This window comes from Streptococcus sp. HMSC078D09, assembly GCF_001813675.1.
Classification (GTDB): Bacteria; Bacillota; Bacilli; order Lactobacillales; family Streptococcaceae; genus Streptococcus.
In genome coordinates this window covers 253722-310804 of record NZ_KV813675.1, presented here as the reverse complement: position 1 = coordinate 310804, position 57083 = coordinate 253722, and the positions used below count along the sequence as shown (strand labels likewise).

The 57083-nt window shown below is 42.3% G+C and carries 57 protein-coding genes, 2 pseudogenes and 1 riboswitch (1 of these 60 only partly in view); of the genes and pseudogenes, 11 read left to right on the top strand and 48 right to left on the bottom strand.

All coding sequences use genetic code 11. The features are described from left to right. A pseudogene (locus tag HMPREF2926_RS06790) lies at nt 1–448 on the bottom strand (alpha-amylase family glycosyl hydrolase) (its annotated part extends 318 nt beyond the left edge of the window); the annotation flags it as partial. Here HMPREF2926_RS06790 and treR point away from each other — a divergent pair. Then, nucleotides 422–1000: pseudogene (treR, locus tag HMPREF2926_RS06785) on the top strand (trehalose operon repressor); the annotation flags it as partial. The pseudogenes HMPREF2926_RS06790 and treR sit on opposite strands and share 27 nt — an antisense overlap. 180 nt (nt 1001–1180) lie before the next feature. On the opposite strand, the gene HMPREF2926_RS06780 reads toward treR, so the two are convergent. From HMPREF2926_RS06780 to HMPREF2926_RS06755, 6 genes are all read right to left on the bottom strand, one after another. Then, entirely contained in the window at nt 1181–1984 is an 804-nt protein-coding gene (locus HMPREF2926_RS06780) for an ABC transporter ATP-binding protein (RefSeq protein WP_070587027.1), read from the bottom strand. Nucleotides 1985–1993: 9 nt separating this feature from the next. Then, on the bottom strand, nt 1994–2887 hold the full coding sequence (locus HMPREF2926_RS06775) for an ABC transporter permease (protein ID WP_049492505.1): 894 nt from the start codon (nt 2885–2887) through the stop codon (nt 1994–1996). Nucleotides 2888–2897: 10 nt separating this feature from the next. Next, nucleotides 2898–3875, bottom strand: a complete 978-nt coding sequence (locus tag HMPREF2926_RS06770; protein ID WP_070587026.1) for an ABC transporter substrate-binding protein — start codon at nt 3873–3875, stop codon at nt 2898–2900. Nucleotides 3876–4283: 408 nt separating this feature from the next. Next, nucleotides 4284–5633 carry a hemolysin family protein gene (locus HMPREF2926_RS06765; RefSeq protein WP_070587024.1) on the bottom strand — a complete coding sequence of 450 codons (1350 nt, stop codon included), beginning with the start codon at nt 5631–5633 and terminating at the stop codon, nt 4284–4286. 114 nt (nt 5634–5747) lie between these two features. Next, nucleotides 5748–7229 (bottom strand): AcpB/EbpR/MafR family transcriptional regulator, encoded by a 1482-nt coding sequence (locus HMPREF2926_RS06760; protein ID WP_070587022.1) that lies wholly within the window; start codon nt 7227–7229, stop codon nt 5748–5750. Nucleotides 7230–7366: 137 nt separating this feature from the next. Then, on the bottom strand, nt 7367–8494 hold the full coding sequence (locus HMPREF2926_RS06755) for an AI-2E family transporter (protein WP_070587020.1): 1128 nt from the start codon (nt 8492–8494) through the stop codon (nt 7367–7369). A 74-nt stretch (nt 8495–8568) separates the two neighbouring features. Between HMPREF2926_RS06755 and HMPREF2926_RS06750 the strand changes: the two genes are divergently transcribed. Then, nucleotides 8569–9360, top strand: coding sequence for an ABC transporter ATP-binding protein (locus HMPREF2926_RS06750; protein WP_070587018.1), 792 nt, complete (start codon nt 8569–8571; stop codon nt 9358–9360). A gap of 212 nt (nt 9361–9572) precedes the next feature. Here the strand turns inward: HMPREF2926_RS06750 and HMPREF2926_RS06745 are convergent, their stop codons facing one another. The 7 genes from HMPREF2926_RS06745 to trmL form a co-directional block, all read right to left on the bottom strand. Further along, the gene (locus HMPREF2926_RS06745) at nt 9573–11627 is read right to left on the bottom strand and encodes a cation:proton antiporter (RefSeq protein WP_070587016.1); all 2055 of its coding nucleotides are present in this window, start codon (nt 11625–11627) and stop codon (nt 9573–9575) included. A gap of 12 nt (nt 11628–11639) precedes the next feature. Beyond that, nucleotides 11640–11894: a hypothetical protein gene (locus HMPREF2926_RS06740; protein WP_023918874.1), complete on the bottom strand. Its 255-nt coding sequence runs from the start codon at nt 11892–11894 to the stop codon at nt 11640–11642. After that, nucleotides 11887–12444 (bottom strand): tRNA 5-(aminomethyl)-2-thiouridylate-methyltransferase MnmM, encoded by a 558-nt coding sequence (locus HMPREF2926_RS06735; protein WP_003013293.1) that lies wholly within the window; start codon nt 12442–12444, stop codon nt 11887–11889. The genes HMPREF2926_RS06740 and HMPREF2926_RS06735 overlap by 8 nt, the downstream gene beginning before the upstream one ends. Further along, nucleotides 12428–13387, bottom strand: coding sequence for a tRNA modification radical SAM protein MnmL/YtqA (locus HMPREF2926_RS06730; protein ID WP_141751782.1), 960 nt, complete (start codon nt 13385–13387; stop codon nt 12428–12430). Before HMPREF2926_RS06730 ends, HMPREF2926_RS06735 begins: the two co-directional genes overlap by 17 nt. A gap of 58 nt (nt 13388–13445) precedes the next feature. Next, on the bottom strand, nt 13446–14096 hold the full coding sequence (locus HMPREF2926_RS06725; RefSeq protein ID WP_023918877.1) for a phosphatase PAP2 family protein: 651 nt from the start codon (nt 14094–14096) through the stop codon (nt 13446–13448). Next, a complete protein-coding gene (locus HMPREF2926_RS06720) occupies nt 14086–14643 on the bottom strand; it encodes an ECF transporter S component (RefSeq protein ID WP_070587012.1) in 558 nt (185 codons plus the stop codon). The genes HMPREF2926_RS06725 and HMPREF2926_RS06720 overlap by 11 nt, the downstream gene beginning before the upstream one ends. Before the next feature lie 217 nt (nt 14644–14860). Continuing rightward, nucleotides 14861–15010, bottom strand: a riboswitch (FMN riboswitch). 81 nt (nt 15011–15091) lie between these two features. Then, nucleotides 15092–15634 carry a tRNA (uridine(34)/cytosine(34)/5-carboxymethylaminomethyluridine(34)-2'-O)-methyltransferase TrmL gene (trmL, locus tag HMPREF2926_RS06715; protein WP_003008338.1) on the bottom strand — a complete coding sequence of 181 codons (543 nt, stop codon included), beginning with the start codon at nt 15632–15634 and terminating at the stop codon, nt 15092–15094. A 333-nt stretch (nt 15635–15967) separates the two neighbouring features. On the opposite strand from trmL, the gene trkA reads away from it, so the two are divergent. Both trkA and HMPREF2926_RS06705 read left to right on the top strand, forming a co-directional pair. Continuing rightward, nucleotides 15968–17323: a Trk system potassium transporter TrkA gene (gene trkA, locus HMPREF2926_RS06710; protein ID WP_070587010.1), complete on the top strand. Its 1356-nt coding sequence runs from the start codon at nt 15968–15970 to the stop codon at nt 17321–17323. A 5-nt stretch (nt 17324–17328) separates the two neighbouring features. After that, nucleotides 17329–18768 carry a TrkH family potassium uptake protein gene (locus HMPREF2926_RS06705; protein ID WP_070587008.1) on the top strand — a complete coding sequence of 480 codons (1440 nt, stop codon included), beginning with the start codon at nt 17329–17331 and terminating at the stop codon, nt 18766–18768. Nucleotides 18769–18843: 75 nt separating this feature from the next. Here HMPREF2926_RS06705 and yidD read toward each other — a convergent pair whose 3' ends face one another. From yidD to HMPREF2926_RS06635, 14 genes are all read right to left on the bottom strand, one after another. Beyond that, nucleotides 18844–19086: a membrane protein insertion efficiency factor YidD gene (gene yidD, locus HMPREF2926_RS06700; RefSeq protein ID WP_070587006.1), complete on the bottom strand. Its 243-nt coding sequence runs from the start codon at nt 19084–19086 to the stop codon at nt 18844–18846. Further along, nucleotides 19083–19814: a pseudouridine synthase gene (locus tag HMPREF2926_RS06695; RefSeq protein ID WP_003005375.1), complete on the bottom strand. Its 732-nt coding sequence runs from the start codon at nt 19812–19814 to the stop codon at nt 19083–19085. Before HMPREF2926_RS06695 ends, yidD begins: the two co-directional genes overlap by 4 nt. Beyond that, nucleotides 19804–20373 carry an SMC-Scp complex subunit ScpB gene (gene scpB / locus HMPREF2926_RS06690; protein ID WP_070587004.1) on the bottom strand — a complete coding sequence of 190 codons (570 nt, stop codon included), beginning with the start codon at nt 20371–20373 and terminating at the stop codon, nt 19804–19806. Before scpB ends, HMPREF2926_RS06695 begins: the two co-directional genes overlap by 11 nt. Next, nucleotides 20357–21076 carry a segregation/condensation protein A gene (locus HMPREF2926_RS06685; protein ID WP_024055478.1) on the bottom strand — a complete coding sequence of 240 codons (720 nt, stop codon included), beginning with the start codon at nt 21074–21076 and terminating at the stop codon, nt 20357–20359. The genes scpB and HMPREF2926_RS06685 overlap by 17 nt, the downstream gene beginning before the upstream one ends. Further along, entirely contained in the window at nt 21076–21807 is a 732-nt protein-coding gene (xerD, locus tag HMPREF2926_RS06680) for a site-specific tyrosine recombinase XerD (RefSeq protein WP_049507053.1), read from the bottom strand. The genes HMPREF2926_RS06685 and xerD overlap by 1 nt, the downstream gene beginning before the upstream one ends. Then, nucleotides 21804–22265, bottom strand: a complete 462-nt coding sequence (cbpB, locus tag HMPREF2926_RS06675) for a cyclic-di-AMP-binding protein CbpB (protein ID WP_003008353.1) — start codon at nt 22263–22265, stop codon at nt 21804–21806. Before cbpB ends, xerD begins: the two co-directional genes overlap by 4 nt. Continuing rightward, on the bottom strand, nt 22262–22783 hold the full coding sequence (locus tag HMPREF2926_RS06670) for a metallophosphoesterase (RefSeq protein WP_003008356.1): 522 nt from the start codon (nt 22781–22783) through the stop codon (nt 22262–22264). Before HMPREF2926_RS06670 ends, cbpB begins: the two co-directional genes overlap by 4 nt. Further along, nucleotides 22756–23736: a nucleoside-triphosphate diphosphatase gene (locus HMPREF2926_RS06665; RefSeq protein ID WP_070587003.1), complete on the bottom strand. Its 981-nt coding sequence runs from the start codon at nt 23734–23736 to the stop codon at nt 22756–22758. The genes HMPREF2926_RS06670 and HMPREF2926_RS06665 overlap by 28 nt, the downstream gene beginning before the upstream one ends. Beyond that, on the bottom strand, nt 23733–24527 hold the full coding sequence (gene racE / locus HMPREF2926_RS06660; protein ID WP_003008361.1) for a glutamate racemase: 795 nt from the start codon (nt 24525–24527) through the stop codon (nt 23733–23735). The genes HMPREF2926_RS06665 and racE overlap by 4 nt, the downstream gene beginning before the upstream one ends. 77 nt (nt 24528–24604) lie before the next feature. After that, nucleotides 24605–24850 (bottom strand): YneF family protein, encoded by a 246-nt coding sequence (locus HMPREF2926_RS06655; RefSeq protein WP_003005109.1) that lies wholly within the window; start codon nt 24848–24850, stop codon nt 24605–24607. Nucleotides 24851–24905: 55 nt separating this feature from the next. Further along, nucleotides 24906–26156, bottom strand: coding sequence for a diaminopimelate decarboxylase (locus HMPREF2926_RS06650; protein ID WP_070587001.1), 1251 nt, complete (start codon nt 26154–26156; stop codon nt 24906–24908). 95 nt (nt 26157–26251) lie between these two features. Beyond that, nucleotides 26252–26938 (bottom strand): Bax inhibitor-1/YccA family protein, encoded by a 687-nt coding sequence (locus HMPREF2926_RS06645; protein ID WP_070586999.1) that lies wholly within the window; start codon nt 26936–26938, stop codon nt 26252–26254. A gap of 28 nt (nt 26939–26966) precedes the next feature. Then, entirely contained in the window at nt 26967–27458 is a 492-nt protein-coding gene (locus HMPREF2926_RS06640; protein WP_003005617.1) for an HDIG domain-containing metalloprotein, read from the bottom strand. Nucleotides 27459–27540: 82 nt separating this feature from the next. Beyond that, nucleotides 27541–28287, bottom strand: coding sequence for a TrmH family RNA methyltransferase (locus tag HMPREF2926_RS06635; protein WP_070587406.1), 747 nt, complete (start codon nt 28285–28287; stop codon nt 27541–27543). Between the two features lie 73 nt (nt 28288–28360). Here HMPREF2926_RS06635 and HMPREF2926_RS06630 point away from each other — a divergent pair, with 73 nt between their 5' ends. Continuing rightward, complete coding sequence (locus HMPREF2926_RS06630) at nt 28361–28639, top strand: acylphosphatase (protein WP_023918900.1); 279 nt, start codon at nt 28361–28363, stop codon at nt 28637–28639. A gap of 76 nt (nt 28640–28715) precedes the next feature. After that, nucleotides 28716–29633 carry a membrane protein insertase YidC gene (gene yidC, locus HMPREF2926_RS06625; protein WP_003008377.1) on the top strand — a complete coding sequence of 306 codons (918 nt, stop codon included), beginning with the start codon at nt 28716–28718 and terminating at the stop codon, nt 29631–29633. Nucleotides 29634–29787: 154 nt separating this feature from the next. On the opposite strand, the gene greA is transcribed toward yidC, so the two are convergent. From greA to HMPREF2926_RS06535, 18 genes are all read right to left on the bottom strand, one after another. Continuing rightward, nucleotides 29788–30270, bottom strand: coding sequence for a transcription elongation factor GreA (gene greA / locus HMPREF2926_RS06620; protein WP_003005389.1), 483 nt, complete (start codon nt 30268–30270; stop codon nt 29788–29790). Nucleotides 30271–30327: 57 nt separating this feature from the next. Further along, complete coding sequence (gene mltG, locus HMPREF2926_RS06615; RefSeq protein ID WP_371106514.1) at nt 30328–31845, bottom strand: endolytic transglycosylase MltG; 1518 nt, start codon at nt 31843–31845, stop codon at nt 30328–30330. 71 nt (nt 31846–31916) lie between these two features. Continuing rightward, the gene (locus tag HMPREF2926_RS06610) at nt 31917–32426 is read right to left on the bottom strand and encodes a GNAT family N-acetyltransferase (RefSeq protein WP_176745539.1); all 510 of its coding nucleotides are present in this window, start codon (nt 32424–32426) and stop codon (nt 31917–31919) included. A gap of 12 nt (nt 32427–32438) precedes the next feature. Further along, nucleotides 32439–32855, bottom strand: coding sequence for a GNAT family N-acetyltransferase (locus tag HMPREF2926_RS06605; protein WP_024054776.1), 417 nt, complete (start codon nt 32853–32855; stop codon nt 32439–32441). Between the two features lie 81 nt (nt 32856–32936). Beyond that, entirely contained in the window at nt 32937–34271 is a 1335-nt protein-coding gene (gene murC, locus HMPREF2926_RS06600) for a UDP-N-acetylmuramate--L-alanine ligase (protein WP_024054775.1), read from the bottom strand. A 9-nt stretch (nt 34272–34280) separates the two neighbouring features. Then, a complete protein-coding gene (locus tag HMPREF2926_RS06595; RefSeq protein WP_070586997.1) occupies nt 34281–34931 on the bottom strand; it encodes a divisome accessory protein ZapJ in 651 nt (216 codons plus the stop codon). Between the two features lie 55 nt (nt 34932–34986). Then, nucleotides 34987–38085 (bottom strand): pilus expression-regulating Snf2 family helicase, encoded by a 3099-nt coding sequence (locus tag HMPREF2926_RS06590; protein WP_070586996.1) that lies wholly within the window; start codon nt 38083–38085, stop codon nt 34987–34989. 600 nt (nt 38086–38685) lie between these two features. Further along, nucleotides 38686–39996, bottom strand: coding sequence for a ribosome biogenesis GTPase Der (der, locus tag HMPREF2926_RS06585; RefSeq protein ID WP_070586994.1), 1311 nt, complete (start codon nt 39994–39996; stop codon nt 38686–38688). 57 nt (nt 39997–40053) lie between these two features. Next, entirely contained in the window at nt 40054–40767 is a 714-nt protein-coding gene (locus HMPREF2926_RS06580) for a nitroreductase family protein (RefSeq protein WP_070586993.1), read from the bottom strand. Continuing rightward, on the bottom strand, nt 40764–41663 hold the full coding sequence (dnaI, locus tag HMPREF2926_RS06575) for a primosomal protein DnaI (protein ID WP_070586991.1): 900 nt from the start codon (nt 41661–41663) through the stop codon (nt 40764–40766). The genes HMPREF2926_RS06580 and dnaI overlap by 4 nt, the downstream gene beginning before the upstream one ends. Beyond that, entirely contained in the window at nt 41664–42842 is a 1179-nt protein-coding gene (locus tag HMPREF2926_RS06570; protein ID WP_070586990.1) for a replication initiation and membrane attachment family protein, read from the bottom strand. Continuing rightward, nucleotides 42843–43316, bottom strand: a complete 474-nt coding sequence (gene nrdR / locus HMPREF2926_RS06565) for a transcriptional regulator NrdR (RefSeq protein ID WP_003005476.1) — start codon at nt 43314–43316, stop codon at nt 42843–42845. Between the two features lie 164 nt (nt 43317–43480). Then, a complete protein-coding gene (locus HMPREF2926_RS06560) occupies nt 43481–44293 on the bottom strand; it encodes an endonuclease/exonuclease/phosphatase family protein (RefSeq protein WP_070586988.1) in 813 nt (270 codons plus the stop codon). Nucleotides 44294–44378: 85 nt separating this feature from the next. Next, the gene (locus tag HMPREF2926_RS06555) at nt 44379–46571 is read right to left on the bottom strand and encodes a PTS transporter subunit IIBC (RefSeq protein WP_070587404.1); all 2193 of its coding nucleotides are present in this window, start codon (nt 46569–46571) and stop codon (nt 44379–44381) included. Between the two features lie 234 nt (nt 46572–46805). Beyond that, nucleotides 46806–47504, bottom strand: coding sequence for a response regulator transcription factor (locus HMPREF2926_RS06550; protein ID WP_049507082.1), 699 nt, complete (start codon nt 47502–47504; stop codon nt 46806–46808). Between the two features lie 9 nt (nt 47505–47513). Then, the gene (gene gndA, locus HMPREF2926_RS06545) at nt 47514–48938 is read right to left on the bottom strand and encodes an NADP-dependent phosphogluconate dehydrogenase (protein ID WP_003008422.1); all 1425 of its coding nucleotides are present in this window, start codon (nt 48936–48938) and stop codon (nt 47514–47516) included. A gap of 169 nt (nt 48939–49107) precedes the next feature. Further along, nucleotides 49108–50586 carry a flotillin family protein gene (locus HMPREF2926_RS06540; protein WP_003017392.1) on the bottom strand — a complete coding sequence of 493 codons (1479 nt, stop codon included), beginning with the start codon at nt 50584–50586 and terminating at the stop codon, nt 49108–49110. Nucleotides 50587–50710: 124 nt separating this feature from the next. After that, nucleotides 50711–51250, bottom strand: a complete 540-nt coding sequence (locus HMPREF2926_RS06535) for a YceD family protein (RefSeq protein WP_070586986.1) — start codon at nt 51248–51250, stop codon at nt 50711–50713. 204 nt (nt 51251–51454) lie between these two features. Between HMPREF2926_RS06535 and HMPREF2926_RS06530 the strand changes: the two genes are divergently transcribed. The 4 genes from HMPREF2926_RS06530 (at nt 51455) to HMPREF2926_RS06520 (ending at nt 54607) form a co-directional block, all read left to right on the top strand. Continuing rightward, a complete protein-coding gene (locus tag HMPREF2926_RS06530) occupies nt 51455–52315 on the top strand; it encodes a helix-turn-helix domain-containing protein (protein ID WP_049472051.1) in 861 nt (286 codons plus the stop codon). 110 nt (nt 52316–52425) lie between these two features. Continuing rightward, nucleotides 52426–52602, top strand: a complete 177-nt coding sequence (locus HMPREF2926_RS11200) for a hypothetical protein (RefSeq protein WP_162837396.1) — start codon at nt 52426–52428, stop codon at nt 52600–52602. Further along, nucleotides 52599–53816 carry an MFS transporter gene (locus HMPREF2926_RS06525; protein ID WP_070586984.1) on the top strand — a complete coding sequence of 406 codons (1218 nt, stop codon included), beginning with the start codon at nt 52599–52601 and terminating at the stop codon, nt 53814–53816. The genes HMPREF2926_RS11200 and HMPREF2926_RS06525 overlap by 4 nt, the downstream gene beginning before the upstream one ends. 233 nt (nt 53817–54049) lie before the next feature. Continuing rightward, on the top strand, nt 54050–54607 hold the full coding sequence (locus HMPREF2926_RS06520) for a CYTH domain-containing protein (protein ID WP_061591239.1): 558 nt from the start codon (nt 54050–54052) through the stop codon (nt 54605–54607). A 174-nt stretch (nt 54608–54781) separates the two neighbouring features. Here HMPREF2926_RS06520 and htpX read toward each other — a convergent pair whose 3' ends face one another. After that, nucleotides 54782–55678, bottom strand: coding sequence for a zinc metalloprotease HtpX (htpX, locus tag HMPREF2926_RS06515; RefSeq protein WP_003017370.1), 897 nt, complete (start codon nt 55676–55678; stop codon nt 54782–54784). A gap of 1 nt (nt 55679) precedes the next feature. Next, complete coding sequence (locus tag HMPREF2926_RS06510; protein WP_023918932.1) at nt 55680–56240, bottom strand: LemA family protein; 561 nt, start codon at nt 56238–56240, stop codon at nt 55680–55682. Between the two features lie 70 nt (nt 56241–56310). On the opposite strand from HMPREF2926_RS06510, the gene rsmG reads away from it, so the two are divergent. Beyond that, nucleotides 56311–57024 carry a 16S rRNA (guanine(527)-N(7))-methyltransferase RsmG gene (gene rsmG, locus HMPREF2926_RS06505; RefSeq protein WP_070586983.1) on the top strand — a complete coding sequence of 238 codons (714 nt, stop codon included), beginning with the start codon at nt 56311–56313 and terminating at the stop codon, nt 57022–57024. The last annotated feature ends 59 nt before the right edge of the window (nt 57025–57083 follow it).

The window sequence follows — 57083 nt, the reverse complement described above, 5'->3', positions numbered from 1 at the left end:
GTCTTTATAGGACTTCCCAACTTTCAACCATGGCGTGCCTGTTGAAAAACCGGCATTTAGAGAAGCATCCCATTGCATGGGCGTACGTGAATTATCACGTGACTTAGCTTGGATAATCTTGAAGGCTTGCTCAGGTGACTTGCCTTGGTCCAAGAGCATTTGGTAAGCATTCATGGACTCCACATCCACGTAATCTGCCATCGAATCATAGTCTGGATCAATCATGCCGATTTCTTCCCCCATATAGATTATAAGGGGTCCCACGTGACAAGTGAATGCTAGCTGCGAGCATGGTCGCTCCTTCATTGCGGAAGTTCTTGATATCTACAAAGCGATTCAAAGCACGAGGTTGGTCATGGTTATTCCAGAAAAGGGCACTCCAACCACCACGTTCACTCATTTCCTTGCCCCAAGTATGATAGAGACGTTTGAGCTCTTGCAGGAAGAAGGCTTTATCGAGACTGTTCAAGGGATGGGGTCGCAAATTTGTAGGCAAGCACACTTTGACTTCCCCGTTTCCCAATTAACCAGCTATCAAGAAATCGTCAAAGCTTCTGGTCTTCGCTCAGAAACCAATGTCATTCGTTTGGAACAAATCAGTATCGATGAAAAAGGAGCTAAAAAGACAGGTTTCCCTCTTCACCGTTTGGTTTGGAAAGTAACCCGGCAACGGGTGGTGGATGGTGTCGCTTCTGTCTTAGATATTGATTACCTAGACAGAGAGCTGATCCCTGGCCTGACCAAGGAAATTGCCCAGCACTCTATCTACCAATATATAGAAGAAGACTTGAAATTGCAGATTGGCTATGCCAAAAAAGAAATCTTGATTTCACCAATCGATAATCGTGACAAAATCTTACTGGATCTTGGAAAAGACAAACACGTGGTAACGGTTCGTTCCCAAGTTCACCTAGCAGACGGACGCCAATTCCAATTCACCGAAAGCCGACACAAATTAGACAAGTTTCATTTTGTCGACTATGCAGAACGGAGGAAATAAAGGAGGCTGGGGACAAAAGTCCTAGCCTCTCAATTATTTTTGGATTGTCGAGCAAGACGCAGTGGTTGAGTGGGCTCTCTACGCTGATTTCATCAGCTTTTACAGCCCTACTCAACTGTGCGGAGGTGGGACGACGAAATCGAATTCTAACGAATAATCGATTTCTGTCCCACTCTCATTTTATCCTAATACCAATTCATCACTTACCAGGGTTTCACCACTGTTTTGTTGGAAGAGGCGCATCAAATCTTCAACCGTTAGGTTTTTCTTTTCTTCTCCTTTGACGTCGACAACGATCTTGCCTTGGTAGAGCATGATCAAGCGGTTGCCGTATTCAATGGCATGGTTCATATCATGCGTAATCATCAAAGTTGTCAAATCATGGCTTTCCACAATCTTTTGTGTCAATTCCATGACCATTTCACTGGTCTTGGGATCGAGCGCTGCGGTGTGTTCATCCAGAAGCAAGAGTTTGGGTTTGACCAAGGCTGCCATGACCAAGGTCAAAGCTTGACGTTGCCCACCAGACAAATATTGGGTATCGACTTTGAGGCGGTTCTCTAAACCGATATTCAGTTCCTTCAAGGCTTCACGGAATAATTCGCGATCTTTCTCCCGAACTCCCCAGCCCAAACCACGAGATTTCCCCCGACGTTGGGCAATGGCCATATTTTCTTCAATGGTCAAACGAGAAGCTGTCCCCATCTTGGGATCTTGGAAGACACGCGCAATATCTTTCGCACGCCTACGAACACTCGTATTTTTGATGGAGTTACCTTCTAGCAAGATATCCCCTTCATCCACGACTAGATTTCCTGCCAAGATGTTCATCAAGGTTGATTTCCCAGCTCCATTTCCACCGATAACCGAAATGAAGTCTCCTTCTTCTACTTGGAGATCCAAGCCTTTTAAGACATGGTTTTCATTGACTGTTCCTGCTTCAAATGTCTTATGAATACCTTCAATTGATAATAATGTTGCCATACTTTTCTCCTATTTATTTCCTAACTTCAGTCCACGAACACGAAGACGTTTTTGCGCCTCAGGAGCAAACAAGACAATCGCGAGCAAGATTGCATTGAAGAGACGAACCATATTTTGATCGAGATTTGGGATCTCGTAAATATTTAAGATAATCAAACGGTACACAATGGCTCCAACCCCGATGGAAAGCAAACGCCAACCAATGGTCAATTCGTGGATCAAAACTTCAGCGATAATCACCGCACTCAAGCCAACCACGATCGTCCCTGTACCAGAAGTCACATCTGAGAAACCATCATTTTGTGCAAACATGGCTCCACAAAGGGCAATCAAGCCATTGGAAATCATGTAACCCAACATCTTCATGTTATCTACATTGACCCCATTAGCCTCACTCATTGGAATGTTATCACCAGTCGAGCGCAAAACCAAGCCAAGTTGCGTCTTCATTAAGAGGGTTAACAAGATACAGACGATGATCAAGCACGAAATACTAATCAAAAAGACAGCTTCTTCATTGGACAAGCCCAATTTCATGACACTTTTGAAAATGGTACTGGCATCACCAATAGAGAGGTTGGGTACTCCCCCCATGATTTTAATATTGATAGAGTAGAGACCGGTCAAAGTGACAATCCCTGTCAAGAGGGCTGGAATTTTCATTTTTGTATGGAGAACCCCAGAAACCAATCCTGCGATCATTCCTGCTAGGAAGCCCATCAAAGTTGCAAGCCAAGGGTTTCTTCCTGCTTGAATTTGGGAGGATACAACTGCTGCCCCAAGTGGAAAGGCTCCTTCTGCCGTCATATCGGCAATATCTAAAATTCGAAATGTTAAGTAAACACCGATCGCCATGATCGACCACAATAAACCTTCTGATAAACTTGATAAAACGAAATTCATCTCAAACCTCCTATTTTTCTACCTTCAACGAGCTAATATCAATTCCAAGCTCTTTGGCCATCTCTTTATTGGTATGCAATTCTAATTTTTCAGGTGTTTCAACTGCGACTTTCCCAGGTTTCTCACCCTTCATGATGCGAATAGCCATCCGAGCAGCTTGTTTTCCCAATTCCTCATAATCAGTACCAAAGTTGTACAAGCCACCAGTAGCTACCATTTCAGCAGATCCACCAAAAACGGGCACCTTATGGCTGAGGGAAACCTGTTTTACAGTGTCCATTGTAGAAGAGATAATATTGTCCGTCGGAACAAAGACGATATCTGCCTCTGACATGATACTGTCTGCTGCAGCTTTCACATTGTTACTATCGAGAATTGTTTTTTCAACCACTTGATAGCCTTTAGCTTCTAAGATCTTCTTCGCATTGTCTTTTTGGACGACGGAGTTAGGCTCACTTTGCGTATAGAGAATCCCAACTGTTTTCGCTGTTGGAAGCACTTGCTTAATCATGTCTACCTGTGTAGCGATCGCATCTTCTGACTGGTCACTTGTCCCTGTGATATTGCCACCTGGTTCTTTCAAGTTTTTCACCAATTTCGCTGCCAATGGGTCGGTCACAGCTGAGAAAACAATAGGTGTTGATTTAGTGGTATTAGCCAAACTTTGTGCGGAAGGGGTTGCAATCGCAAAGACTAGATCACTTTCTTCTGCCAATTGTTTAGAAATATTTTTCAGATTTCGTTGCTCCCCTTGAGCATTTTGGAAATCAATTTGGATATTTTTCCCATCCACATAGCCCTCTTTCTTCAACTCTTCGATAAAGCCTTTACGTGTTGCATCGAGCGACTTATGGGTGATGTACTGGGAAATCCCAATTCGAAAGACATTGTCTTTTTTAGCATCTTTCAGATGGTGTAAGGTCACCAATGAGGTTAACAGAAGTCCTACAACCAGGACAGGTGCTAGCAATTTTTTCACTACTTTCATTTATTGACTCCTTTTCTGCAAAATAAACAAAAAATCCGCTTAGATGATACTCTAAACGGATGCTTGAAATTCTCCAACAAGTTACAAAACCTCGGTCCATTTAGATACTAGCTCTATGGACCATCATCAAAAATCTTAGCCACATAGATACAAACAAATTGCTTGGGTTGTTTGCATCCATGAGATCATGTCTACAAACACTATCTAAAGTAGCTAAAGTAAAATTTTTGAGTTGAAATGGCTTGTTGCTTCATGTTTATTTTCTGCTTTCTTTTTTTATGGGTATTATCTTACCTTAATTTTTTTTGGCTGTCAAGACTATTTCAGAAATTTTTGAAATTTTTTGAAAATTCAACTGGTCCTGACAAGAAAAAAACAGAGGCTGGAACACGTCCAGGCCTCTATTTTTTAATCTTCTTTTGATTTAGTTTCTTCATCTTCCTCGACGATTTCAGAAATTTCAACTTTCACCTTGGTCACACGACCATTTTTCACCTTGTCATTTGTCAGAATCAAGTGTTTCTTTTGACTATCGACTTCACAGCTGAGTCGCTCTTTCAAGGTCGGAATTCGCCCAACCTCTGTCAGGTAATAGCCTGCAATGGTATCCACATCATCGCTTTCCAACTCAACATCAAAATATTCGTTAAAGTCATTTAGAGACATGGCTCCTTGTACGACATAGGTATTGTCCGCAATTTCAAAGACATCAATTTCCGCTTTGTCAGTCTCATCGTCAATTTCACCAACGATTTCTTCCAAGAGGTCTTCAAGAGTAACCAAACCAGACATCCCACCATATTCATCGAGTAGAATGGCCATTTGATTTTGCGTATTGCGCAATTCCTTCAAAAGATCATCCACAAAAATGGTTTCTGGAACAAACAAAGGTTCTTGCAAAATCTTTCTTAAGACAATATTATCAAAGCCATTGATAAATCCTTCGTTCAAGAGACGTTTGGTATGGATGAGGCCGATGACATTATCCTTGTCATCATCATAGACAGGAATCCGTGAAAAGTTTTGCTTAAGGATACTTTCAATAATTTCTTTGGTATCATCATTGATATCAACCATGAAGGCATCTGTCCGTGGCACCATGACTTCACGCGCTACCATTTCATCTAATGAAAAGATCCCTTGAAGCATCTCAATCTCGTCCGCATCTAGTGTTGCTTCACTATTGGTCAGCATATACTCGATTTCATCCCGCGTCATCTTTTCATCCGGATCATCGAATTCCATTGGCGTGATACGGCTCAAAAGGTTGGTCGATGCTGAAAGCAACCAAACAAAGGGGCTGACAATTTTTCCTAATAGAATCACAATCGGAGCTGTTCGAACAGCCAACTCATCTTTCAAGTTCATAGCGATTCGTTTCGGATAGAGTTCACCAAATACGATCGAAATATAAGTCAAAAATGCTAGAGATAAAAAGCTTCCAGTTGCAAGAGCCGTTTTAGTATTGCCCATCCATCCAGCAATGACATGTCCAAGGCTATCCGCAAGACTCGCCCCAGATAAGATGGTAATCAAGGTGATCCCCACCTGAATAGTGGATAAGAAATGGTTCGGTTGCTCCAATACGCTAAGAAGACGAATGTATTTTTTATCTCCTTCTTCAGCCTTTTGCTCTACACGAGAGCGATTCAACGATACCATTGACATTTCAGTCGCCGAGAAAAAGGCGTTCAATAATGTCAAAACAATCAATAAAATAACTTCCAGTAAAATTTCCTGACTGCCAGGGTCTTCCATGGATAATTTCCTCCAGTATATAATATCGTATATTATACCACAAAATAGGAGAGCCTGCATTCTTCTATGTCATTTTCTTTTTTACCATCAAAAAATCAGGACCAGGTCCTGATTTTAGTGTTCTGCACTGGTAAAATCATAAAAGAAGGCATTGAGTTTTTCAACCAGCTCAAGCGATGAGAGACTACTTGTACAGATAAAAGGTTTTTTCTTTAATTCAGGCATCATAAAGTTGCCCACCACCACATCTGCATCCGAAGCTTCGATATCATCCACTGTCAGATTGTACTTGATCATCTGCGTAAATTCAAAGTTATCCGTACAGTAGAAATCAAGGAAATCGATCATGGATTTGGCATGGTGATCGTCAAAACGACTGATAATCAAGACCTTAATAGACTTCCGACGACGCAATAACTGTGGTAAGAGACGTTCCCAGTGAGTGTAGACCGTGTAGATCATGTGCTTGATGATCTCATCATTCAGATCATGCTTCATGGTCTTCATATAAGTGATGATATGCTCCTTCAAATCATCATAGAAGGCTGGGAAGATACTCATGAAATCTTCGTTGGTATTGGTCTTGGTATCAAATAAGAGAAACTCAGAGAATAATTCCTTCCGATCGAGATGAGACGTGTTATGAACATGCATCAACATCTCATCAAGATTTTCAATGTCTAAATCATAGGTATAGCATAGATCCTTGAACATATCTCTGATGAGCGTCGTTGATTCTTTGGCATAAGGATCTGTTTCTGCAGCTTCGATCAAGCTTTCTGGGCTGAAATAGAAATTCTCTTGAATGAAGATGATGAAGAATTGCTCCAGCACTTTTTCATTCAACTCGACACCCAACTGCAAGCTAAAGTAGCGCAACATCTCCTCAACATTGGTCACCCCTTGATACTGGTCCTTATACACATCATAGTTCGTTGGCATGTCAATAAAATAGCCTTGCTTAATCCGTGACAAGTAGGCTGTCAAGAGAACTTTATAAGACCTGAGTACAGAGAAGGTCAATGGATAGCCATAGAGTTTGAAGAAGAAGGTGATCAAATCGGTCACAGCCTCTTCCTTAAATTCTGGGAAAGGCCACTCCATATAGTAATAACGTTCCGCAAAATATTGGGCATAAAAGAAACGAACGTCAATCTCATCTCCGACAAGATTCAAGGGTTTCAAATCAATCTTTACATTGTATTTGGTTTGAAGCTTCTGATTGATCGTCCGAATCAAGCGGTAGAAAGATTGGTAACTCAGATCAAACTTTCTGCAAATATATTCATTGGAAACATCCTTGTTGAAGAAAAGATACTCAATCAAGGCAAAGGCTTGTGATTCTTTAAAAAAGTGATGATAGATCACTTCTAGCCCAACCGAATCCTCATAACTGATCTTGATCCCATTGGTAGAGGATTCAATTAAAAAGTCATCAAATGTACTACGAAGATTAGACAAATCTTCTTTTAACGAACGTTCTGTACAATCCAAACGCTTGGCCAACTCTTTCAAGTGGAACCATCTTTTTTCCTTAATCAAGATTTCCAATAATTGCAATTGGCGTCTCTGTTTTTTCGATAAGAGGAGTCTCATCTTTCCCTACCTTTTCATATTTTCTTTCAAAATCACTTATATTTTAACACATTTCATAGTACTTGTTGACTATTTTCCAGCATTTTTCTCAAAAAACTGTACAAAAAAGACTCAAAGGCCCATATAGGCGCTAGAGTCTAGGATTTATTAATGATACCAAATTCTTCTTTTTTCTTCTGCTCCTTAGCAGCACGGTGGTTATCATAAAGATTCACCAAGAATTTTACAATTTCTTTCCCAATCGAATAGACTGGAATCGCGACGACCATCCCGATAATGCCGTAGATATTACTTGAGAGCAATAATAGAACCATAATGGTAATCGGGTGAACCTTCATCACGCCTCCAACAATACGCGGATAAAGAATATTGCCATCGATCTGCTGGATAATCAACATGTAAATGACTGCTTTGATCATCATATCCATATCGGTAAAAGCATAAGTGATGACCATCGGAATCAACCCGATGGTTGGTCCTACATATGGAATGAGGTTGGCCAATCCAGAAAAAATGGCAAAGACCAAAGCATACTTCAATCCAATAAAACTATAGCCAATGTAGGCTAGGGTTCCAATGATCAAAGCATCGATCGAAATCCCACTAATGTAGCGGGAGACCGTTTCATTCAAACTAATCAAGAGGCTTGAAATGTGGAGTTTGTCATTGCGTAAAATGGTCCGCTCCAACATCGGTAATAACTTCTTCCCATCGACCAAGAAATAAACTAAGAAGACAGGGGTCATGATCAAGATAAAGACCGTATTAACAATGGTGTTAACCACACTTCCTAAACTGTTGGTCACACTATTCAAGAGATTTTGTAGGATATCCATATAAGAGAGATTCAACTGCTGAATCGTCGACTGGATATTCACATTCTGGAACAAAGGATTGGTCGAGAGTTTTCGAACCAAACTTTGAACTTCCCAGTAAAGTCCTTGAGTTGAATTGATCAAGCTGGTTAACTGATTAATTAAGATAGGGAGCAGATAAAAGATCCCTAAGCCAATGATCCCAAACAAGAGTACTAAGGTGATCAAAATCCCAAACACACGCTTGATTTTTAAATGTTTTTCCAACAATTCAACAATCGGATTGGTAATGTAATATAAAAAACCTGCAATTAAAAATGGTAAGAGGATGGTATTCAGAACAGATACAAATGGAGAAATTAAAGTTCCCATTGATTTCCAAATATAGAAAATCACCGTCAATAATAAGATCTCACATGTCCAGAATAACAATTTACTATTTCGAAACATTCCTTACCTCCTGTTTTCTATTCTACCATATTTTATGATAGAATAAAGGAGATTTTAATCAAAAGGATGAAGTTATGAATAATTTGATTGAACTACAAGACGTCAATTTGATCCGCAATGGAAAAGCTCTTTTAAAAGAGATTAACTGGCAAGTGAAAGAAAATGAATGCTGGGCCATTTTAGGTCTCAATGGGGCAGGAAAATCGACCCTCCTCAAACTTCTCATGTCTGAATACTGGGCTAGTTCTGGCCAGGTAACTGTCCTTGGAACCCGCTTTGGAGAAGGAGGTATTCCAGAGTTGCGGAAGCGTATTGGGATCGTTAGCTCCTTTATTTCAGAAAGACTGCCAGAGCATCTTTTGACAGAACAAATTGTCCTAACTGGTCAATACAAGAGTAGTATTTTATATGCTGCATACGGGGAGGAAGAACTAAACTGGGCACGAGATATGCTAACTTCAATTGGAGCTAGCGCTTTGATCGGTCGCAAATACCGGGAGCTCTCTCAGGGAGAAAAGCAGACAGTCCTCATTGCACGAAGCCTCATGGACCAGCCAGATCTGATCATTTTTGACGAGGCCTCTAGTGGATTGGATCTCTTTGCCAGAGAAAAACTCCTCCGTCAGATCCATCATATCAAACAATTAGATCACGCGCCTACCATGATCTACGTCACCCACCATGCCGAAGAAATTACAACAGACATAACCCATGTCCTCTTACTCAAACATGGCCAAGTGGTCGAGCAGGGACCAAAGGAAAAGATCCTAACTCCCCATGTCCTAAGCCAATTTTATGAAGCACCAGTATCCCTTATTGATCTTGGTGACGAGCGACTCTTTGTCAAACCAGAAATCGCACACTGAAAAGAAAATGAATAAAGCAAAAAGAGAGTGAGACAGAAATCGGTCATTCGTTAGAATTCGATTTCGTCGTCCCACCTCCGCACAGTTGAGTAGGGCTGTAAAAGCTGATGAAATCAGCGGAGTAGAGCCTACTCAACCACTGCGTCCTACTCAACAATCCAAAAATCAATTGAGAGGCTAGGACTTTTGTCCCAGCCTCTTTTACTCTTATCTCAACGATTCCGTGCATACTCGATCATATCATATGGGAGAGTATTGGCACTTTCTCTTAGGGAATAGCTTTCTAATTCATTGACATTTTGTCGCATACGGCGCGCTTGCTTGGCGGTAATCAGGTGTTGCGCTTCATATTCAAAAATAATCTTACGCTCCAAATAATAGCCTCTCAACATTTCATCGATATTATTTGGTTTCACGCGATTAATAACCCGCTCCACAAAGGCCCCACTGGTAATAATAGCTGTCTCTCTCAGACGAGATTCTTGTAAGAAAGAGATCAAACTGCTCCGATAAATCCCCTTGAGGTCTTCCAAACTTTCGATGATGATTTCCGTATTGGCCAGATAAAGGGCCGCAATCTGGTCATAATCAATGGCCTCTAACTTACTGTCTTCTCGGGTCCACCAGTTTCGCAAGCCAGACCCAAAGGTTAAGATCTCATGAACTAATAAACGCAAGAGACGGAAAGACACCAAGAGGTAATAGGTTAAACGAGACGAAAGATTGCGATTGACACGTTGCTCCATATTGCGAAGATAGCGTTGGTAGACACGGTAGCCTCGCTCTCGAATCTTCCCTTCTTCATAGGCCTGTTCCAAGCCGTCACTTTCAATACTCAAAATCAGGAGCTTCAACTGTTCCCAGTCCTTTTGAATAAGCCTGTTTTCTTGGCCTAGAATCAAGTTTTCTATGCGGCCATGGTAGTTATCAATCGCCGCATACAAGGGACCCTTGTGCTTGCTATTCTTTAGGTCTGCTTCTAATTCCATGACGACATCATTTAAAATCGCGATCTGCATTAGGTAGTCATTGGTTTCTTCCTTTTCTTCTGATAATTTTGGAAGTACCACTAAGCCAGCAATAAAGCTGACAAGGGTAACTCCTGCCACTAAAAAGAGCAGGATGGGGTATTCTTTTTCGATTTTGGTTGGAATCAAAAGAATCGTCGCAATCGAAACCGTCCCCTTCACACCCGAAAATGTCAGCAATAAGGCATCTTTTAGATAATTGCTCAACGATTTTTTTAGTCGAACCGTTCGGAACCAATAAAAGAGGTAAACCATGACAAAACGAATCAAAAAGAGCAAGGCTGTCAACAGAAAGACAGAAAGAACTAAAAGAAGATTATTGTAAATGGGACTACTTAAGATGGGCTTGGAAATCATTTCCAATTCCATTCCTAAGATGACAAAGACCGACCCATTTAAGATAAAGTTGACCGTATTCCAGACAGTATGACTCACAGTATCTACCCGCGCTTCAAGGAGGGTAATGTGCTTAAAGCGACTGGCTTTTAGGATCCCTGACACAACTACTGCAATGATACCAGAGACATGGAGTTCTTCTGCTAGGAAGAAGGTCAACAGTGGGAGACTCAGTTCTAATAACAATTCACTGGCAATATCACTGGCGCGAACACTCAAGAGCAAGGTTTGCAGCCAACGGTTCACAAAGGCCGTCAAGATCCCCACCGCAAATCCTCCAATGATGGAGATTTCCAAGGAAACCCCTGCCTCTCCAAGAGAGAAACTTCCGGTCGCAAGTGCTGCTAAGGCCACTCGAAAGGCGACTAGACCAGAGGCATCATTTAGTAACCCTTCGCCTTTTAAGATATTCGAAACCCGCTTTGGAAAGCTAAAGCGCTCAGACAGGGAAGCAAAGGCTACTAAGTCTGTAGGCCCAAGGGCCGCCCCCACTGCCATACAGGCTGCTAAAGGAAGGCTCAGCCACAAGGAATGGGCTGCCCAGCCCAAACTAATGGTGGAGATAAAAATCACTGGGAAAATCAAATATAGGATGACCCGCCAGTGCTTTAAGACGGAAGTAATATCTGCTTCTTCTGCTTCTCGAAATAAGAGAGGACCAATGACCAAGGCCAGAAAAAGCTCGGTATCCAGATGAAAATTTTCTTCCGGCACAAAGAGAGCCCAACCAATCCCTAGTAAAATTTGAATCAAGGGCAGAGGAAGGCTCGGCACAAGTTTATTGGTGGCATTTGAGACGATCAAAATCATCGAAAAGATCACTGCATAAAGGAGTAGTTCCATATCACTCCCTCCTTAGCGTTCTTGGCAACAGGTCTCAAATTGCTGTTTTAACTCCGCAATCTTTTGGTCTGTCTTGGTTACATCCTTGTGCTCAATCTTCTTTTGGCACCGTTCCATCTCAAGCGAAACCAATTTCTTTTTTATTTTGAGCATCTTTTTGGTCATATGGGCTTCATCATAAAAACCTATAGCACGCTCGTGGATGGTTGATTCGACAAAATGATGTCTCAATCCTTCGATTTTATTCTTTAAATATTCTTTATCCATGACGGTAGCTTTCTAATTTTTCGATCATGACCAAAAAGGGTGGCTGATTCACTTGATTCAGTGTCCGGTAGATGGTCGCTGTATAGTCTTTTTGAGGGAGCTGACTGACAAAGTCCAGCACTGCATCACGCTCGATGTCTCCTCCTTCATGACCATAATAAATCATAATAGCCATTCGCCCACCTTTTTCTAGGCGAGCACAGATTTTTTCCATCGCTTCAATCGTGGTAGCTGGAAGAGTAATGACCGATTTATCTGCAGATGGCAGATAACCCAGATTAAAAATAGCTGCTTTGAGGGTCTCCACATATTGGTCCACATGCTGGTGGCCATCCAAAATCAACCGGACATGTTGAAGTCCCAACTTTTCCAATCGTTCTTGGGTATTTACAAGGGCCTGCTCTTGAATATCAAAGGCATAGACCTGGCCTGCTAGTTGGGCTAAAAAGGCCGTATCATGTCCATTTCCCATGGTCGCATCCACCACCACATCTTCTTTGGTGATGACTTCTGCTAAAAATTGATGGGCCATTTCAAGTGGTCGAAGCATTGGCAGTCTCCTTTTCTTCTAGCTTACATCCTTGGGTACTTCCACGCCGACGCATTTCAGTTTCAATAGCATTTAGGACTTCCCATTTGTTGAGACTCCACATAGGGCCAATCAACATATCCCTTGGTGCGTCCCCTGTAATCCGGTGGATGACGATGTGTTTGGGGATGATTTCCAACTGGTCACAGATGACCTTGACATACTCCTCCTGGCTCATGAGTTGAAGTCGTCCTTCATGATAGTCCCGTTGCATCCGTGTATTGGTCATCAAATGCAAGAGGTGCAACTTGATGCCATCAATTTCATTATCGGTCACACAACGGCGAACATTTTCCACCATCATCTCATGGGTCTCCCCAGGAAGGCCATTGATCAAATGGGAGACGATCTCTGCCTTGGGCACCTGTTGGCGAATACGCTTGACTGTTTCAACATAGAGATCATAACTATGGGCTCGATTGATCAATTCAGAAGTCGCTTCATAAGTCGTCTGAAGCCCCAACTCAATCGTCACATGCATGCGCTCTGTCAGCTCTGCTAGGTAGGCCAAGGTCTCATCTGGTAAACAATCCGGACGCGTACCAATGTTGATTCCTACCACTCCTGGTTCATTGATGGCCTGTTCATACCGCTCTCGAATGACTTCCACTTTATCGTGGGTATTGGTAAAATTTTGAAAATAGACCAGGTACTTCTTCACATCTGGCCATTTCCGATGCATAAAATCAATCTCTTTGTAAAACTGTTCTCGAATCGGAGCTTCTGGGGCCACAATGGCATCTCCTGAACCCGAGACCGTACAAAAAGTACAGCCACCGTGGGCGACTGTTCCGTCTCGATTGGGACAATCAAAGCCTGCATCAATAGGGACTTTAAAGGTCTTTTCTCCAAATAAGGTTCGATAATAATCATTCATGGTATTGTAGGATTTCATACCCTTCATTATAGCAAAAAAAAGAGTCGAACTCAAAACGCGAGTTCAACTCCTAGTTGTTAGATGCTTATTTTTGCTTGCCTGTAAAGCGCCATTGAAATCGCAAGCGATCATACAAGGGATACTCAAACTGTAAGACAGCAAGACCCAAAATCATACTGCCAAGAACGTCTGATGGATAGTGGACCCCGACATAAACGCGGGAAACCACAATGGTCACAATTCCCAGAACCAGCAAGCCTTGAAGGCAATAGCGGGCTGTTTTATGTTTTACATGTTGGCTGATGATGATGATCAAACTTCCCAAAACAAGGGTAGACGCCAGTGAATGACCACTCGGGAAAGAAAAGCCTTTTTCCTCTACTAGATGAAGAATACTTGGTCTCGGTCTCTGGTAGATATTCTTTAGAAGAAGCACCAAAAGACCAGTCAATACCAAATTGCTCCCTAGAAAAAGAGCTTCACTGTACCATTTTTTATAGGCAAAGACCGCTAGCAGAAGACCCACCCAGATAACAATGATCTTGGTATCCATGACATGGGTCACCTTGGTAAAGAAGGCCGTCAGTGTTGCAGGCAGATCGCCTCGAATAGCAGATTGAATCGTGCTATCAAAGCCTGTTAATTGTTGCGGGTAAAAGCGAATCACATACCCAAGAATGACAAAAATGAGAAGGGCGAAGCTTGCCTTCGCCCAATGTTGTTGTTTATTTTTCATATTTTTTCAAAATCGGTTGCAATAAGGTATAGATCAACCCAAATGCGATGGCCCAAATCACCCCTTCGATCAGGTTAAACGGTGCAACCATTGCGGCTAAATAGTGGACAAGACCTAGTGTTTTCGAAATATCATAGTTCATAAAACGAGCATACAAAGGGATTGCATAGACATAGTTCACCAATACCATCGTAATACTCAAGCTGATCGTTCCAACAATCGTTGCCAGAACAAATCGACCATGGGTCCGTTCCTTGTTCCAAATCCATGCAAAAGCAAGGACAAAAACAAGAACTGCAATGATATTGATTGGTAATCCGATCAAGGTTTCAAGCCCCTTATTATTGAGGGCTAATTTAAGGACAGATCGGATCAAGGTCACCCAAACGGCACTTTTAAAATCCAACAGGACCAAGGCCAACAAAATGGCGATGATACTCAAATCAATTTTGAAGAAATCTATTAAGAAAGAAAATTGATAGAACATCAAAATAAAAGATAAAGCGGATAAAACAGCCACTAGGGTCAGTTTACGTGTATTTGTCATAACAGGTTCCTCCAATTTTTTAAAAATTAGAGAAGCTGGAAAGACGTCTACTCCATCATTCTACTCTAAACTATTTAAACAAAGCTTAAACTAGAAACTATTCTAGTTACTTTAGCTGGTCTCCATCAAAACATGCCGTTAGTCAGTCTTAGACCCTAACGTTCCATTTTCATGCATCAGCTCTAAACAGATCAGAATAGCTGTCAGTCTATTCGTCTCTCGTCTTCTCCCATCCAGACTATACTGTCGGTTGTGGAGTCACACCACATCAGCTTGCGCTCGCGGACTTCTTTTAGAGTATGGAAAAGAACATTTCCTAGTAAAAATCACCGCCGGTCGGGAATTACACCCTGCCCTGAAGACCCTTTTATGATAACAAAAAAAACTTGCCTAGGCAAGTTTTTGTAACTTGATAGATTACATCGTTCGGTTTTTTAGTTTTCATCGGCTATTTGAGCTTATCATGCTCATAACGATGGCTCAACTCCAGCCCCTTAAAACCTTGCTGGCGGAGTGCCTCATAGACAATCATGCAGACGGTATTGGAGACATTTAAACTACGGACATGCTCATCATTCATCGGAATGCGAATGGCCTTCTCTTCGTGCTGGCGCATAAAATCTTCCGGCAATCCTTTATCCTCGCGTCCAAACAAGAAATAATGGGACTTCCCATCCTGATAAGAAACGTCCGAATAGGTCTGATTTGCAAACTTGGACACTAGGTGCACCTGACCGTCGCGCGCTGCTTCCATAAACTCTTCTAGACTATCATAAAAGCGGACATCCAGCTTGTCCCAATAATCGAGTCCTGCTCGCTTCATCTTGCGATCATCGATCGGAAAAGCCATGGGTCGTATGATATGCAAGGGGGAATTGGTCGCCGCACAAGTCCGTGCAATATTGCCCGTATTTTGTGGAATCTGAGGTTGGAACAAGACGATGTGGTTTTGAGCAGCTGACTCTTGGTAGTCCAGTTCTTCAATATTCATACTCGATCTCTTTCTGATAAAAAAATAGCCACACTGCCCGGAGTCAAGCTCAGCAAACAGCGTGGTTACAGCTTCATTAACTTAACTCACAACAGGTTTGAGGTAAATCAACGAAGGTACTTTCTAAGTATAACACTTTTGAAGCTCCTGTCAATAGTTTTTTTAGATTTTTTTAAGAAACTTTATCAAAGTTTTCAATCCCTCCTCATTTTACTCTTTTGACGATTTTTCCTACTTGTTCTTAGCTTCTCAAAATTCCTCCAGAAAGTCCTTAAAAAAGATGAATTTTTCTTGAAAATAGAGTATGATAGAAGCATACTCTGGAGGTAATTTATGAAAATTATTGTTGTTGGTGGAGGAAAGGTCGGAACGGCCCTTTGTCGTTCTCTCGTTGCTGAAAACCACGATGTTATTTTGATCGAAAAAGACGAATCCGTTCTTAACCATATTACCAAACGATTTGATATCATTGGAATTTTAGGAAATGGGGCAAATTTCAAGATCTTGGAGCAAGCGGATGTTGAAGACTGCGACATCTTCATTTCCATGACCGAGTACGATGAAGTGAATATGGTCTCTGCTGTTTTGGCTAAAAAAATGGGAGCCAAAGAGACCATCGTTCGGGTACGGAATCCGGAATATTCCAATTCCTACTTCAAGGAAAAAAATATCTTGGGCTTCTCCCTAGTTGTCAATCCGGAATTGCTGACAGCTCGTTATATTGCCAATATCATTGACTTCCCAAATGCGCTTTCTGTGGAACATTTTGCCAATGGTCGAGTAGCCTTGATGGAATTTAAGATCAAGCCAGATAGCAATCTCTGCAATATGAGTCTATCCCAATTCCGGAAGAAATACGGAAATGTCATTGTTTGCGCAATCGAGCGTGGCAACGAACTCACCATTCCAAACGGAGATTTTGTCTTGCAACCTCAAGACAAGATTTTCGTAACAGGTAACCGGATCGAGGTCGTTCTCTTCCACAACAATGTTCGCCCTCAGGTCATTAAAAGCATGATGATCATTGGTGCTGGGAAAATTGCCTACTACCTACTCAATATTCTTCAAGATGTACGTCGCAAGATCGATCTCAAGGTCTTAGAGGTCAATCGTGAACGGGCAGAATTCTTTAGTCAGGAATTTCCTGATCTCTATGTCGTCCATGGAGACGGAACTGCTAAAGACATTCTTTTAGAAGAGAGTGCCAATAACTTCGATGCTGTGGCTACTTTGACAGGGGTCGATGAAGAAAATATCATCACCTCCATGTTCTTGGATTCTGTCGGTGTCAAAAAGAACATTACCAAGGTCAACCGAACCAGTCTGTTGGAGATCATTGGCGATCAGGATATGACCAGTATCGTCACTCCAAAACGCATCGCTGTAGATACCATTATGCACTTTATTCGTGGACGCTACAATGCACAGTTCTCAAACCTAGAAGCTTTGCACCATGTCGCAAATGGCCGGATTGAAACCTTGCAGTTCCAAATTAAGGAAGACAATAAACTAACCCAATATCCCCTCTCTGAATTGAAATTGAAAAAAGGCGTCTTGATCGCTGCCATTATTCGAGACGGTAAGGCTATTTTCCCTAATGGAGATGACCGTTTGATGGTAGGAGATCGGATTATCGTAACCACCTTGATTCAAAATGTCACTAAAATCTACGATTTAGTTGAGAGGTAAGCCTGATGAATAGAAGCATGATTCGTTACCTCTTGTCCAAGCTCCTCTTAATCGAGGCAGCGCTCCTGATCGTTCCCTTAGTGGTCGCTGCCATCTATCAGGAACCTTCCAAGGTCTTTATCTCTATTGGGGTAACCATGGCCATCTTACTTGGGCTGGGGCTCCTTGGTAGTTTTCACAAACCAAAGGACTTTCACATCTATGCTAAAGAAGGAGTCCTGATTGTAGCACTCTGTTGGATCCTCTGGTCCTTCTTTGGTGCCCTTCCCTTTGTCTTTTCGGGGCAAATTCCAAACATTATCGATGCCTTCTTTGAAGTCAGCTCCGGCTTTACAACAACAGGGGCAACGATTTTAGACGATGTGGGTGTCCTCAGCCACTCTCTCCTCTTTTGGCGTAGTTTTACCCACTTGATAGGTGGGATGGGGGTATTGGTCTTCGCCCTTGCCATTATGGACAATAACAAGAACAGCCACCTGGAAGTCATGAAGGCAGAAGTTCCTGGTCCAGTGTTTGGCAAGGTCGTTTCCAAATTAAAAAACACAGCTCAAATCCTCTACTTCTTGTACTTGGGCTTGTTCTTCCTCTTTGTAGTTCTTTATTTCCTTGCTGGCATGCCCCTTTATGATAGTTTTGTCATCGCTATGGGGACGGCTGGAACCGGGGGCTTTACCGTTTTTAACGACGGAATTGCCCACTACAATAGCAGTTTGATCACCTATTTGGTCAGCATCGGGGTTTTAGTCTTCGGGGTTAACTTTAACCTCTACTACTTCCTCATGATCCGAAAATTCAAGGCCTTCTTTAAAGATGAGGAATTGCGGACCTACATTACCATCGTCCTCGTGTCCAGTGTCTTGATCGCCTACAATGTCCTTCATCTCTATGCCAATGTCGCTAAGAGTTTTGAGATTTCCTTCTTCCAAGTTTCCAATATCATCACCACTACCGGTTTTGGTTATGGAACGACGGAAAAATGGCCTCTCTTTTCTCAGTTCATCCTCTTGATGCTGATGGTCATCGGTGGTTCTGCTGGATCGACCGCTGGGGGGCTTAAAGTCATTCGGTGTTTAACCTTATGGCGAATCGCAAAAAATCAGGTTCTTTCGACCTTGTCTCCGAATCGCGTTCTGACCTTGCATGTCAATGATACGGTATTGGATAAAGATACCCAGCATCAGATCCTCAAGTACTTTACAATATACAGTTTTATCACGATCGGCCTGCTCTTTGTAGTCAGTCTAGACAATAATAACTTCATGACGGTTGTCAGCGCTGTCTTTAGTTGTTTCAACAACATTGGACCTATGATTGGAACAGGTCAAACCTTCTCCATCTTTAGTCCGATTTCAAAACTATTACTTTCCTTAGCCATGATTGCCGGACGGCTTGAAATCTATCCAATGATTCTACTCTTCCTCCCTAAAACGTGGTCTAAACGCTGATAGACAACTTTTGTACAAAATCAACACCCTTAGAAAAATAATTTCTAAGGGTGTTTCTGTTTATTTGCGATCGTCCTATTTTGATTCTTCATTTCGCTTCAGGCTAAAATGCTCTGGCAAGGGGTCTGGTCCTGCTTTGGTTCCCGGATGGCAACGTAGAATCCTCGCGATTCCCATCAAGACACCTTTCACTCCAAAACGTTCAATCGCTTGGATCATATAATTGGAACAGGTCGGTTGAAAGCGACAAGAAGGCGGAAATAGGGGAGAGATCCATTTTTGATAGCCTCTGACCAGCGCAATCAGGATTGTTTTCATGCTTTTTTAGATTTAGTCACTGCTAGATTGTGCAGCTGGCTGATTTCTTTTTTGTTCAAGCGACGGTATTCACCCGGACGTAGCCCTGAGACGTCCAAATTTCCAAATTGGGTTCGGGAGAGTTTATCTACTAAAAGTCCCACAGCTTCAAACATCTTTTTAACCTGGTGGTTACGCCCTTCATGAATGGTCAACTGAACCACTGAACGGTTCTTTTCGACATCCACTTTTAAGATCTCGTAAGTCGCTGGCTTAGTTTTCTTTCCATCAATGGTCACCCCTCGCGTCAAGGGACGCAAGTTTTCCTTATTGGCAATCCCTTTGACACGCGCCACATAGACCTTATCAATTTCATTTCGCGGGTGAATCATCTCATCTGTAAAATCACCATCATTGGTCAAAATCAAGACACCAGATGTATCCCAGTCCAAACGTCCTACTGGGTAGATGCGCTCTGGTACTTGAGATAAAAGGTCAACGACTGTTGTCCGCCCTTTATCATCCGATACACTAGAGATGACACCACGTGGCTTATTTAAAAGATAGTAGACCTTTTCTTCGTTATAGATTGGAGTCCCCTCTACTTCAACCTGATCACCGGTTTTAATGATGGTCGCTAATTCACGCACGACTTGGCCATTGACCGTCACCAGGCCTTGCTTGATCAGTTCTTCGGCCTTGCGACGACTAGCCACGCCTGCATGGGCAATATATTTGTTAATTCTCATCTAGTTCCTCTGTTCTCTCTGAAAATAATTGACCTTCCTCTGGATCGATGTCCACTTCCTCAACCTTTGGCAATTCCTCCAAATGATTGATCCCCATATAATCCAAAAAATACTCCGTCGTGACATACAAATTAGGACGCCCGAGGACTTCTTTTTTTCCATCTTCGCGGATCAGATCAAATGACAGTAGTTTGGTAATAGCACCACTGGAATTGACGCCTCGAATATCATCTACCTCCACGCGGGTGATCGGTTGCTTATAAGCAATGATTGACAAGGTTTCAAGGGCAGCCCGAGACAAACTTTGGTTCATGGGCGTTCTAGAATAGTCTCGTAAAACCGAAGCGTAGTCTGCCTTTGTCACCAATTTATAACGGGAAGCTGTCTCCATCAAACACAGACTGGTACCTGTATCCTCCTGGTATTTTTGGGCCAATTTTTCTAAACTTTGCACCACACCTGTTGGGGGTAAAGAGAGAAGATCTGCGATTTGTCTGGCAGTAATTCCTTCTTCACCCGCTACAAATAAGAGTGCTTCAATTTCAGCTAATTTGCTCATGTTCAATCCTATTTAAGTAAATTTCTCCAAAAGCCCTATCCTGTACCACTGTGACCTCTTGAATCTTGATTAATTCAAGGGTTGCAAGAAATAGGGTAATAACCTCTTGGAGATCCGCTGCTTCTAGAAACAAGTCCTGCAAGAGAACTTGTGAGCGATCGTGGAATCGGTGACGCAGCTGGTCCATCAGATCCTCAATCTTGTATTCATCCTTGACAATGGTTGTATGGTTCTGGCGGAATTCTTCTTTTTTCTTAGTCAATAGTTTTGAAAAAGCCAAGAAGAGATCCACCGTGGTGCGATCATGAAGTAATTCGGTATCGTCATAGACCAATTCCATCTTGGGTTTCGAATAATAGAGGGCGCGCTCCTCATGCTGCGAGGCCATCAACTCTCCTAATTGCTTGTAAGTACGGTACTCTTCCAATTGAGAAAGGAGGTCCTGCTCGAGATCCTCTGCTTCATCCATCTCCTCTGCGACCTTAGGAAGAAGTCTACGACTCTTGATCAGGGTTAGTTGACTAGCCATCAGCATGTATTCCCCTGCTACCTCTAGTTTCATCGCCTGGAGAGTCGCCAAATAAGCCAGATACTGTTCGATCACCTCAATCAAGGGGACCTCATAGATATCCATCTGGTATTTAGAGACCAAGTGGAGCAAGAGGTCCAAAGGCCCTTCAAAATCTTTAATTTTAATATCCATTATTTATATTTTTCTAATGTCACCATGGTTTTTAGGCCCAATTCACGCGCAATACTAAAGAGATCCACACCGAGTTCACGTTGTTTCAAAATATACTGCTCACGAATTGATTGTGCCGAAAGGTCTTGGTTGCCTTTTTCGATCAAGAAGGCTTCTAATTGTCGGAATCCCCACTGACGAGAGTATGATTTTCCTTTATTATCAAAGAGATAGACACCATCCAGGAAGAGTTGCAACTCATCCAGTAAAGGATCTGGAACTTTTAAAACCCGTTTTTGGCCATCTTTGCCCACTCGAATGACATGAAAGTCCAGCTGAATATCTTCGACCTTGACTTGGAGGATCTCACTTGGCAATAAGCCCATCTCCAGAATCAATAAGGCCATCAAGCGTCCCTGTGGGTTAGTTGATTCTTCCCAAAAATGGGTCAGATCTAACAATTCACGATCATGGGTTTTGGCCGGTTGAATTTTAGGCAAGACCAAACGATGGTATTCAGAAATAAAGCGTTCTTGATACAAATAATATAAAAATTGGTTAACAGCGGATAATTTTCGTTTTTGAACCGCCGGTTTAAAATCTTTAATCGAAGCTTGGTAAATTCTCAAATTCGTCGGCGTCACTTTTCCATGAATTGATTCAATAAATTGGTCCAAATCATAGAAATAGGCTGACTGAGAATTTTCACTTAGTTCTTTTTGATCAATAAAACTTGCAATAAATTCTTTCATTTTGGAATCATCTCGTATTCATTTGAAAAATTATGCATTAGCGAATTGATGGCTTTGAGGATCGATTTCCGCGTAATAATCCCTTGGAAATAACCTTCTTCATCCACCACTGATAAGAAGGAGTCATCCACCAACTTGTGAAGGACTTCTGTCAAATTGAAGTCTAAGCCGATGACCCCGACCTCCTTCTTTGCAACGTCTACGATATCCATCGAAGCAAAAGTCTCCTCAGGAATCTCGTGTTTCAATTGATAAGATAGAATATCCGTTAGGGAGATCGTCCCCACAAACTTGCGTTCATCCGTCACTACCGGGATGCGACTATAGCTAATCTGGCTCAACAGCAAGACCGCATGGTCTACATTGTGGGTATCAATCAAGACCGCTAAATTTTTGGCAGGAGTTAAGAACGTCTCTTCCTGCGCCAGCAAGAAACGTTCAAATTCCTTTGCTATCATCTGCTAAACTCCTTTGTCAATTCAGGGTACAATTCATGATCTCGCGTATAATACTCTACCTTGAAGTTCGAATCGGTAATCTCTATCTTGGCATACAAACACTCGCGAATCAGACCACGAGGTTGGCTAACGGATCCAGGATTCACAAAGAGGGTTCTTCCTTCCTTCCAAGCATCTGGGATATGAAGGTGACCGTAAAGACAGATATCTGCTTCTTCCTCTTGGGCCCATAGATCCAATTTTTGAAAACTAAAATTGATCTGGAAGAGATGTCCGTGGGTCTGGATGATCCGAGTTGGCCCTAGTTGGGTCACCAAGCGTTCCGGATAGCCATCATAAAAATCCATATTTCCTTGGACAACGTGGATCCCTTCCCAGACAGGATCATCACTTTTTAGTTCAGAATCCCCATTGTGAAAGATCCCATCGACCTGGCCTAGGTATTTTTCTTTAATAGCTTCAACAATGGAGCGGTCTCCATGCGAGTCACTCATAACGATGATTGTTTGCTTTGCCATGATGGAAATACCTCCAATAACTTTTTAACAGCTAAAGCACGATGTGATTGTGTATTTTTTTCTTCAAGCGTTAATTCAGCAGCAGCACGGCCCGTTTCCCCAACTAAGAAGAGAGGATCATAGCCAAAGCCGTGTTCCCCTTTGGGCTCAAAATTAATATACCCTGGCCAATCTGCTTCCACCACTAGACTTTCCTTGCCTGGTCTTGCAACCACCAAGGTCGTATGGAACTGGGCTGAGCGATCTTTCAAGTCAAAAACCATGGCCAATTCGTGCAACAATTTCGCATTGTTTTCCGCATCTGTCGCACCAACTCCCGCAAAGCGAGCTGACCAAACTCCTGGTAAGCCTCCCAAGATATCCACCTTCAAACCTGAATCATCCGCTAAGACTGTTTTCCCAGTTAGCTCTGCAATCGTTTCAGCTTTTAGGCGGGCATTCTCTTCAAAGGTCAGACCTGTCTCTTCGACTTCTGGAAGCTCTGGGTATTGATTGAGATTTTCCACTTCAAAGCCCAGCTTTTCAAACATATTACGGAATTCTTTGGTTTTTCCCTCATTTCGAGTCGCAATGAGAATCGTATCTTTGACCTTACCTTGACCCAAGAAGGCTTCTAAATCCACCCCATCACTTGGCAAATGCAAATAGAGCAATTTCCCTTTTTCAACCAAGAGCAAGGCTCCTTGACGCTGTACGATTTCAAAAGCTCTTCCCTTGACTTCATTCAAGATTTCGGTCAAAAAGGTCAGAAAACGGAAGGCTGAACCATAGCGCATCACCGATAGATTGAGAGGGAATCCTTCAGGATCCTTGGCAAAGAGAAGTTCCAGCTGATCTAACAGAGTGGAAGCTTCCGCAGTCACTTGACTAAATTGGTTGTAGTCTGCATCTTCTCCCCATTGGGCTATATACCAATCTTGGGGATCTTTGTATTCAAATAGTTTGTCACTCATAAATTTACATGCTCCACATTCACTGAACGTTCTAGCCATTTTTCGGCAATCGCTGCAAAGCTATTGGCATTTGCAGTGGTATAAAAGCGGTGGGTCTGCTCTAAGAGTTCGCGACTCTTATTGAGCTCAAAATAGTTTAATAAAACGGAAATATCCCGAACACACTCTGCCCCACTATCAATCAATTTAACATCCGGTCCCATCACATTTTGAATGATCGGTTTTAAAAGGGGATAATGGGTGCATCCCAAGACTAAGGTATCAACCTTTCCAACTAGTGGTTTTAGGGTTTCGTAAACCACCTTTTTGGTCACACTGGATGCCAACTCGTTTGATTCTACTAAAGGAACAAACTTGGGACAAGCTAAACTGCTGACTTCCATGTCTGGTGCCAGACTTTGAATCTTCTCTTTATAAATTCCAGAAGAAACCGTCATCGGTGTCCCAATGACCCCAATTTTTTGATGGGTCGTCGATTTAATGGCTGCAGAAGCACCGGGCAATATCACTCCCAAAACGGGAATATCGAGTTTCTCCTTGACTTCTTCCCAAACAACTGCCGTTGCTGTATTACAGGCTAAGACAATCATCTTGACATTTTTGGTCAGAAGGAAGTTCACCATCTGCCAAGTATACTCGCGAATTTGGTCTGCTGGTCTAGGACCATAAGGTGCACGCGCTGAATCTCCAATATAGACGACATCTTCGTGAGGAAGCTGACGGAGCAATTCGCGGACAACAGTCAGGCCCCCTACTCCAGAATCTAAAAAACCAATCGGTCGGTTATCCATATCTCTTCCTTCCAAAAGGAGGGACTAAGAAATTCCTCCAAGCCCCTCTCATTTATTATCGTGAGATTGCCCCACTCTTATTTTTTCTTGTTTTTCGCCATTGCTGATTTTTGTTGGTTCACAATTTGGCGATAGACTTGTTGAACTTTTGCTTCGCTTGGACGTTGGCCGCTGGCACCTAAAAGCGTACGGACTGCTTCAACATTCAAACGTGGGTTTGAGGCAAATTCTTTTTCAAACTGACGACGAAGCAAGAACATTCCTGCAACCATCCCACCAAAGAAAGCTAAAATAATCAACAAAATTCCTAAAAAGAGATTCATAAAATTTTCTCCGATCCATTATTTTTACATAACTATCATTATATCAGACAATCGCTTATTTTTCAATGTCAAAGCCGTAGAGTGTCGCAAGATAATCTTCTGGTTTTTCTGCTCGACGAATCAAACGGGCTTTCCCATCTTCTTGAAGCAAAACTTCTGCCGAACGCAACTTGGCATTGTACTGATACCCCATTGAAAATCCATGAGCTCCGGTGTCATGGATCACAAGTAAATCTCCAATCTCCGTCACGGGTAGTTCTCGTTGTTTGGCAAATTTATCGTTATTTTCACAAAGACTTCCCACGACATCGACCACTTCAGTCAGTTCCTCTGGACGATCCATATTGGTAATATGGTGATAAGCACCGTACATAGCCGGTCTAAGAAGGTTCACAGCTGAAGCATCAACCCCGACATAAGTCCGGTAAGTTTTCTTTTTATGCGTCACTCTGGTTACCAAGAGACCGTGTGAAGCCAGCATAAAGCGACCAAGCTCGGTATAGATTTTCACATGACCAAGTCCTGCCGGTTTGAGAATCGCATCAAAGACGCGATGTACGCCCTCCCCAATAATGGCAATATCATTTGGCTCTTGCTCTGGTTTGTAATTGACCCCAACCCCACCAGAAAGATTGATGAAGCCCAAGTGAACACCTGTTTTCTCGACGACTTCCACTGCCAATTCAAAAAGTTGACGCGCCAACTCTGGATAGTAGTCGTTGGATACTGTATTAGAAGCCAATAAAGCGTGAATGCCAAACTCTTCCACACCTAGTTTTTTCAACTCGATAAAGGCTTGGATCAATTGCTCCTTGGTCATTCCAAACTTAGCTTCTTCCGGATTGTCCATAATATCGGTTCCCAGTTCAAAAACTCCACCAGGATTATAGCGGCAAGAAATGACCTTGGGGATGCTAGTCACAGACTTCAAGAAAGCAATGTCTTCATAGGCGTCCAGATTGATCGTTGCCCCTAATTCTCTAGCATAGACAAATTCATCAGCTGGCGTATTGTTAGAAGAAAACATGATCTCTTTTCCACTAAAGCCCAGTTTATCTGCCATTAATAATTCTACGTAGCTGGCCGTGTCGACACCACATCCCTCTTCTTGCAAAATTTTTAGGATCGATGGGTTAGGAGTCGCCTTGATGGCAAAGTACTCCTTAAATCCTTCATTCCAAGCAAAAGCTTGATGGAGGGCACGAGCCGTTTCACGAATTCCTGCTTCATCATAGAGATGGAAAGGGGTAGGAAATTCTTGGGTCAGACTTTCTAATTGTTCACGGGTTACAAAAGGTGTTTTCATAAGCGCTCATTTCTATTCTTTAGTCACTATTAGTATAGCACAAGTCGAAAGACAAAAAAAGCCGAGGCAACTGCCCCAGCTCAAGCTCTCTTTGATTAGTCGTTTCTTCCGAAGATACGAAGAAGGCTGATAAAGAGGTTGATAAAGTCAAGATAAAGTTCCAAAGCCATTGCTACTGCCCAACCTGTAGCAGGTTGACCATTTGTTTGATCATAGACATAGCGAATCTTTTGGTTATCCCAAGCTGTCAATCCTGCAAAGAGGAAGACAGAGATGGTACTCAAGATATAGTCCATTCCAGAACTTCTCAAGAACATGTTCACAACAGAAGCGATGATCACACCGATCAAGACTCCCATCAAGGCACGTCCCATTCCAGACAGGTCCTTTTTCACGACGCGTCCGATAGCTCCCATGACAATAAACATCAAGGCACTGACCAAGAAAGCCTTATAGACAGTTGCTTGCATGTAGCGAGCAATGATAAAGCTCAAGGTAAAGCCATTCAAGGCTGAGTAGATCAAGAAGATCGGAAGAGCAGACGGGCTATTTTTAACAGCCTTCCCACTTGCAACAAAGACCAAGATCAATTCTACAACCACTGCTGCATAGTAAACCATTGGTGCGGTTGTCAAGATTTGAACGAAGAAATCTTGAAAGACCGTCATCATAAGACCAGAGACAAGGGCTGAAATCCCAACACCGATCCCAACTAATGAGTAGATTTTGTTATAAAAAGCATTCAATCCACTTTGTTCTTGGATTACTGAATCATTATACATATAAACAAGTTCCTTTCAAATTTGTTTACTATGATTTTAACATTTTTCGATGAAAAAATCTCCTTTTGGCCATCTTTTTACGCCAAGGTTCTGAAGCTTCCTTAACAGCCCAGTATTTATCCACCATCGTCACTACGAAGGATTCTTTGTAGCGAGGCGGAGCAAGGGTAGCTCCCCACATGTGTTTAATAATGATGTCTTCTTCCTTGGCATTGAGATCTGTGATCTTTCGTGCATTTCTCACGGCAATGCGGGGATGGATCCAGGCGTGACTTTTCGTAAACTTGGTCTCGCGCCAATCATAGTAAAAGAGGTCATGCAAGAGGCCACCCCGAGCCGTACTTTTGGCATCCCAACCAAATTTTTTAGCCAGTTTATAACTGGTATAGCTCACATGAATGGAATGCTCCAAACGATTGGAATGAATATGGTGGGGAATGTCGGCTAATTTTTGAACCTTAGGATGCTGGATCAGATGGCCTACATAGGTCATGTATTCTTTGTCACGATGATATTGCATAAGATAACCACCTTTCGTTGATAAGCTCTCCCAATAAGATCTCCATCAACTTCTTCTTACAGGTTAAGTATACTTCTTTTTCTCAAAATTTCCTTAAAGAAAACATCAAAATTCCTGCTGCCACTGCAACATTTAAACTCTCTGAACGACCTGGCATGGGAATATGAACCAGCTGGTCTGCTTGTGCCGCCATTTCCTGGCTGATGCCATTTCCTTCATTCCCCATAACCAGGATAAACTGATCGGTCTGAGAAAGCTGACGGTAGTCAATGGAAGCTTCTGAAAGCGTCGTTGCGAGAACTGCTAGATGAGAGTGCGCAGCTCGCTCCAATAGTTCTTCTCGATCCAGTTTCCAGATAGGAATATGGAAATGACTGCCCTGCATGGATCGAAGGGTCTTGAGACTGTATAGATCAGCGGAGGCTTTCGAAAGCATGACGCCATCAAAACCTGCTGCATCTGCTGTTCGAATCATCGTCCCTACATTGCCAGGATCCTGTACATCCTCCAAATAGAGGAATCGCCCTTGTAGCTGATCCGGAAGCTCTGGCTGCTCTAGAAGAATCTCTGCGACAATCCCTTGAGGAGTCTTCGAATCTGCCAAGAGGCTTAAGATCTCCGGAGTCACGATAGTGACTTTTTGGATGTCCTCTACCCGGTCTAAATAGGCTTCTAAAACAAAGACCTGCCGAATCTTCGCATGATTTTCTACTGCCTCTTCAAACAGATGCCAGCCTTCAATGAGATAAGAATCTGTCCGGTATTTTTTTTGATGTAATTTTTTTGCATTTTTGATTACATTATTGGATTTAGACGTTATAATATTCATAGAACTATTATAGCACAAAGAAAAAGAAGAAATCATACCTCAGATAGATTTCTTCGAGTCAAGGAGGTCGCACATGCAAAAGGTAAAAATGATTGCCCAAGGACGGGTTCAAGGGGTTGGCTTTCGCTGGGGAGTCTACAGTCTTGCTTTAGAGATCGGTGGGATCACTGGCCGTGTCTGGAATAATGACGACGGAACAGTTGGCATTCTGGCACAGGCAGAGTCTAGTAGCCAAATGGCCAAATTCATCCAAGAAATTCGCAAAGGTCCTACGCCTTTTGCGCATGTGACTTATTTAGATGTTACGCTCGCAAACTTTGAAAACTATACAGACTTCAAAATTGCAAATTAAGACTAGAGAACTATTGTGTATTTTCAAAAAAAACAGTAGAATAGAAAGGTAACATTAAAAAAAGAAGGAACTATTTGTGAAAAAAAATAAACTTGCATTACTTGCATCGATGGGACTAGCTTCGCTTGTCTTCTTATCAGGATGCGTGAGTGTCGATCGGAAAACTGGAAATCCGACTGGATTGATCTGGAATCTTCTTGGCCGTCCAATGGGCGAAGCCATCAAATTCTTTGCCAACAACCTTGGCTTAGGCTTTGGGATCGGGATTATTATCGTCACCTTGATCGTACGGTTAATCATCTTGCCACTTGGTTTGTACCAATCATGGAAGGCAACCTACCAATCTGAAAAGATGAACTACTTAAAACCTATCCTTGGGCCAATCCAAGAGCGCATGAAGAACGCTAGCACACAAGAAGAAAAGCTATTGGCGCAACAGGAATTAATGGCTGCTCAACGTGAAAATGGAGTTAGCATGTTTGGTGGAGTTGGGTGTTTGCCACTCTTGATCCAAATGCCATTCTTCTCAGCTCTCTTCTTTGCAGCTCAGCACACCAAAGGGGTAGCAGATAGTAGCTTCCTTGGCATTGCTCTCGGCAAACCAAGCTTGCTCTTGACAGCGATCGTAGCAGTTCTTTACTATATCCAAAGTATGCTTTCTCTTCATGGAATTGAAGATGAAACCCAAAAGGAAAGCATGCGCAAAGCATCACTGATGAGTCCGATTATGATCGGTGTCTTCTCATTGATCTCCTCAGCCGGAGTAACTCTTTACTGGGTAGTCGGTGGGGTGATCCAAATTATCCAACAATTTGTCATCAACTACTTGATTCGTCCAAATCTTCGCAAACGAGTCGCTGAGGAATACAAAAACAATCCTCCTAAAGCGACTAGTCACCGCGTGAAAAAAGATGTCACACCTACTGCAACGACACAAATCCAACACAAACCAAAAAACAACCGCAATGCAGGAAAACAACGCAATAGAAAGTAGTACAAACTACTAATTCTAGCGGTATACAGTAGCACTTGAACCCAAGGTTCAAGTGCTTTTTTTGATATCGTTCAGTCAGCAAAGAATTTTCACTCTCACAAAAAGATTAAGAGCACAAAAAAACAAGCCCTCTTGGAGGGCTTGCGTTTTATAGTTACGCTGTTTTTTCTACGTTCAAAATTTTCACTTGGTAGCTTCCAGCTGGTGTCTCAACAGTGACAACGTCACCTGTCTTCTTACCAATCAAAGCGTGACCGATTGGGCTTTCGTTAGAAATCTTTCCTGCAAAGGCATCTGCCCCTGCTGAACCAACGATGCTGTATACTTCTTCATCTGTTTCGCCAACTTCTTGAACTGTAACGGTTTTTCCGATCGCTACTTCGTCTACTGCAACAGCGTCACTATCGACGATTTCTGCATAACGGATTTTTGTTTCCAAGCTAGAGATTTGACCTTCAACAAAAGCTTGTTCATCTTTTGCCGCTTCATACTCAGAGTTTTCTGAGAGGTCACCATATGAACGAGCGATCTTAATCCGTTCCACCACTTCAGGCCGACGGACCAATTTCAATTCTTCTAATTCTTGTTCCAATTTTTCTTTTTCTGCTAGGGTCATTGGGTATGTTTTTTCTGCCATTATTCTTCTCTTTCTATTATTTGAATGAAAAAGCTGTGGACGCGCCACATGCTTTTTCTAGTTTGAACTTGCTTGTGTCAATTTACTATTGACGTGTTCTTCAACATTTTTATTGTGTTCTTCGTATGTCTTAGCGAAGAAAACTTCACCATTTTCGACATTTGCGACAAAATACAAGTAATCGGTCTTACTTGGGTTCACCGCCGCTTCGATCGCTGATACTCCAGGGTTATCCACTGGGCCAGGCATCAAGCCGGTATTCTTATAAATATTATAAGGTGAATCCAGCTCTGTATTGATCGTTGCATCTTCTTTTAAGGTCGTCTTTTGACCAAGTTTCCCTTCTGCATAAAGAATTGCAATATTACTTTGCAAAGGCATGTCTTGGTTCAAGCGGTTATAGAAGACACTCGCGATATCTTTGCGGTCCTGATCCGTCGCCCCTTCTTTTTCAACCAAGGAAGCAAGAGTCAATACTTCGTTTACATTGATGTTCTTGCTCTCAAGTGTTTCATAGTATGGGCTTAAGTTTTGATCCATTGCCGCAAGCATCTGATCGATCATCTCTTTCACTGTGGTATCTTTCCCATAGTTATAAGTTGCTGGGAAGAGATAACCTTCTAAACGGTAGCGAACACCAGAATCCTTACTTGGCAGATTCGCCAAGAGCTTAGGATATTTGGCCACCATCTTCTCAATAAAGGCATCGTCTTGGACAGCCTTCAAGAAATCTTCTTTCTTAAATGGAGTCTTGCCTGCCTTCTTAGTGGAGACATTGGTGGTGATAGCCGTCGCAATCTGATCGATCGTATAACCTTCTGGAATCGTGACCTTTCCAAGAACTGGAGCCTGAGGAGTTTTGGTTCCCTCTTCTTGCAGTTTTTGGATGATGGTTTCTAGATCCATGCTCTTTTGCAAATTGAAATAACCAGATTTGAAATTGCTATAGTTCTTGAACTTGGTATAGTAGTTAAAGAACTGACCATTTTTCACGAGTCCTTTTTTCTCAAGGATCGCGCCAATCTCACGATTACTTGAACCTGCTGGAATCTCAACCGTTACGAATTCTGTTGCATTTTTATCCATCGGCTTGACAGCTGAATGGATATAGGTCACAGCAAAGATCCCTGTAGCTACGATCACAATCAGCAAAAGGCTGACTACTGTCCGCACAATTCGTTTAGCGATTTTATTTTGTTTCTTTTGTTTTTGTTGGCGCTGGTTACGAGAAGAGCGCGATAAGCTTTCCTCTACCGGTTCCTGACTTGGTTCTTTTTTAGCAGGCTTTGTAAGCTCACTCTTTTCTTCCACAGCAGGAGTCGCCTTTACCGGCTCCACTGGTTCTTCTTTGGGAGCCAACGCAGATTCTTCTACTTTTGGAGGTAGTGTTGCTTCTTCCTCCTCTTTCAGTGAAGAAGGGGTTTCAATACTTCGATCAGGTAGATCATACTCTTTTTCGATTTTTAGAAGTTGCTCATTGGCCTCTTCTAAGTCTCTGAGGATCTGCTCTTTGAAGCTTAATAACTTCTCACTGTCTTGTGATTTATCAGTCAAATAATTGACCTCCCTCATCATAATCCTTAATATTATATCTTAAAAGATTTAGAAAAGCAATACAAATCGCCTTTCTTCTTTAAAATACCTATTTAATCAAGTTTTTCATTTTCCCAGACCAGATTGTACCAAACTTCACCCGCATATTGGGATTCTGACCGGCCTTCATTGGTAAATCCTTGCTTTTCATAATAAGGAATCAAATAATCATGACAGGTCAAATTGATCCCTTGGCGATTATCTTTCAACGCAATCTCTTTCATCGCTTCAAGCAAAAGGGTTCCCACTCCAAGTCCTTGAGCTTCTTTAGCAATGGATAGACTCGTAATGGAAATAAAGCCCTGTTCTAACTGACTTAGATCTTCAACCTCTGAAAAAGAGGAATCGATCAAATAGCGCTCCGGTCTAACAGGTCCTTCTAAATAGCCTAAAATCTGACCCTGGCACTCTGCTACAAGAAATGTCGTTTGAATCTTTTCGATGTGATCTTTTAAAATCTCACGCGCAATCGCTTCTTCTTCTGAGAAATTCTCAAGCTCAATGCGCTCGATGGCATCCAAATCCTGCAGCTCTGCCTGTCTAATGTGAATCTTTTCTTTCATCATTTACTCCTTCTATCGTTCCCAAACCATATGGACACCTCGATCAGACTCAGCTTCATCTCGAAATCCTTGCTGGGAAAAATAAGATAGTAAGTCTTCTGGGCAATCGATCCAAATGGCTTCCTTTTCCTTTTGAACAGCTAGATCCTTTAAAGCAGCGATTAAAATAGAACCATAGCCTTGACCTTGAAAGGCTGGTCTCACTGCTAGTCGCAATACAATTAGGTCTCTTTTTAAAGGCTGGTCTTCTGTCGCCAACAAGTAAGCCACAGCATCCCCCGCCTGCTCTGCAAGCAAAGAAATGGCTTCCTTCGAACCTAGCGCTTCCTCAAGAGTGGCCCTGTGCTCCTTTCCTTCATTGCCATGAAGTTCTTCTTCTAGTAACAGCAGCTGTTCTTGATCAGCTGGGGTGATTGATCGAATCATCATCCTGCTTTCCTCATCTCATACTCCTTCAGTGGACAGATAAATTTGAGTCTGGAACCAAAAGATTCCAGACTCAATCATCTCTTATTGTACACTATGTGTCAAACTAGATAATAAACGCTCAAATGAGTATTCATAGGTTTGAATATCTCCTGCTCCCATAAAGACATAGACTGCATTATCATGGTCAAGAAGAGGAGAAACATTCTCAGCTGTAATAATCGCTGAGCGTTTGACAATTTTTGCTTCCAAATCTTCAACTTTCACATCGCCGTGATCGACTTCACGCGCAGAGCCATAGATCTGTGCCAAGTAAACAGCATCTGCTTGATTCAAGGCTTCTGCAAATTCATCTAACAAGGCAATGGTCCGTGTAAAGGTATGTGGTTGGAAAATGGCCACAATCTCTTTACTTGGGTATTTTTGACGGGCCGCATCCAAGGTTGCAATAATTTCCGTTGGATGGTGCGCAAAGTCATCGATGATCACTGTTCCATTGACTACTTTTTCAGTAAAGCGACGTTTCACTCCAGCAAAGGTCTTCAAATGCTCGCGGACTAAATCTAAATCAAATCCTGCAATGTAAAGCAAACCAATGACTGCTGTAGCATTCATGATGTTGTGACGACCAAATGTTGGGATATGGAATTGCCCCAAATCTTCTCCACGGAAATGAACGTTGAAGGTTGAACCTGTCGTTGAGCGAAGCAAGTTGCTTGCCACAAAATCGTTCGTCTCCTTATCAAAACCATAGTAATAAATTGGTGCTGATGAGGTAATCCGACGCAATTCTTTGTCTTCTCCGTAGATGAAGAGGCCCTTACTGATTTGTTTGGCATAATCGTTAAAAGCATTAAAGACATCTTCCAAGCTCGTGAAATAGTCTGGATGGTCGAAGTCAATATTGGTGATGATGCTGTATTCAGGATGGTAAGGCATAAAGTGGCGTTCATACTCATCTGATTCAAAGACAAAGTATTTGGCTGCTGCAGAGCCACGACCTGTCCCGTCACCAATCAAATAACTGGTGTCAGTGATATTTGATAAGACGTGAGAAAGCATCCCTGTTGTCGAGGTTTTTCCGTGTGCTCCGGCAACCCCCATGCTGACGAAGTCACGCATAAATTCACCAAGGAATTCATGGTAGCGTTTATAAGTTAGGCCATGCTCATCTGCATAAGCAATTTCCACATTGTTATCTGGACGGAAAGCATTCCCGGCAATGAGGATCTTGTCGCCTTCCAAATTTTTCACATCAAATGGATAAATTTGAATTCCTACTTGTTCCAAGCCACGTTGCGTAAAGTAATACTTCTCAACATCTGACCCTTGAACCGTATGTCCCATTTGGTGAAGCATGAGGGCTAAAGCACTCATCCCTGCTCCTTTAATTCCAATAAAATGGTATGTATTAGACATGTTTTCTCCTTATTCTTGATCTAGATGGGTTAAATCCAATTCTTGTTTGATTGGCTGTGGTTTCAACTTGTGCTGATCTTTATTGTATATTTGGCTAGTCTTTAAGAAATCATAATTGTTTTTCTTTTCAGTCGGTTCTGCCACTTCTGGTTCTCCTGCAGATTCGAACTCTGCAAGGATCAACTGATCTTGTCGTAATCGTTTGCTATATTTCAATAATTCACCCGGATTTTCCTTTTGGAAGGGAGCCGTTGGCTGACCAGGTTTTCGTTCAGAAATAAATGGTTTTTTCCGTTTACTTGTAGTAGCTGCTGGATCCGTTGTCAGATAGGGAGCTGTGCGTTTCTTTTTCAGATCTTCACGAGCGCGCTCTCTCGCTTTCTCTGCATAACGATTGGCTGGGCTTTTTTTATCAATCGGCTCTTTAAAATCAGGTTTTCTTACTGGCCGTCTTTTCGGTAGGGGCTCTTCTAATGGTTGGTGGTAAGGATGCTTAGGTTTGGTATTTTCAGCAATCGGTTGCCATTCCAAATAATTTTTATCCACATAGTCGCCTGTAATGTTACTAATCAAGTCTGTTTCATCATACAGGTTCATGTGGGGCATCTCTGTTAACATCAACTCATTATCCCCTACTTGAGGAAAATATTTTTCTGTCATGCTTTCTTCCTTTCGACACTCCATTAATTATAAACTATTCACAGAATTTTTCAAGCTATTCTGACTGAATTCCAAGAATCTCACGAATTTCCTCAACCGATAAACTAGATCGTGTTTCCGTTCCGTCTAAAATCGTTGAGACCAAGTGTCTTTTGGAAGCTTGTAGTTCTTGGATTTTTTCTTCGATCGTACCACGAGTAATCATGCGGTAAACTTCAACATTTTGTTCCTGTCCCATTCGATGGGCACGTCCAATAGCCTGGTCTTCCACTGCAGGATTCCACCACAAATCGACTAAGATGACCGTATCGGCACCAGTGAGGTTCAATCCAACCCCTCCAGCCTTCAGAGAAATGAGAAAAGCATGGCGCTCACCTGCATTAAAAGCATTGGTCATTTCTTGTCGATCTTTAGCGGGAGTAGAACCTGTGATTTTAAAGGAGGTCATGCCAAGCTGGTCAATCTCCTGCTCTAGGATATCCAGCATGCCTCTAAATTGAGAGAAGATCAAAACCCGGTGTTCGCCATCCTTGATTTGACCCAAAAGATCTCGAAGACTCTCCAATTTCCCACTATCTCCCTGATAGTCTTCCATAAAGAGGGCGGGGGTATCACAGATTTGGCGAAGGCGCATGAGACCCGAGAGAATTTCCACCTTGCTCCGATTTAGTTCTTCCTCACTAGAGGTTCGAACCCGATCTTGAATTTGTTTTAATTGAGCCAAATAGATCGTTTTTTGACTTTCATCCAACTCATTGTGGTAGGTTGTTTCAATTAAGTCCGGTAATTCTTGGAGCACTTCATCTTTTTTCCGTCTCATGACGAAAGGTTTGACAAAACGTGCAATGGTCTCAGGACTCAATTTTTGAAATTCTCTTTTAGCTGGGAAGAGCCCTGGAAGGACAATTTGGAAAATAGACCAGAGTTCACCCACATGATTTTCAATCGGTGTCCCAGATAAGGCAAACACATGCGGAACCTCAAAGCCACGTAAGTGTTGGGCAATCTTGGTTTGGGCATTTTTCATGACCTGGGCTTCATCTAGAATCAAGTACTCATACTGATTCTTCTGGTATTCCTCCACATCTTGACGGAAAGACGCGTAACTAGTGATAACTACCTGTGGATTGGTTGCGATGAGTTCATCTCGGTGCTGCTTGAGACCATAGACGACTGCCACTTCCATCTGAGGAGCGAATTTTGAAAATTCTTGTTTCCAATTGTAGATGAGACTAGATGGAGCTAGAATCAAGATTTTAGTTTCTTTTTTTGCGACACTGGTCAAGAAGGAAATAGTCTGCAGGGTTTTCCCAAGCCCCATATCATCCGCTAAAATACCACCAAAACCATAATGATTTAACATGGAGAACCATTTAACCCCTGTTTCTTGGTAATCCCTTAGGGTCGCTTGGATTGTCATCTGAGGGAGTTGGAAGTCTTCTGGATGAGTCAAATCATGAGCTAAATTTCGAAAGTCTTCTGAAAAATGAACATTGTCTTGATCTGCCAACAAATCAGATAGCTGATAAGCGGCAATCCGGCGGGCTTGTAGTTTCCCACCCTTGCTCATTTTCGCCCGCAGATCTGCTAGGGCTCGACTGATTTTCTTGGTTTCTTCATCAAAAACAAGGACCTTCCCTGTATGGCTGATAAAATAATCTTCTTGCCCTACAAGAGCTTTGAGGACCTGATCCACTTCAGCTGGATCCACACTTTCAAAGTCAAAACCGATCTCCAGTAGACTGCCATTTGTTTTAACATCAATTTTTGGACGCTCCACTTGATAAAGATCTAAAAGGCTATCAGAGAGGGTAACCTCTCCTAAGGCTTCAAAAGTCGGGATCTGTTGGTGAAAGAATGGATAGATTTGCCCACTTGATAAAGGACTTCTTTGGGAAGAAAAGTCATCTGTAAAACCTGCTGCTAGCATGGTTGAAAAGACTTCTTGCTCCTTATCGAAATCACTAGAATAAGGAAGATTGAGAAGTTCTTCACGCGTGGTCACCACACGATCCTGGTATTGAAAGACCACATTCAGTAAAACAGTCTGGTCCTGTGCTAGATCAAAATGAAATTCCGGAGTGAAATCGTGGATTAAAAAGCTGGTCGGAGCTGTTATTTGTCCCAGTTTTTTGAACTCTTTTAAACTATAGGAAAGCTTTGTTTGGTCCGTTGGATCAAAATGCAGGCGTTTTTTGCGATCTTGATCCATTGGTAAGTCTTGAATCGCTTTCCATAAGGTCCGCTGTTGGGGCGTCAGGTGATAGAACACTCCATTTCGAAACAGGTAAACAGCAGACTCGACAACCTTCACTTGTGGCTCCGTAATAATCAATTCGTAAAAATCACCATGGTCTTCCACCTGAAAGTGAAAGAGATCTTCCTCCCCATGGACATCCTGAAAATAGACTTCAGAAAAATCATACAAGCTGTATTGCAAGAGGAAGGAATCCAAATTCATCAGTAATTCTACAGCTTCTTCAAAGAGAGTCGGTGGAAAATAAAGATGGCGCCCAGCATTGGGAAAGAAATCTTGCTCTTTCGATCCACTATCTGTGACCAAGCCTTGTAGGAAATTGATCACATCCTGACTAGACCCATCAAATTCTAAGTAAGAAATGGGTTCATAGTAACTTTTGCCAATTGCAAAGTGGCCTTCTTTCTGAAGGGTCTGCAAAAAAGCTAGCACATCTCTGATTACATAAGAGCGCTCGTCTGGCAAGCGACGAATGCGAAGGGTCCACAAGAATTGACCAGAGTATTCATCCTCCTGCCCAACTGCTGATAAGACATAGCGAGTTTCTTTCTTTTCGATTTTTGGAAGGACCTGGTCTAAAAACAAACTTCCAAAAGAGACCTTCTCCTGCGTTTCTTCAGTCGCCGTGGCGTCTTCTTCAAGGCTTGTAAGAGCAGCTTTCCCACTGTCATCATTCTTCAAAAAAGCTTCTACAGCTGCTAGATGCGTACAGAATTTTTTCTTTTGAAAGAAAGCACAGCTACAAAAAACGGCATCGTCGTCCAAACTGTACCGCAAGCTTTCTTCTTCCACCCGAAAATACAGGTATTTTTCTTTTACTTCCTGAAGGGAAACTTTCCCAGCTTCATAGAGAAGGCTCCCTTGTGAACGAACCTTCCCAGGAATTAATTTTGCCATGTTTACCACCTTAGATTAATCCCTTTATTATACCATATTTAAGATAAAATTAGAAAAAATAGTTATCATCTTGAAAGGATTTTAGCCCGTTTTTGATAGAAAAACTGAGACAGCATTTTCCCAGTTTTTTACCTGATTTCGTAACATTCTCAGTTCAAACAGCTATCCCTAATATCTATCTGTTAACTGTTTGATCAAATAGCCAAACAAAGGGAATAGCAAAATCCCGATTGCTCATAGAGAAAAGAAAAAACACGACATTATTTTTTAATAAAATCCCCAGCAATAGGATCAAGAGCTCCAAGCTTACGATCGAACCGAGAAACAAGAGATACAGATAGATTTTAAATAATAAGTACACAAACCTAAAGCTCTCATGATCTTCATGAGTTTACTCTACTCATCCTTAAAAAAAGCATAAGGAATAAAGAATATCCGGACCATGATACTACGCATCTGACTATCCTCCACTTCATTTTACCAGCTTATTAAAAAAAGCAACGCTTTTGCGCTACTTTTAGTTGTTTTCATAGTTGGAAGAATGAGCGTTTTATCATTTGAAATATCCTTCTCCACTTTGATCCATTTATCTCGTATTCCCTACTTCCGTTTTCGCGCAATCAAATGGATTGGAGTTCCTTCAAAAACAAAGGCCTTGCGAATTTGGTTCTCCAAGAAACGGAGGTATGAGAAGTGCATCAGTTCTTCTTCGTTAACAAAGACCACAAAAGTTGGCGGCTTGGTTGCCACTTGTGTCGCATAGAAGATCTTGAGGCGTTTTCCTTTGTCGGTCGGCGTTGGATTAATGGCAATGGCATCCATAATCACATCGTTCAAGACAGCTGAAGGAATCCGTGTATTTTGACTCTCACTGATCTGTTTGATCATCTCTGGCAACTTGTGCAAGCGTTGTTTGGTTAAGGCAGAGACAAAAACAATCGGCGCATAAGAAAGGTATTGGAATTGATCGCGAATGTCATCTTCCCACTGCTTCATGGTATGGTTGTCTTTTTCAATGATATCCCATTTGTTGACAACAATGATCATACCTTTACCAGCCTCATGAGCAAAGCCAGCGATCCGCTTGTCATACTCCCGAATTCCTTCTTCGGCATTAATAACCATCAAAACTACATCTGAACGGTCGATGGCACGCATGGCACGCATGACAGAATATTTCTCAGTGTTTTCATAGATTTTACCAGATTTGCGCATACCGGCTGTATCGATCATGGTAAATTCTTGGCCATCTGCATCGGTAAAATGGGTATCGATGGCATCCCGTGTGGTTCCAGCAACAGGGCTTGCGATAACGCGGTCTTCTCCAAGGATCGCATTGATCAAGCTTGATTTTCCAACATTTGGGCGACCAATCAAGCTAAATTTGATGATATCTGGATTTTCTTCTTCTGTTTCATTCGGAAGATTTTCAATAATGGCATCAAGCACATCCCCAGTTCCGATCCCGTGGACAGAGGATACCGGTAGTGGCTCACCCAGTCCTAAGGCATAAAAGTCATAGATATCATTGCGCATCTCTGGGTTATCCACCTTGTTGACTGCAAGAATCACCGGTTTATGGGTCTTATACAAGATACGAGTGACATATTCATCCGCGTCCGTGATCCCTTCTTTTCCAGAAACAACAAAGACGATCACATCTGCTTCGTCCATAGCAATTTCTGCTTGATGCTTAATTTGTTCCATAAATGGGGCATCTACGTCATCAATTCCCCCCGTATCAATGATACTAAATTTTCGATTCAACCACTCAGCTGTTGCATAAATGCGGTCACGAGTGACTCCTTCTACATCCTCAACGATGGAAATCCGCTCACCGGCAATCCGGTTAAAGAGTGTAGATTTTCCGACATTGGGACGGCCTACAATCGCAATAGTTGGTAGGGCCATGATTTCCTCTTTTCTAATGAAAGGCGAGACCTCGGTTCAAGAACGCCTCTCTTCATTTCATAATAGTTTGTGTTTTTCTAGTAGTTTTTTGGTCTCTTCTTGTTCAGGTTGACCAAATTGAGCTGCAATGCGCTCGCTCCAGCTATCTGTTGCACGCGCTCCAGCATAATCTGCCTGTACCTTGTCATAGGCAGTCACAACTGATAAGTCTTGTTCTTGGTATTCTTCTTCAAAAGCAACCTGCTCCAAGGGTAAGCGTGGTTTCACCGCATGCTGCTGATTAGGTACTCCAAGGGCAATCCCAAAAACAGGGTAGGTATAGTCTGGCAGACGGAAGAGTTTTGCAACTTCCTCTGAACAGTAGCGCAACATGCCAATAATGACTCCACCATAGCCGAGACTTTCAGCTGCCAATAGCGTATTTTGAGCTGCTAGAGCCGCATCCACTGAAGTGATCAACAAATTATCCACACCTTCCGGATGAAAATCCTTCTCATGAAGTTTGACAGCTTTTTCAGCACGGTTTAAATCCCCAACAAAGAGTAGAAAGACATCTGATTGGCGAATCGCTTCTTGAGGAAGCAAGTCGTAAAGAGCTTCTTTCTTTTCCTTGCTCTTTACCACAATCACAGAATAAGATTGAAAGTTTTTCCAACTTGATGCCATCTGCCCAGCTGATAAGATTTCCTTGAGGTCAGCTTCTTTGATAGCTTCTTCCTTAAACCGGCGAACAGAAAAATGAGCATTCATTAAACGGATGGTTTCATTCATCGGCGATTGACTCCTTCCAAATGGATTTCCTTAGCTAAAAATTTCACGCGCTCCATGACACGTTTGGCCTGCCAGGTTTCATCACCATTGCGCGACGTTGCAAAATGGCGTTCCAACTCTTCAAAATTAAAGTTAGAGGTAAAGAAGGTCGGAAGATTTTCCTGCATCCGGTGCTGCAGAATCACTTGTAAGATTTCGTCTCGTACCCAGGCTGACATCTGTTCCGCACCGATATCATCGAGAATTAAAATTTCGGCTTTTTTCACCTGATCTACGGTTTCTTTGACCAAGCCCGAACTGATGGCATTTTTGACATCGATAGCAAAACTTGGGAAATGTAGTAGAGTGGTAGAGGCCTGGCGTTTTTCGGATAAATCATGAGCCAGAGCTGCCATCATGTAGCTCTTTCCTACTCCAAAATCACCATAGAGGTAAATTCCCTTTTGATACTCGGGATAGTTGGCTACAAAATTAGCTAATTCCTCAAAAGCCACAAATCGTCCCTTATCATCGAGCTCTACCTTGGCTAGACTCGCTTCTTTCAAAGTTGAAGGGAGATTGATCAAGTTGAGACGTTGGTTGATCGCAGCACGTTTTTGGGCTTCGATTAACTCTGGTGTCTCCTCATAAGTGACATCCGCATATCCTTCATTCATGATGAGGATGGGCTTATAACCTTTGGCAATGTAATCCGAATCTCCCAATAAGAAACGGTTGCGCTCACTGATGTATTGATTAAATTTTGAAATACTACGACGAATTTCTTTCTCAGACAAAGACTGGTCTTTGATAAAGGCAGCGACTTCTTGGTCTGCCAAGATCTGTGCGACCAAATCCTCATAGTTAAATTGACGCGCACGATTCATGTGAGACATGGTTTGACCTACACTTTCCATCTACTCACCTCCTTGATTCAGTTTTTCTAACAGGCGTTGTTTCTCTTTAGCGAGATCCACCTTTTCTTCTTGACTGGTTTGATTTTGATAATGTGGTTGACTCCACTTGGGAACATTACTTGGCTTGCCTTTGGCAAGAGCAGTTGTCGTCCCCTTATTTCCTTGACCCTTAGCTTGTTCCTGGCGTTCCCGGACTTTTAAAATCGCCAGTTCCGCACTGTTAACTCCTTGATAAGAAAAATCATTTCCTACTTTCAAAGCATACTTTTCATTGAGATTAGCAGACTGGGTCTTGTTAAAGGTCAACAATAAGATAATATTGATCACCTCATCTAGTAAGCCTAGATCAGCTAACTTAGATAGAGTCTTGCGTTCGCTCTGCGTAATGGTCGCATTGCGCGCCTTTTTAATCTCCGCTAAAAATTGTAGGCTGGATTTTGCCTTAGCTTCTCTCAGAATAGTTTCTTCCTGACGGCTATAAGACACGCGGGGGTGCTCTTGGCTAGCCTGAGCCAATTTTTGCTTCATTCTCTTCGGAGAGATGGTCCGTTCTACAGCTGTTTCTTTTGCTAGGAGATAGGTTTCATACCAGGTCCATTGCTGCTCTTCTGCGATGGCAAAGAGGGCCAGAGTCGCTTCTCCTTCATCCGCAAAACGAAGTCCATCACGCCCCATCATCCGTTTAAACATTTCCATATCAAACTGCTGTTTTTTACTGGCAACAACAGTCACCTCACCAGCATCTAGTCCAAATACTTGAGAGAAGGACACTTGCCGTCTAGTTCCTAAAGAGCGTGCTGGAAGCAGATCCTCCACTGCCTTTTCCCCAATCTTTTTTTCCAGTAAGCGTTTAAAAACAGCATTTGAAAAAAATTGTTCTGCCTCAAGAGGGGCATGTAACTGAATGGTGATCCCAACTTCTTCCTCATAGAGATCGATCAAACCCATGGCAATTAAACGATCAAAGGCAAGTAGCAACTGTGGAAATCCTATATTTAGGTGATTGAGGATTTGTGCCAGTAAATATTGTTTTTCACCCTGATCATAAGAGGCGAGTAGATAACGATAAACCGTTACCGTTTCTGTCTCTAAAATAGGCAGATAGTACTGCTCCAATGCAGCCCCTGCCAGTGGAAGAAGATTATTTTTTAAAAATGCGAAAGGCGTATTGGGCTTCATCTATTTTTCCTTTTTCTTCTTGGTTCCCTTCGTAATTTGTTTCAAGAGGGTCTCTAACTCACCGACATCCTTGAAACTCCGGTAAACACTTGCAAAACGGACATAGGTAATCTCATCTAGATCTGCTAACTCATCCATAACCAAAGAACCAATATACTCACTGTTAATTTCATTATCACTTTGGCTGCGAACCTTTTGCTCGATCCGGTTTACAATTTCTTCGATTTCGTCACTAGAAACCGGCCGTTTTTGAGCTGAGCGGATAATACCATTAAAGATTTTATCACGAGAAAATTGCTCGCGTGTCCCATCTTTTTTGACGACCACTAGGGTCCGCTCTTCCACTCGTTCGTAGGTAGTAAAGCGATAATGGCATTCTTCGCATTCCCTGCGACGACGGATGGTGTTCCCATCTTCAGCTTGTCGACTATCCACCACACTAGACTTACTTCCACCACATTTTGGACAACGCATTTGCTACCTCCTTAAACTGTATTAACACTTCATTTTACCATAAATTGAATCGTAAAGAAAGCAGAAGAACAGGAGAATCCTCTATGCTTGCTCCTCATTGATCCATAAAAAAGAGTCGAAGGACGATTGAATAAAATCGTTTTTCTTTCGACTCTCCATTTATATTAAAGCGATAATTCAGCTTCTAAGCCATAGTGATCACTGACATGGGGTTTGTTTTGACCATCAAAAATGACATGTAGACGCTGGATGTCCCATTCTGGACTTGCAAAGACGTAATCGATTCGCAATGGAACTTGATTGTCCGTCCAGCCATCGATTCCAGGTCCTACAGTATAAGTCCCCTTTGTTTCTTTGGCTTCAATAAAGCTGTCTTGAAGCTTAAGGGAACTGGATAGAATCGTCTCATACCCTTCTTGACCAGCAGGATTATTGAAATCACCAGCTAGAATAAAGGGTTTGCCTACTTGGCTGAAGTAGTTCTCAATGCGTGGCCACTCAAATTGGAAACCTTTGTCCCACCAAGAAAGATGGACGCTGGCAACAGCAATCTCTTTGCCATCTACACTTGTATGGGCAACGGCTACTCGACGAGTATGGTAGTCCGTTGGATCATCCATATTGGATACCAAAATCTCATCCGCCTTCAAGGGTTGACGCGAAAGAACGGCCACACCCTCATTGAGGTGATCATAGCCAATATGGTTGTAGGCCCAAGTCCAATAATAGTGGAGTCCATGAGCAGCTAACTCTTCTACCAATACGCGAACAAAGTGATCCTTGTGAATCGCTACAGATGATGGCAAAGCTTGATAATACTCATCTGTTTCGACTGTTTCTGAGGCCATTTCTTGATTGACCTCTTGGAAACAGATCACATCATATTGCGCTTCTAAAATTTGTTCCTTGAGGGTTTCAAATTTTTGCTGAGCATTCTCTTCCATCCAACTATGGGAATTTAATGTTAAAAATTTCATCCCCTGATTTCTCCTTCTCTCCAAATAAAGAAACGGCAAGAGGCCGGGTGCACTGCCCCAACCTCATTTTCTTTGCCGACGTCTCTTATAATTCTACTGTTGCAACTGGCGCATTTGCTGCCAATTTACCAGTATGTTCGACCTTAACGGATTTAATCGCATCTGCATTTGTGAAGACAACAATTGTTGAAGTTTCACGACCAGCTGCACGGATTGCATCAAGGTCTGCTTCCACCAAGAGGTCTCCAGCAGCCACTGTTTGACCTTCAGAAACTTTAACCTCAAATGGTTTTCCTTCAAGACTAACAGTATCTAGACCGATGTGAACCAAGACTTCCAAACCATTATCTGTTACCAAACCAAGGGCATGTTTGGTTGGGAAGACACTAGTAACTTTACCAGCAACTGGTGAAACGATGTGGCCATTTTCAGGCTCAACCGCAAATCCGTCACCCATCATTTTTTGTGAGAATACAGGATCTTTCACATCTTCGATGTTGATCACTTCACCATCTGCAACAGAGTGCACTTCATCAGTTACCCCTTTAAAGGTTGCTTCAGCCTTTTGAACTGCTGTCATTTGGCTAGGAAGTGTTTCAGGAATGACTTCACCTGAATCAAGAACGTCTTGGATATCAGATTTCAATACGTCAGCTTTAGGTCCGTAGATCGCTTGGACCCCTTGTCCTTTCATGACAAGACCCATAGCGCCTTCAGCTTTCCATTGTTCTTCTGTTCCGACTTTTTCAGCGTCCTTAACGGTTACACGAAGACGAGTCATACATGCGTCAACGTCGACGATGTTAGCACGTCCACCAAGTAAGTTGATAATGTTAATGACTTGTGAGCTTGCTGAGCTTGTAGCAGCACCTGCTGCTGCACCATCTCCTGCAGGGGCATCATCATTTTGTTCATAGTTACCGTTACGTCCTGGAGTTGCATAATTGAATTTCTTAATCATGAAGTTAGCAATGAAGTACATGATAAAGGCAAAGAGGACTGTTACCCATACAAAGTTAAAGATATCTAATGCCAAACCAGCGTTGATGGCCATTGGGGTACGTGTCAAGAACTCGATTGAACCGAATGAGTGGACACGAAGGTTAACCAAGTCAGCCATTGCAAAGGCAGCACCTTGAACAAGAGCATAGATGATGTACAATGGTGTAGCAATAAACATGAACATGTATTCAATTGGTTCTGTTACACCTGTCAAGAATGTTGCAAGGGCAGTTGCAAAAAGCATCCCTTTGTATTTTTCTTTTTTATCTGGATCCACATTGCGGTAGATGGCAACCACGATCCCCATCAAAATACCAAATGATCCGATCATTTGACCAACTTTGAAACGAGCTGGTGTGTAGGCATGAAGCAAGTGTTGGTATTGGCTAGGATCAGCTTTCTTCAAGTTAACAAGGTCTGTTACCCAAGCCAACCAAAGTGGATCTTGTCCAAATACAGTTGTTCCTTTGGCAGCACCTGTAAGAACTTGGTAGCTACCACCCAATTGAGTATAGTTGATTGGAATGGTCAACATGTGGTGAAGACCAAATGGCAAGAGAAGACGTTCCAAGGTACCAAACAAGAATGGTGCCAATACTGGAGCTGTTGATTGTGAGTTGGCGATCCAAACACCAAATCCATTAATTCCTGATTGAACTACTGGCCACAAGGCTGACAGAACCAAGGCTGTTAGAGCTGAACGAACGATAACAACGAATGGTACAAAGCGTTTCCCGTTGAAGAAAGAAAGGGCTTCTGGGAGTTTACGGTAGTTGTAGTATTTATTGAAGGCAGTTGCTCCAACGAAACCTGAGATAATCCCTACAAATACCCCCATATTAAGAGCTGGAGCTTCAAGAACACTGATAAAGTAGTCCGCAACTTTAATTGATCCACCGAAGATTGTGTGAACCGTAGCAGCCTTATCAGCTAACATTGCAGATGTCACTCCGAAAACTGCACCGGTAATACGGTTAATCAAGATGAAAGAGAGACCAGCTGCAAAGGCACCCCCTGCACGTTCTTTGGCCCAGCTACCACCGATAGCAAGGGCAAAGAGGATGTGAAGGTTTCCGATAACCCCCCAACCGATTTGTTCGAGAATTCCACCTGTAATAACAAGTGGAGATAAATTCGGGTTGATCATAGGGATAGATTTCCCGATTGAAATCATCAACCCAGCCGCTGGCATGACAGCGATAACGACCATCAAGGCCTTACCGAACTTCTGCCAGAATTCAAAGCTAAATAAACTTTTGAATGATCCTTTGTTCATCATTCAACCTCCTTATATTGTTTAAGGCTTTGTTTTAAGAAAACGTTTGCGCTTAATTTGTTTCTAGTATACCATATTTTAAAAATTTGTAAAGCCTTACATTCATTTTTTTCTCCAAATTTTATCTTTTATTATCTTTTTTAAGCCATATTCTTTTTAAAACTCATTCTTTTTCGACGCAAACGTTTCCCTTGAAGTATAAAAACATTCGAACCCTCTAAGGGTTCGAATGTTTTATTCTAATGCGTCTTGCATGGCATAGCCAATCCCACGAACGGTCTTAATATAGCTTTTTTGACCTGGTAGATCAATTTTCCCACGAAGATACCGGATATAGACGTCCACAATATTAGTCTCACCTGTACTCTCGTACTTCCAGACACTTTCCAACAACTGATCTCGTGTCACCACCCCTTTGCTTCCCATCAGAGTCGCTAAGAGATCATACTCTCTGCGGGTTAAACTAATCATATCTTTCCCACGATAGACGGTATGGTGTTCCACATCAATGCGCAAATTGCGGTATGATGTTGGGATTTTCATCTGGCTACAATGTTGGTCAATATAATCACGTCCTCTAAAAATGGCTGTGATCTTATCTACCAAATCGCTGATAATAAAGGGTTTAACCATATAGGAAACGGCAAAGCGCTGAATACTCTCTTTGTGCTCAGCAATTTTTTCGCGGCTATCCAAAACAATCAAAACAGAAGCTGGGCGAATCCGACTGATTTCCTCTGCGAATGTTTCACCAGACATATCTGACAAATCGTAATTAAACAAGATCAGATCATATTTGGTCGCAGCAATCAAGGCCAGAGCCGCTTTTCCATCCTCGACCACATCAACTTGGTACCCTTCTTTTTGAAGTTCCAAATCAATGAAGCGAGCGATTTGCTTCTCATTTTCTACTAGTAGAACTCGTTTGACCATAGAGCAAGATTATTTTTCGTCGTACCAAGAATAGTGGAAGGTACCTTCTTTGTCTTTACGTTGATATGTGTGAGCACCAAAGTAGTCACGTTGTGCTTGGATCAAGTTCGCTGGAAGATCCGCTGAACGGTAGCTATCGAAGTAAGTGATGGCTGCTGAGAAGGTTGGTACAGGTACACCTGCTTGAACAGCAAGAGCTACAATGTCACGAACTGATTGTTGGTACTTAGCAGTGACATCCAAGAAGTACTCATCCAATAGAAGGTTAGCAAGATCTGCATCGCGGTTGTAAGCATCTGTGATCTTTTGCAAGAAACGAGAACGGATGATACATCCATCGCGCCAGATAGATGCGATGTCCGCAAATGGTAAGTTCCAGTTGTTTTCTTTAGAAGCAACACGCAATTGCGCAAAACCTTGTGCGTAAGAGATGATTTTTGAGAAGTAAAGGGCTTGACGAATTTTTTCGATCAACTCAGCCTTGTCTCCTTCAAATTTGAAGGCAGCTGGTTTTGGAAGAACCTTGCTAGCGTGTACACGTTCTTCTTTGTAGGCAGAGATGTAACGAGCAAATACTGACTCAGTGATGAGTGACAATGGTACACCAAGGTCAAGCGCTGATTGGCTAGTCCATTTACCAGTTCCTTTGTTTCCTGCAGCGTCCAAGATGTAGTCTACGATTGGTCCATCTTGACCTTCATCGTCTTTGCGTTTCAAGATATCAGCTGTGATTTCAATCAAGTAGCTGTCCAACTCACCCTTGTTCCATTCAGTGAAGATTTCAGCCATGTCTTCTGCAGAAAGGCCAAGCAAGTGTTGCATGAGGTCATAGCTTTCTGCGATCAATTGCATATCCCCGTACTCGATCCCGTTGTGGACCATTTTCACGTAGTGACCAGCTCCATCAGGACCGATGTAAGTCACACATGGTTTTCCATCTTCAGGCGCTTTTGCAGAGATTTCTTCAAGAACGTCAGCTACCAAGTCATATGCTTCTTTTTGTCCACCAGGCATGATAGAAGGACCTTCAAGGGCACCTTTTTCACCACCAGATACACCTGTACCGATAAAGTTGATCCCTGAGTTCGCCAATTCTTCATTACGACGGATGGTATCTTTATAGAAAGTATTTCCTCCATCGATCAAGATGTCCCCTTTGTCCAAGTGTGGAAGAAGGGCTTGGATGGTTGCGTCTGTACCAGGTCCTGCTTGAACCATGAGCATGATACGACGTGGTTTTTCGATAGAGTTTACGAAGCTTTCGATATCATAGCTTGGCACAAAGTTTTTATCAGGATGGCAAGCAATCACATCTTCTGTTTTTTCTTTACTACGGTTAAAAATGGCAACTGTGTAGCCACGAGATTCGATATTAAGGGCAAGGTTACGACCCATTACGGCCATACCAACAACACCAAAGTTTGCTTTAGTCATGTGACACTCCTCTTTATAGTTTGCCTTTATTCTACCATTTTTCCTCCTCAAAAGAAAGCAGAAAATAGCTTCCCGCCTTCTCCAAGAGGGAGAAGATCATGCAAGTCATTTGATCTTCAAAACAAAAGTGCCCGAGAAACAGTTCTCAGACACTTTCTTAAGAATGGTACTAATCTTCTTTAGAAGCTAACTCCTCTGCTTCAATGACCGGTTGTTCTCCTTCTTTGAGTTTGTTGACCGTCATATTGACCCCAAGAGCTCCTGCTAGCAATTGACGAATATCAAATCCAGCTCCTTGAGAGACTTGGTCGATACTTTGCATAATATCGCCCACCATCTTAGAAGCATTGCCTTCCCCGTACATGGTGATCTTATCCACCTTAGTTAATGGTTCTGCGACAGCACGCGCAATTTCAGGCAACTTGTCAACGACCATTTCAGTAATGGCTGCTTCTTGCATTTTCTTCATCGCTTCGGCCTTTTGGTCCAAACCTTTGGCTTCAGCTTCCAGTTTCAAGCGAATGGCTTCAGCCTCGGCACGACCTTTGGCTTCAATAGCTTCGGCCTCTTGCAATTGAGCAAATTTCTCAGCTTCGGCTTGGGCTTTCCGAGCTTCGGCTTCTTTTTGTGTTTCGAAGAGTTCTGCTTCCGCCTTGCGTTGGCGTTCGATCAATTCTGCTTCTGCAGCTTGTTGACGCGCATATTTTTCAGCTTCAGCTTGTTTGCGGATATTGGCATCCAATTCTTGCTCACGAACCTTAACTTCGCGCTCTTTGACTTCCGCTTCTTTTTCCTGCTTCATGATATTAGCTTCGGCTGCCACGCGCTCTTGTTCACGACGTTGCACTTCTGCCTCAATCCCTTTAGCGGCATCCGCTTTTGCTTGGGCAATATCTGCTTCTTGCTTGAGGGCTGCTTGTTTGAGTTTCAGTTCATTTTGTTTCTGCGCAATTTCAAGATCGGCAGCGACGCGTTTGTCGTTAGCCAATTTATCTTGTTCTGCTTCGACTTCCTTGCGTTCACGTTCTGCTTTGGCTTTGGCAATCAAGGCATCTTTCTTAATGGTTTCAACATTTTCAATCCCGAGGTTATCGATGACTCCCCCTTCATCAGAGAAGGATTGAACCGTAAAGGCGATGACTTCTAGACCCATTTTAGCCAAGTCTGGTGCTACGTTGTCCTGCACTTTTGAGGCAAACTCTTGACGGTCATTGACCATCTTACGGAGCTCCATCTGACCGATCACTTCCCGCAAGTTTCCTTCCAAGACATCTTGGACAGAGTTGGAAATATCTGTCGTATTCCAGTTCAAGAAGTTTTCTGCAGCCCGGGCAATCATTTCATCGGTAGTACCAATTTTTAATTTAACAGCTGCATCGGCACGGACGTTAATGAAGTCCAGTGTTGGGACTGCTTCTGACGTCCGAACATCTGTCGAGAATTGCTCAATATCAAGATAAGAGCGTTGTTCGACAAAGGGAATCATAAAGCCAGCTTTCCCACGCAAGTGACGTTGTTTTCGAAGACCTGTAATGACCACGACTTCGTTGGGTTTAGCGTTGACATACCCTTTGACCAACAAGATCAATACAAGAATGGCTACGATTACAAAAGTAATCAACCAACCTGGAATAAATAAAGTATCCATACTTTTTCTCCTTTTTTAGAGGTCTCCCCTCTGTTGTTTATTAATCCTAGTATATCAAAAGAAGGCCTTTCCTCAAAGAAAAGACCTGTATTTATGTCTAAATTTATCAAATGCAATCTCTAGCTTATTCTTCATCAAACAAGCCATTTAGACCAGCGAAAGGACTGTTTTCTTCTTTCTTGATCGCTTGAGCGGCTTGGTATTCTTCTTCGGACAGGATTTTCCAATCATTGCCTTCGATAAAACCTTGTCCAGCCTCTTCTTCTGGAGTGAGAACCTTGAGAGGAATATTGAGCAGAATATTATCCGCTACACTCTCACTCAGGTCAATCTTCCCACCTTCGATTGGAAGGATCAAGTCTTCCTCTAGGGCCTCGATATCTGCGTCAGACTGTACATCCTCCGCAAACACCTCTGTTACAGGATAGTTCTCTTGAAGCTCAACAGGCTCCATGCTTCGGCTAGATGCCAAAACGATGGTGTAGCTCAACTGGTAATCCAAGACATAGAGGCCTGTATCATAGGCTACTCGTCCTGTCGCTGTCACATTCTTTAAATCAAGAATTTCTGAATTACGCTTTTGCAGATCCTTTAACAAATCCAACTCTTGATCAAAAGCTAGTCCTTCAGGATTTTTACGGATTTCTTGTGTATATAAGTTCATTCTTTTGTCCTCAAATCTTCTAGATACTACTAGTATATCATGAAGCTGCCCCTCAACCAAGAAGTCTCCTCAAAAATTTGTTATAATCATGAAAAAAGATACAGTAACTAGGCCAATTGGTGTTGTACACAAGGTCCCACCATCTCTTGGACAACAGAGGGTCACTGGCTAGGGCATTGAGCAATGTTAGATAGAGGAGAATTCATGAAAGAAATCGGAGCAGTTTTTCGGCAAATACGTGAAAGTCGCCACATCTCTTTAGAGGAAGCTACGGGTGGCGAATTTTCGCGCTCTATGCTGTCGCGATTTGAAAGAGGAGAAAATGACCTGACCACGCAACGGTTTTTTCAGGCCCTTCAACAGATCAAAACCAGCCTCAGTGAGTTTTCTCATCTAGCTGGAATCGATCAGCACTCTTTTATTCCCAAATTGTTGAAAGAGCACTATGAAAACATGAGCTTGGAACACGACCAAGCCTTGTACCAAACTTACCAGCTAGCCTATCAGAAACATCACAAAAAAGAAGACCTCTTAGCCAGCATTATTCTCAAGGCCCAAATGCTTGGCTTCTATCCTGAGGTGGAGCTCACCGCTAGCCAAGAGGAACTGGATTTCCTCCATGATTATCTCTTCTCTGTCATGATCTGGGGAAATTTTGAATTGAACCTGTTCTCTCTGACCTCTCCACTTTTCTCTAGTCGCCTCTATCGACAATACACAGAGGAGTTGGTCCAAAGGGAGGATTTCAAGCTTCTCCTAGATTCCTCTCGTCCTGCCCTTAACTCTATTTTTCTTAATGGCTTCTTTCTGGCCATTAGTTCAAATGAATTTGAAGATGCAACCTATTTTGATCAGTTGATCAAGGACCACTTTTACTCCGAAAATGAAGCCTACCATCGGACGGTTTATCTCTACGCCAAAGGAGAATTTCTCTATCGAAAGGGAGAAAAAGAAATCGGTCTTGAAAAGATGGAACAGGCCATCCAGGTTCTCTCTATTCTGGATTGTAAGGACAGTGCCAACTACTACAAACAGGGCCTGCAAGAACTGATCAATAAATCCTAAAAACTCACAGATCTACTCTGTGAGTTTTTGTTGAAAATATGCAACATTAATTTTTTCTTGCTTTTTAGGTTTACAATAGGACTATCAAGTAAAGAAAGAAGGTTCTTCCCATGATGACCAAACTAAAAAACCACTTCCTCCGCTTTCTTCTCTCACATACTAGCGTTTATCTGAAGGATCAGGAACTTCTTCTCTCTGATGATGAGAAACTAGACCTCTTCAAACAGATCGTTCGATCTATCAAACAAGTCCTAGCAACTGATCACGTGAAGGAGGAAGGCTTATGAAACTCTTAGTCCGTAATAAGATTTTTGCCTTACTTAGTCTTTCACGCTTTTTAAATACCCTTGGCGCTGCCATCTACAATTTGGTCTTTGTCGTATTTGCTGCCAGTATGCCGCAACCGAGCCTAGCAGTTGGCATTGCCAATCTCATTGTATTTATTCCTAGCCTCTTTACCATTTTTGTTGGGATGAAGGCTGACCGCACGAAGAAAAAAGCTAACTGGTTGATCCGCATTGGCTATCTTCAAGCTATCCTCTTCATCCTTATTGCTCTCATGACCGAGATTCCGGGTTACCTAGCCTTTTCGATTGTTTGCTTTTTAAACATTATTTCAGATTGTTTGAGTGATTATCGCGGAGGCTTGCAACTCCCTATCATGAAAAAGAACATCCCAGACGAGGATTTAATGGAGGCTTATTCCTTCAACCAACTGCTTAGTATGGTCTGTTCGATTTCTGGACAAGCTCTAGGAGTTTGGCTGCTAGCTATCAGCCATCAAAATTTTGCCCTGGTCGCTTCGATCAATGCAGTGACTTTTCTCCTGTCTTCTACCTGTCTCTTGATTAGAAAAAAGCAGCTGACACATGATCCCGTCATTGAGCCCAAAAGTAAGAATTCTTTGGTACACGAATGCCAAGAGATGTACCAGAACGCCAAAAGTATTTTTGCAGATGAGGAGGTTCACCACTTTGGCAAGTTGCTCTTCTCATTGGTTCTCATCAATGCCCTGGGGGGATCCATCTCAGGTATCTACAATTTGCAACTACTTCACTCCCCCTTCTTTCAGTTGAGCTTTAGCCAATCCCTCTTGATCTTAGAGGCAGTGACTATTTTAAGTATGGTCTGGGCTAGCCTGACACCCCACGATTATTTTTCCAAGCAATCGCTCCACCATACCCTCCTGTGGATCGCAGGTGGGCTGACCATGCTTGGGCTCACAAATATCCTGGTACACTGGGACATTCTTTCCCTTCTACTCATCACTTTCCTTGGTTATCTTGTAGCAAAAATCAACCCAAAAGTTTCCAGTCTTTTAATGAGCAAATTACCCGCTGAAAAATTAGCTTCTACCTCTAGCTTTTTTGGACTGATGGTCAGCTTTGCCATGCCACTTGGGACAGCTCTCTTTTCTAGTCTAGCTATCTGGAGCCTTCCCCTAGCGTGGGGAATCTTTGCCATCCTTGGTTTCGGCACCGTCCTCTTGTCTAGCAAATAAATTAGTAAGATAGGGTTAAAATACAGATTTAAAAACACTTGCATGATATATTTATATATTGTATAATTAGGGAAAATGCAGATGCAGTAAATGTTTTTATGGAATACGATTAAAAAATTTGCTTGATAATTATAACATTAAGCTTTGTGTTTATAAAACATCTCTAGAAGTTTACTATAGACTGAGTGAATTTAAAGAGACTCCATCCATTGAAGAATTGAGAGGTAAAATAAATGAATGAATTAGAAGTTAGATTCGCACTCAATGATGAGGGAGATTATAATAAGGCTATTTCATATTTAGAAAAACAATATAAATTTAAGTGTGAAAATAAGCAAGTTGATGAATATTTTAAAGCAAAAGGAAAAGAATTTGAAAATGATGAGGTAGGAAGTTTTATTTATAGGATTCGTCAAGAAGATGACAATATATCATGTATTTTCACAAGAAAAGATACAATAAAACAAGGAATGTGGAATGAAAGTGAAATAGAGTTGGAGTCTGAAAAATTAGAATTTGTAAGGAAGATGTTGCAAACCGGTTTTTCAAATGTCTTCACAATAAGTAAATACAGAAAGACTTACCATAATGCTCTAGAAAATAAAACGATTAATCTAGATAAGATTGATGGTCTTGGATTTTATCTTGAAATAGAGATTTTAGGAGATTTTTCTCAAGAAGATTATAATCATTTTTATGATAAAATGTGCGGAGAGTTCTCGTTTTTAAATTCAAAAATAGAAACAAAGGGTTATGTCCAATTAATGAGAGAAAAAAGTGGACGTAATTGAAATTACCAGTAAGACTATTGGAGGTTACTGATAAAGGAAACAAAGACTTAGGAAATTTTCTTGGAAAATCTTTTCCCCCATCTCAAAGTAGTGCTTGTAGAAAGCAACCACTGCGTCCTACAGTTATCTCTATCAAACATCAAAGGCTGGGCAAAAACTGCCCAGCCTCTTTCTTTACATTTTTCTTAGGCGAGCCACCCGCTCAGCAATGGGTGGGTGGGTATAAAAGAGTTTTTGCAATCCGGATTCTTTTTTAGGATCGTTGATAAAAAGAGCACTGCTCGCATCATCAACATGTCGTTGCATGGGTTCGCTATTGTCTAGCTTTAACAAAGCATTGATCATCCCTTGAGGATTCCGCGTCAATTCAACACTTGAAGCATCTGCTAGGAACTCCCGTTGACGAGAAATGGCTAACTGGACCAAGGTCGCTGCTAATGGCGCTAAAACGATGGCAAGCAAGGAAAGGATCAACATAACAATCTCCAAACCACCGCTACCTTCTCGATCATCGTCCCGGCTACGGCCACCGCCCCACCACATCATCCGGCCACCAATGCTAGAAAGCATGGTGATGGCACTGGCAAGGGCCACTGCAATCGTAGAGATGCGAATATCGTAATTGCGAATATGGCTGACTTCGTGTCCGATGACTCCCTCCAATTCCTCACGGTTCATCACAGCCAGAAGACCTGTCGTTGCTGCAACAGCAGCATTTTGAGGATTGGACCCTGTCGCAAATGCATTCATCGAAGGATCATCCACAATATAGACCCGAGGCATGGGAATCTGAGCTACCATAGCCATATCTTGGACAATATGGTAGAGCTGAGGAGCTTGCTCTTCCGTTACCTCACGCGCCCCGTTCATCCGCATGACAACTTCCGTGGATTGGAAAATCATGCTAAAGGCATAGATTCCACCAATAATCAAAGCTAGAATGACGCCACCAAGGGAGGAGCCTAACCAGAGGTAGCCAACGGCTGCTCCGATGAGGGCCAAGAGTATGAAAAAAGCAATAAGGAGAATCCAGGTTCTCCTTTTATTGCTTGCAATTTGGTCAAAGAGCATATTAGTCTCCTAATCCGCTAAAATCCACCTTTGGTACAGCTTTTTCTTCTTCAGGCACTTGAAGGAATTCGGCTTGTCTGAAGCCAAACATACCAGCAATCACGTTTGTTGGGAAAGTTTCCAACTTGACATTGTAGTTGCTTGTGACACTATTGTACAATTGACGAGCATAAGAAATTTTGTTTTCTGTATTGGTCAATTCTTCTTGCAATTGCATGAAGTTGGTGTTGGCTTTCAAGTCTGGGTAATTTTCAGCCACCGCAAAGATGCCTGCTACTTGGCGTGAAAGAGCATCACTGGCTGCCATTGCTTCTGCAGGTGAAGAAGCTTGCGCTACTTGTTGGCGAAGTTGAGTCACTTTTGCTAGTGTATCTCCTTCGTACTTGGCATAGCCTTTAACGGTTTCGATCAAGTTTGGAATCAAGTCATTCCGACGTTTCAATTGCACATCAATTTGACTCCATGCTTCACGAGTTTGCATGCGGCTTTTCACCAAACCGTTGTAAACTCCTACTACAATCAACACAAGGACCACAATGATCCCAAGAATAATCCAAATCATTTTATTGAATTCCTTTCATTTCTTTCTACCAGTATATCAAATTTCCCTTATTTTGTGGTAAAATAAAAGCATGAAACCAGAAGAATTTTATGTCCGTTTAGCCGAACTCGGCTTTCCATTAACTGATCGTCAAAAAGAGCAATACGAACGCTATTTTGAGCTCCTCGTGGAATGGAATGAAAAGATTAATCTCACTGCCATCACCGAAAAAGACGAAGTCTATCTCAAGCATTTTTATGATTCGATCGCACCCATTTTACAAGGTTTGATCGAAAATCAACCTATCCGCCTCTTGGATATCGGTGCTGGCGCCGGCTTTCCGAGCCTACCAATGAAGATCCTATTTCCTGAGCTGGATGTCACCATCATTGATTCCCTCAATAAGCGGATCAATTTTCTCCACTTGCTGGCTGAAGAGTTAGGTTTGAGCGGAGTTCATTTCTACCATGGACGTGCGGAGGACTTTGCGCAAGACAAGGCTTTTCGTGCCCAATTTGATATCGTAACTGCCCGCGCTGTTGCCCGCATGCAAGTCCTCTCTGAACTGACCATCCCTTACCTGAAAGTAGGGGGACGGCTTCTTGCTCTCAAGGCCAGCAATGCTCCAGAAGAGTTAGAAGAAGCCAAAAATGCCCTCAACCTGCTATTTAGTAAGGTTGAAGACAATCTACAGTATGAATTGCCAAACGGGGATCCACGCTATATCACTCTTGTAGAAAAGAAAAAAGAAACCCCCAATAAATACCCAAGAAAAGCAGGCATGCCCAATAAGCGCCCATTGTAGTAAGATACAAAGGGCCAAGCGGATAAAGTCAAATAAGAGGCTGGGACAAAAGTCCTAGC

Coding starts and splice junctions, on each gene's coding strand:
- HMPREF2926_RS06780 (WP_070587027.1), bottom strand. CDS start 1,984: ATGGCAACATTATTATCAATTGAAGGTATTCATAAGACATTTGAAGCA.
- HMPREF2926_RS06775 (WP_049492505.1), bottom strand. CDS start 2,887: ATGAATTTCGTTTTATCAAGTTTATCAGAAGGTTTATTGTGGTCGATC.
- HMPREF2926_RS06770 (WP_070587026.1), bottom strand. CDS start 3,875: ATGAAAGTAGTGAAAAAATTGCTAGCACCTGTCCTGGTTGTAGGACTT.
- HMPREF2926_RS06765 (WP_070587024.1), bottom strand. CDS start 5,633: ATGGAAGACCCTGGCAGTCAGGAAATTTTACTGGAAGTTATTTTATTG.
- HMPREF2926_RS06760 (WP_070587022.1), bottom strand. CDS start 7,229: ATGAGACTCCTCTTATCGAAAAAACAGAGACGCCAATTGCAATTATTG.
- HMPREF2926_RS06755 (WP_070587020.1), bottom strand. CDS start 8,494: ATGTTTCGAAATAGTAAATTGTTATTCTGGACATGTGAGATCTTATTA.
- HMPREF2926_RS06750 (WP_070587018.1), top strand. CDS start 8,569: ATGAATAATTTGATTGAACTACAAGACGTCAATTTGATCCGCAATGGA.
- HMPREF2926_RS06745 (WP_070587016.1), bottom strand. CDS start 11,627: ATGGAACTACTCCTTTATGCAGTGATCTTTTCGATGATTTTGATCGTC.
- HMPREF2926_RS06740 (WP_023918874.1), bottom strand. CDS start 11,894: ATGGATAAAGAATATTTAAAGAATAAAATCGAAGGATTGAGACATCAT.
- HMPREF2926_RS06735 (WP_003013293.1), bottom strand. CDS start 12,444: ATGCTTCGACCACTTGAAATGGCCCATCAATTTTTAGCAGAAGTCATC.
- HMPREF2926_RS06730 (WP_141751782.1), bottom strand. CDS start 13,387: ATGAAGGGTATGAAATCCTACAATACCATGAATGATTATTATCGAACC.
- HMPREF2926_RS06725 (WP_023918877.1), bottom strand. CDS start 14,096: ATGAAAAATAAACAACAACATTGGGCGAAGGCAAGCTTCGCCCTTCTC.
- HMPREF2926_RS06720 (WP_070587012.1), bottom strand. CDS start 14,643: ATGACAAATACACGTAAACTGACCCTAGTGGCTGTTTTATCCGCTTTA.
- trmL (WP_003008338.1), bottom strand. CDS start 15,634: ATGAATATTGAAGAACTGGACTACCAAGAGTCAGCTGCTCAAAACCAC.
- trkA (WP_070587010.1), top strand. CDS start 15,968: ATGAAAATTATTGTTGTTGGTGGAGGAAAGGTCGGAACGGCCCTTTGT.
- HMPREF2926_RS06705 (WP_070587008.1), top strand. CDS start 17,329: ATGAATAGAAGCATGATTCGTTACCTCTTGTCCAAGCTCCTCTTAATC.
- yidD (WP_070587006.1), bottom strand. CDS start 19,086: ATGAAAACAATCCTGATTGCGCTGGTCAGAGGCTATCAAAAATGGATC.
- HMPREF2926_RS06695 (WP_003005375.1), bottom strand. CDS start 19,814: ATGAGAATTAACAAATATATTGCCCATGCAGGCGTGGCTAGTCGTCGC.
- scpB (WP_070587004.1), bottom strand. CDS start 20,373: ATGAGCAAATTAGCTGAAATTGAAGCACTCTTATTTGTAGCGGGTGAA.
- HMPREF2926_RS06685 (WP_024055478.1), bottom strand. CDS start 21,076: ATGGATATTAAAATTAAAGATTTTGAAGGGCCTTTGGACCTCTTGCTC.
- xerD (WP_049507053.1), bottom strand. CDS start 21,807: ATGAAAGAATTTATTGCAAGTTTTATTGATCAAAAAGAACTAAGTGAA.
- cbpB (WP_003008353.1), bottom strand. CDS start 22,265: ATGATAGCAAAGGAATTTGAACGTTTCTTGCTGGCGCAGGAAGAGACG.
- HMPREF2926_RS06670 (WP_003008356.1), bottom strand. CDS start 22,783: ATGGCAAAGCAAACAATCATCGTTATGAGTGACTCGCATGGAGACCGC.
- HMPREF2926_RS06665 (WP_070587003.1), bottom strand. CDS start 23,736: ATGAGTGACAAACTATTTGAATACAAAGATCCCCAAGATTGGTATATA.
- racE (WP_003008361.1), bottom strand. CDS start 24,527: ATGGATAACCGACCGATTGGTTTTTTAGATTCTGGAGTAGGGGGCCTG.
- HMPREF2926_RS06655 (WP_003005109.1), bottom strand. CDS start 24,850: ATGAATCTCTTTTTAGGAATTTTGTTGATTATTTTAGCTTTCTTTGGT.
- HMPREF2926_RS06650 (WP_070587001.1), bottom strand. CDS start 26,156: ATGAAAACACCTTTTGTAACCCGTGAACAATTAGAAAGTCTGACCCAA.
- HMPREF2926_RS06645 (WP_070586999.1), bottom strand. CDS start 26,938: ATGTATAATGATTCAGTAATCCAAGAACAAAGTGGATTGAATGCTTTT.
- HMPREF2926_RS06640 (WP_003005617.1), bottom strand. CDS start 27,458: ATGCAATATCATCGTGACAAAGAATACATGACCTATGTAGGCCATCTG.
- HMPREF2926_RS06635 (WP_070587406.1), bottom strand. CDS start 28,287: ATGAATATTATAACGTCTAAATCCAATAATGTAATCAAAAATGCAAAA.
- HMPREF2926_RS06630 (WP_023918900.1), top strand. CDS start 28,361: ATGCAAAAGGTAAAAATGATTGCCCAAGGACGGGTTCAAGGGGTTGGC.
- greA (WP_003005389.1), bottom strand. CDS start 30,270: ATGGCAGAAAAAACATACCCAATGACCCTAGCAGAAAAAGAAAAATTG.
- mltG (WP_371106514.1), bottom strand. CDS start 31,845: ATGATGAGGGAGGTCAATTATTTGACTGATAAATCACAAGACAGTGAG.
- HMPREF2926_RS06610 (WP_176745539.1), bottom strand. CDS start 32,426: ATGAAAGAAAAGATTCACATTAGACAGGCAGAGCTGCAGGATTTGGAT.
- HMPREF2926_RS06605 (WP_024054776.1), bottom strand. CDS start 32,855: ATGATGATTCGATCAATCACCCCAGCTGATCAAGAACAGCTGCTGTTA.
- murC (WP_024054775.1), bottom strand. CDS start 34,271: ATGTCTAATACATACCATTTTATTGGAATTAAAGGAGCAGGGATGAGT.
- HMPREF2926_RS06595 (WP_070586997.1), bottom strand. CDS start 34,931: ATGACAGAAAAATATTTTCCTCAAGTAGGGGATAATGAGTTGATGTTA.
- HMPREF2926_RS06590 (WP_070586996.1), bottom strand. CDS start 38,085: ATGGCAAAATTAATTCCTGGGAAGGTTCGTTCACAAGGGAGCCTTCTC.
- der (WP_070586994.1), bottom strand. CDS start 39,996: ATGGCCCTACCAACTATTGCGATTGTAGGCCGTCCCAATGTCGGAAAA.
- HMPREF2926_RS06580 (WP_070586993.1), bottom strand. CDS start 40,767: ATGAATGAAACCATCCGTTTAATGAATGCTCATTTTTCTGTTCGCCGG.
- dnaI (WP_070586991.1), bottom strand. CDS start 41,663: ATGGAAAGTGTAGGTCAAACCATGTCTCACATGAATCGTGCGCGTCAA.
- HMPREF2926_RS06570 (WP_070586990.1), bottom strand. CDS start 42,842: ATGAAGCCCAATACGCCTTTCGCATTTTTAAAAAATAATCTTCTTCCA.
- nrdR (WP_003005476.1), bottom strand. CDS start 43,316: ATGCGTTGTCCAAAATGTGGTGGAAGTAAGTCTAGTGTGGTGGATAGT.
- HMPREF2926_RS06560 (WP_070586988.1), bottom strand. CDS start 44,293: ATGAAATTTTTAACATTAAATTCCCATAGTTGGATGGAAGAGAATGCT.
- HMPREF2926_RS06555 (WP_070587404.1), bottom strand. CDS start 46,571: ATGAACAAAGGATCATTCAAAAGTTTATTTAGCTTTGAATTCTGGCAG.
- HMPREF2926_RS06550 (WP_049507082.1), bottom strand. CDS start 47,504: ATGGTCAAACGAGTTCTACTAGTAGAAAATGAGAAGCAAATCGCTCGC.
- gndA (WP_003008422.1), bottom strand. CDS start 48,938: ATGACTAAAGCAAACTTTGGTGTTGTTGGTATGGCCGTAATGGGTCGT.
- HMPREF2926_RS06540 (WP_003017392.1), bottom strand. CDS start 50,586: ATGGATACTTTATTTATTCCAGGTTGGTTGATTACTTTTGTAATCGTA.
- HMPREF2926_RS06535 (WP_070586986.1), bottom strand. CDS start 51,250: ATGAACTTATATACACAAGAAATCCGTAAAAATCCTGAAGGACTAGCT.
- HMPREF2926_RS06530 (WP_049472051.1), top strand. CDS start 51,455: ATGAAAGAAATCGGAGCAGTTTTTCGGCAAATACGTGAAAGTCGCCAC.
- HMPREF2926_RS11200 (WP_162837396.1), top strand. CDS start 52,426: ATGATGACCAAACTAAAAAACCACTTCCTCCGCTTTCTTCTCTCACAT.
- HMPREF2926_RS06525 (WP_070586984.1), top strand. CDS start 52,599: ATGAAACTCTTAGTCCGTAATAAGATTTTTGCCTTACTTAGTCTTTCA.
- HMPREF2926_RS06520 (WP_061591239.1), top strand. CDS start 54,050: ATGAATGAATTAGAAGTTAGATTCGCACTCAATGATGAGGGAGATTAT.
- htpX (WP_003017370.1), bottom strand. CDS start 55,678: ATGCTCTTTGACCAAATTGCAAGCAATAAAAGGAGAACCTGGATTCTC.
- HMPREF2926_RS06510 (WP_023918932.1), bottom strand. CDS start 56,240: ATGATTTGGATTATTCTTGGGATCATTGTGGTCCTTGTGTTGATTGTA.
- rsmG (WP_070586983.1), top strand. CDS start 56,311: ATGAAACCAGAAGAATTTTATGTCCGTTTAGCCGAACTCGGCTTTCCA.